At 51.6% G+C, this 57671-nt stretch carries 48 protein-coding genes (2 of these 48 running past the window's edge); 10 read left to right on the top strand and 38 right to left on the bottom strand.

The window, feature by feature from the left end:
* Nucleotides 1-548, bottom strand: the 5' portion of a protein-coding gene (locus BMY09_RS03140; protein ID WP_091353774.1) for a sensor domain-containing diguanylate cyclase. 1582 nt of this gene lie to the left of the window's left edge; the window shows 548 of its 2130 coding nt (coding positions 1-548); the start codon lies at nt 546-548; the stop codon falls past the left edge of the window.
* Between the two features lie 509 nt (nt 549-1057).
* Here BMY09_RS03140 and BMY09_RS03135 point away from each other — a divergent pair.
* Nucleotides 1058-1729, top strand: a complete 672-nt coding sequence (locus BMY09_RS03135) for a response regulator (RefSeq protein WP_091353770.1) — start codon at nt 1058-1060, stop codon at nt 1727-1729.
* A 116-nt stretch (nt 1730-1845) separates the two neighbouring features.
* Here BMY09_RS03135 and BMY09_RS03130 read toward each other — a convergent pair whose 3' ends face one another.
* The 14 genes from BMY09_RS03130 to BMY09_RS03065 form a co-directional block, all read right to left on the bottom strand.
* Nucleotides 1846-4443 carry a hybrid sensor histidine kinase/response regulator gene (locus BMY09_RS03130; protein WP_091353767.1) on the bottom strand — a complete coding sequence of 866 codons (2598 nt, stop codon included), beginning with the start codon at nt 4441-4443 and terminating at the stop codon, nt 1846-1848.
* Nucleotides 4440-5603, bottom strand: coding sequence for a nitric oxide-sensing protein NosP (gene nosP, locus BMY09_RS03125; RefSeq protein WP_091353764.1), 1164 nt, complete (start codon nt 5601-5603; stop codon nt 4440-4442). The genes BMY09_RS03130 and nosP overlap by 4 nt, the downstream gene beginning before the upstream one ends.
* A 224-nt stretch (nt 5604-5827) precedes the next feature.
* Nucleotides 5828-6946 carry a porin gene (locus tag BMY09_RS03120; RefSeq protein WP_175483425.1) on the bottom strand — a complete coding sequence of 373 codons (1119 nt, stop codon included), beginning with the start codon at nt 6944-6946 and terminating at the stop codon, nt 5828-5830.
* A gap of 341 nt (nt 6947-7287) precedes the next feature.
* A complete protein-coding gene (locus BMY09_RS03115) occupies nt 7288-9081 on the bottom strand; it encodes a methyl-accepting chemotaxis protein (RefSeq protein ID WP_091353759.1) in 1794 nt (597 codons plus the stop codon).
* Nucleotides 9082-9323: 242 nt separating this feature from the next.
* Entirely contained in the window at nt 9324-10049 is a 726-nt protein-coding gene (locus tag BMY09_RS03110) for a M48 family metallopeptidase (RefSeq protein ID WP_175483424.1), read from the bottom strand.
* A gap of 86 nt (nt 10050-10135) precedes the next feature.
* Nucleotides 10136-12124, bottom strand: a complete 1989-nt coding sequence (locus tag BMY09_RS03105) for a transglutaminase TgpA family protein (protein ID WP_091353754.1) — start codon at nt 12122-12124, stop codon at nt 10136-10138.
* A complete protein-coding gene (locus BMY09_RS03100) occupies nt 12121-13125 on the bottom strand; it encodes a DUF58 domain-containing protein (protein WP_091353750.1) in 1005 nt (334 codons plus the stop codon). The genes BMY09_RS03105 and BMY09_RS03100 overlap by 4 nt, the downstream gene beginning before the upstream one ends.
* 35 nt (nt 13126-13160) lie before the next feature.
* Nucleotides 13161-14081: an AAA family ATPase gene (locus tag BMY09_RS03095; RefSeq protein WP_091353747.1), complete on the bottom strand. Its 921-nt coding sequence runs from the start codon at nt 14079-14081 to the stop codon at nt 13161-13163.
* 214 nt (nt 14082-14295) lie between these two features.
* Nucleotides 14296-14778 carry an FKBP-type peptidyl-prolyl cis-trans isomerase gene (locus BMY09_RS03090; protein ID WP_091353744.1) on the bottom strand — a complete coding sequence of 161 codons (483 nt, stop codon included), beginning with the start codon at nt 14776-14778 and terminating at the stop codon, nt 14296-14298.
* A gap of 162 nt (nt 14779-14940) precedes the next feature.
* Nucleotides 14941-15972 carry an NAD(P)H-dependent flavin oxidoreductase gene (locus BMY09_RS03085; protein ID WP_091353741.1) on the bottom strand — a complete coding sequence of 344 codons (1032 nt, stop codon included), beginning with the start codon at nt 15970-15972 and terminating at the stop codon, nt 14941-14943.
* Nucleotide 15973: 1 nt separating this feature from the next.
* Entirely contained in the window at nt 15974-16606 is a 633-nt protein-coding gene (locus BMY09_RS03080) for a LysE family translocator (RefSeq protein WP_091353738.1), read from the bottom strand.
* 51 nt (nt 16607-16657) lie between these two features.
* Entirely contained in the window at nt 16658-17536 is an 879-nt protein-coding gene (locus tag BMY09_RS03075; protein WP_245756482.1) for a DMT family transporter, read from the bottom strand.
* Nucleotides 17537-17553: 17 nt separating this feature from the next.
* Nucleotides 17554-18303, bottom strand: coding sequence for an ABC transporter permease (locus BMY09_RS03070; protein ID WP_091353732.1), 750 nt, complete (start codon nt 18301-18303; stop codon nt 17554-17556).
* Between the two features lie 75 nt (nt 18304-18378).
* Nucleotides 18379-20211, bottom strand: coding sequence for an ABC transporter ATP-binding protein (locus tag BMY09_RS03065; protein ID WP_091353729.1), 1833 nt, complete (start codon nt 20209-20211; stop codon nt 18379-18381).
* Nucleotides 20212-20539: 328 nt separating this feature from the next.
* On the opposite strand from BMY09_RS03065, the gene BMY09_RS03060 reads away from it, so the two are divergent.
* Nucleotides 20540-23716 carry an EAL domain-containing protein gene (locus BMY09_RS03060; protein WP_091353726.1) on the top strand — a complete coding sequence of 1059 codons (3177 nt, stop codon included), beginning with the start codon at nt 20540-20542 and terminating at the stop codon, nt 23714-23716.
* Between the two features lie 40 nt (nt 23717-23756).
* Here BMY09_RS03060 and BMY09_RS03055 read toward each other — a convergent pair whose 3' ends face one another.
* The 4 genes from BMY09_RS03055 to BMY09_RS03040 all read right to left on the bottom strand — a co-directional run bounded on the left by BMY09_RS03055 (nt 23757) and on the right by BMY09_RS03040 (nt 26634).
* On the bottom strand, nt 23757-24569 hold the full coding sequence (locus BMY09_RS03055; protein WP_175483423.1) for an HD-GYP domain-containing protein: 813 nt from the start codon (nt 24567-24569) through the stop codon (nt 23757-23759).
* An 84-nt stretch (nt 24570-24653) separates the two neighbouring features.
* Nucleotides 24654-25445 (bottom strand): endonuclease, encoded by a 792-nt coding sequence (locus tag BMY09_RS03050; protein ID WP_091353723.1) that lies wholly within the window; start codon nt 25443-25445, stop codon nt 24654-24656.
* A 114-nt stretch (nt 25446-25559) separates the two neighbouring features.
* Nucleotides 25560-26033 carry a DUF2947 domain-containing protein gene (locus BMY09_RS03045; RefSeq protein ID WP_091353719.1) on the bottom strand — a complete coding sequence of 158 codons (474 nt, stop codon included), beginning with the start codon at nt 26031-26033 and terminating at the stop codon, nt 25560-25562.
* Nucleotides 26034-26163: 130 nt separating this feature from the next.
* Nucleotides 26164-26634: a C40 family peptidase gene (locus BMY09_RS03040; protein ID WP_091353715.1), complete on the bottom strand. Its 471-nt coding sequence runs from the start codon at nt 26632-26634 to the stop codon at nt 26164-26166.
* 127 nt (nt 26635-26761) lie between these two features.
* Here BMY09_RS03040 and BMY09_RS03035 point away from each other — a divergent pair, with 127 nt between their 5' ends.
* From BMY09_RS03035 to BMY09_RS03025, 3 genes are all read left to right on the top strand, one after another.
* Nucleotides 26762-27127, top strand: coding sequence for a SpoIIAA family protein (locus tag BMY09_RS03035; protein WP_091353711.1), 366 nt, complete (start codon nt 26762-26764; stop codon nt 27125-27127).
* A gap of 189 nt (nt 27128-27316) precedes the next feature.
* Nucleotides 27317-30046 carry a cation-transporting P-type ATPase gene (locus BMY09_RS03030; protein WP_091353708.1) on the top strand — a complete coding sequence of 910 codons (2730 nt, stop codon included), beginning with the start codon at nt 27317-27319 and terminating at the stop codon, nt 30044-30046.
* Between the two features lie 96 nt (nt 30047-30142).
* Complete coding sequence (locus tag BMY09_RS03025) at nt 30143-30460, top strand: hypothetical protein (protein ID WP_091353705.1); 318 nt, start codon at nt 30143-30145, stop codon at nt 30458-30460.
* A gap of 125 nt (nt 30461-30585) precedes the next feature.
* On the opposite strand, the gene BMY09_RS03020 is transcribed toward BMY09_RS03025, so the two are convergent.
* From BMY09_RS03020 to glaH, 5 genes are all read right to left on the bottom strand, one after another.
* Nucleotides 30586-31929, bottom strand: coding sequence for a type II toxin-antitoxin system HipA family toxin (locus BMY09_RS03020; RefSeq protein WP_091353703.1), 1344 nt, complete (start codon nt 31927-31929; stop codon nt 30586-30588).
* Entirely contained in the window at nt 31923-32252 is a 330-nt protein-coding gene (locus BMY09_RS03015; protein WP_091353701.1) for a helix-turn-helix transcriptional regulator, read from the bottom strand. Before BMY09_RS03015 ends, BMY09_RS03020 begins: the two co-directional genes overlap by 7 nt.
* 165 nt (nt 32253-32417) lie before the next feature.
* On the bottom strand, nt 32418-33065 hold the full coding sequence (locus BMY09_RS03010; RefSeq protein WP_091353699.1) for a class I SAM-dependent methyltransferase: 648 nt from the start codon (nt 33063-33065) through the stop codon (nt 32418-32420).
* A gap of 182 nt (nt 33066-33247) precedes the next feature.
* A complete protein-coding gene (gene lhgO, locus BMY09_RS03005; RefSeq protein ID WP_091353696.1) occupies nt 33248-34456 on the bottom strand; it encodes an L-2-hydroxyglutarate oxidase in 1209 nt (402 codons plus the stop codon).
* 97 nt (nt 34457-34553) lie between these two features.
* The gene (gene glaH / locus BMY09_RS03000; RefSeq protein ID WP_091353694.1) at nt 34554-35504 is read right to left on the bottom strand and encodes a glutarate dioxygenase GlaH; all 951 of its coding nucleotides are present in this window, start codon (nt 35502-35504) and stop codon (nt 34554-34556) included.
* A gap of 360 nt (nt 35505-35864) precedes the next feature.
* Between glaH and csiR the strand changes: the two genes are divergently transcribed.
* Nucleotides 35865-36566: a DNA-binding transcriptional regulator CsiR gene (gene csiR / locus BMY09_RS02995; RefSeq protein WP_091353691.1), complete on the top strand. Its 702-nt coding sequence runs from the start codon at nt 35865-35867 to the stop codon at nt 36564-36566.
* Nucleotides 36567-36593: 27 nt separating this feature from the next.
* On the opposite strand, the gene BMY09_RS02990 is transcribed toward csiR, so the two are convergent.
* Nucleotides 36594-37163, bottom strand: a complete 570-nt coding sequence (locus BMY09_RS02990; RefSeq protein WP_091353690.1) for an NnrU family protein — start codon at nt 37161-37163, stop codon at nt 36594-36596.
* Between the two features lie 203 nt (nt 37164-37366).
* Here BMY09_RS02990 and BMY09_RS02985 point away from each other — a divergent pair, with 203 nt between their 5' ends.
* The 3 genes from BMY09_RS02985 (at nt 37367) to BMY09_RS02975 (ending at nt 43417) form a co-directional block, all read left to right on the top strand.
* The gene (locus BMY09_RS02985; protein ID WP_091353687.1) at nt 37367-39265 is read left to right on the top strand and encodes a PhoX family protein; all 1899 of its coding nucleotides are present in this window, start codon (nt 37367-37369) and stop codon (nt 39263-39265) included.
* A gap of 354 nt (nt 39266-39619) precedes the next feature.
* The gene (locus tag BMY09_RS02980) at nt 39620-41635 is read left to right on the top strand and encodes a GGDEF domain-containing protein (protein ID WP_091353686.1); all 2016 of its coding nucleotides are present in this window, start codon (nt 39620-39622) and stop codon (nt 41633-41635) included.
* A gap of 453 nt (nt 41636-42088) precedes the next feature.
* Complete coding sequence (locus tag BMY09_RS02975; protein WP_091353683.1) at nt 42089-43417, top strand: Na+/H+ antiporter NhaC family protein; 1329 nt, start codon at nt 42089-42091, stop codon at nt 43415-43417.
* A 111-nt stretch (nt 43418-43528) separates the two neighbouring features.
* On the opposite strand, the gene BMY09_RS02970 is transcribed toward BMY09_RS02975, so the two are convergent.
* The 9 genes from BMY09_RS02970 to BMY09_RS02925 all read right to left on the bottom strand — a co-directional run bounded on the left by BMY09_RS02970 (nt 43529) and on the right by BMY09_RS02925 (nt 53525).
* On the bottom strand, nt 43529-44950 hold the full coding sequence (locus BMY09_RS02970; protein ID WP_217647376.1) for an amidase: 1422 nt from the start codon (nt 44948-44950) through the stop codon (nt 43529-43531).
* A 1-nt stretch (nt 44951) separates the two neighbouring features.
* Nucleotides 44952-46223, bottom strand: coding sequence for a Zn-dependent hydrolase (locus tag BMY09_RS02965; RefSeq protein ID WP_342721887.1), 1272 nt, complete (start codon nt 46221-46223; stop codon nt 44952-44954).
* Between the two features lie 23 nt (nt 46224-46246).
* The gene (locus BMY09_RS02960) at nt 46247-46939 is read right to left on the bottom strand and encodes an ABC transporter ATP-binding protein (protein ID WP_091353680.1); all 693 of its coding nucleotides are present in this window, start codon (nt 46937-46939) and stop codon (nt 46247-46249) included.
* Complete coding sequence (locus BMY09_RS02955; RefSeq protein WP_091353678.1) at nt 46936-47691, bottom strand: ABC transporter ATP-binding protein; 756 nt, start codon at nt 47689-47691, stop codon at nt 46936-46938. The genes BMY09_RS02960 and BMY09_RS02955 overlap by 4 nt, the downstream gene beginning before the upstream one ends.
* Nucleotides 47691-48695: a branched-chain amino acid ABC transporter permease gene (locus tag BMY09_RS02950; RefSeq protein WP_091353675.1), complete on the bottom strand. Its 1005-nt coding sequence runs from the start codon at nt 48693-48695 to the stop codon at nt 47691-47693. The genes BMY09_RS02955 and BMY09_RS02950 overlap by 1 nt, the downstream gene beginning before the upstream one ends.
* A gap of 2 nt (nt 48696-48697) precedes the next feature.
* Nucleotides 48698-49555: a branched-chain amino acid ABC transporter permease gene (locus BMY09_RS02945; RefSeq protein WP_091353672.1), complete on the bottom strand. Its 858-nt coding sequence runs from the start codon at nt 49553-49555 to the stop codon at nt 48698-48700.
* 63 nt (nt 49556-49618) lie between these two features.
* On the bottom strand, nt 49619-50809 hold the full coding sequence (locus BMY09_RS02940; RefSeq protein ID WP_217647375.1) for an ABC transporter substrate-binding protein: 1191 nt from the start codon (nt 50807-50809) through the stop codon (nt 49619-49621).
* A 131-nt stretch (nt 50810-50940) separates the two neighbouring features.
* Nucleotides 50941-51687, bottom strand: a complete 747-nt coding sequence (locus BMY09_RS02935; RefSeq protein ID WP_091353670.1) for a FadR/GntR family transcriptional regulator — start codon at nt 51685-51687, stop codon at nt 50941-50943.
* A gap of 650 nt (nt 51688-52337) precedes the next feature.
* Complete coding sequence (locus BMY09_RS02925) at nt 52338-53525, bottom strand: MFS transporter (protein ID WP_175483422.1); 1188 nt, start codon at nt 53523-53525, stop codon at nt 52338-52340.
* Nucleotides 53526-53639: 114 nt separating this feature from the next.
* Between BMY09_RS02925 and BMY09_RS02920 the strand changes: the two genes are divergently transcribed.
* Nucleotides 53640-54470, top strand: coding sequence for an AraC family transcriptional regulator (locus tag BMY09_RS02920; RefSeq protein WP_091353661.1), 831 nt, complete (start codon nt 53640-53642; stop codon nt 54468-54470).
* 129 nt (nt 54471-54599) lie between these two features.
* On the opposite strand, the gene BMY09_RS02915 is transcribed toward BMY09_RS02920, so the two are convergent.
* From BMY09_RS02915 to BMY09_RS02900, 4 genes are all read right to left on the bottom strand, one after another.
* Entirely contained in the window at nt 54600-54848 is a 249-nt protein-coding gene (locus BMY09_RS02915; RefSeq protein ID WP_091353659.1) for a hypothetical protein, read from the bottom strand.
* Nucleotides 54849-55392: 544 nt separating this feature from the next.
* Nucleotides 55393-56352 (bottom strand): GGDEF domain-containing protein, encoded by a 960-nt coding sequence (locus tag BMY09_RS02910; RefSeq protein ID WP_091353656.1) that lies wholly within the window; start codon nt 56350-56352, stop codon nt 55393-55395.
* Between the two features lie 356 nt (nt 56353-56708).
* Nucleotides 56709-57125, bottom strand: coding sequence for a hypothetical protein (locus tag BMY09_RS02905; RefSeq protein WP_091353655.1), 417 nt, complete (start codon nt 57123-57125; stop codon nt 56709-56711).
* Between the two features lie 24 nt (nt 57126-57149).
* A protein-coding gene (locus BMY09_RS02900) for a 3'-5' exonuclease (RefSeq protein ID WP_091353652.1) crosses the window boundary here: on the bottom strand, nt 57150-57671 show its 3' portion. The gene runs 108 nt beyond the window's last position; only the last 522 of its 630 coding nucleotides appear in the window; the start codon falls outside the window, past its right edge; the stop codon is at nt 57150-57152.

The following is a 57671-nucleotide window of genomic DNA, read 5'->3' as shown; positions in this document are numbered from 1 at the left end:
AATCCGGCGCGTTGAGCGTTAGATACAGCCTCTATCAGCCCGCGCATAATATAGTGCCCGGTATCATCCCGGTTATTCAGCAGGGAACGCCCCTCCATCTCCGGGGCGATCGGCAACAGCACGGCGGTGCCATCTAGCTGATCAATAAAATAATATCCCCGGCCATCAAAAAAACGGATCTCCCGCAGCGCCTCAATCAGCAACTGTTTCATCTCGGCTTCACTAAGTTGCTTATGGTAGCGCTGGTAGAGCGAGTTCATCAGTTGCAGAGCCTGACGGGTCTGCTGACGCGATTCACGCTTTAGCAGATCAGTGGCTTCGGTAAACATCTGTCGGATCATATACTCAGCATCAGCCATCTCGGCGTCGAGCCGCTTTCGCTGGGACTGCATCAGATTTTCTCGCAGTGACACCAACTGATGCTGATGTTGGTTTTTGGTGCTAATAAAGAAATAGACGGTTTGTGACAGCAGCAGTATAAGAATAATACATGAGACCCCCCACAATAGCTGGGCAGGGAATCGGGTCGTGTTATTGTTTTTATTCACTGATCAGATCCAACGTACGTACTACGGAAAACGTTTTTTAACTCAAACCAACTCACTGCGTGGGCAGACCACATAAGCAGAGATCGTATAGACCTCAACGCAGGTATACAGGCCTGCAGGATCATATCACAAACGTAAAATTATGTTTATTTATCCGTCACTTGCTCCGCAATGATAGATAATAGTACTTTAGTATTGGTTTTTTACACGCATAGTAGAATGGCGATAAACTCCTCCTAACGGTGTAATAGAATAAGCGTTAATTTATACAGCGGATGTTAACCTGAACGATCAGGTCTGGGCCACTGCCTGCGACTAGCTCAGAAGCGGTTGAGGACATACCTGACTAAGAAGATCTTCAGAGATTAAAGCGCATCACAGATAAAGCGGTTTCTACTCTGAAGCTGCAATGTAGTAAACTGGGGGGTAATAAACCCAGTCCCATTACAGAATAATTATAATGGGCGGTAACTATCTGCCAACCGGCAGTCGCCCAGCGGGAGAACAACGTGTATAAAATTCTTATTGCCGACGACCACCCTCTGTTTCGTGAAGCAATTTGCGGCGTCATCGCGAATGGTTTTCCTGGTTGTGAAACACTCGAAACGGAAGACCTGGACAGTGCACTGGAAATTGCCAAAGAGGAAGAAGACCTTGATCTGATTCTGCTGGACCTGAATATGCCAGGAATGCACGGTCTGAATGGGCTGATCAGCCTGCGCAATGACTCGCCAACGATTCCCGTTGTAATTGTATCAGCGGAACAGGATAAGCAGATTGTACTCCAGGCGATCACCTACGGTGCAGTAGGTTTTATCACCAAGTCTTCACCACGGGAACAGATGACCGAAGCATTGCAGCAGATTCTTAACGGTAATGTTTATCTGCCATCTGACATCATCCGCTCAGAGAAGCCCTCAGGCAGCAGCATTCACCGCCGTCACGATGAGAGCCAGATCCCACCAGAGATGCTCTCCTCCCTAACCCGCCGGCAACTGCTGGTTCTGGAACGAATGTCTGAGGGTGAATCCAATAAACAGATCGCCTACACGCTCAATATCGCAGAGACCACAGTGAAGGCTCATGTCAGCGCAATACTGCGCAAGCTTGGCGTGCATAATCGCATTCAGGCGGTACTCTCTGCCGGCAATGTAGACTTCAACCAGTACCTGAAACGTTAACCCACCCATTTCCGGCTACACAGGCAATAGAGTCAGTGTCTGGTGAATCTTTATAATCCTGACACTGGCCAACATTGGCAGAGCCTCTGACACCCTGCGGTTCACCAGCAGGGCGTTTATTCCAACAGATGATTGAGCGTCATCTTCAGCTTCATCGGTTTAACCGGTTTATTGATCAGCAGATAGCCCTGCTCGCGCACGATCTGTTTCAGTTCATTGGTATAGTTTGCGGTAATCATCACCACCGGAACCGGCTGAGCCAGTCGCCGGTTAAAATGGATGGCGGCATCCAGGCCATTCTCATCATTATCCAGATGGTAATCAGCGATTAATAATTTGGGCGCTTCCCCCTTATCCAGCAACGCCATCAACTGCTCCTCATCGTGGGCCGTTTGCACACGACAGCCCCACCCCTCCAGCAGAGTTTGCATCCCCCGGCAGATCGCCGGGTCATTGTCGATCAGCCAGATCTCGGCCGCCTGAAGCTGATCTCCAGTCGCTGGCTGATGCTGCTCTTTAGTCCTGACAGGAAGCTGATCAGGCCTGGCCAGGGGAACCTCGACAGAGAACATTGATCCCTTGCCCGGCACTGAACTGACGCTGATCTGATGTCCCAGCATCCGCGATATTTTATCAACGATCGCTAACCCGAGCCCCAGTCCCTTATCATTTTCCACAGGGCTGCCGTGCAGGCGTTTAAACTCCAGGAAGATATCGCCCAGCTTATCTTCAGGAATACCGAGACCGGTATCCCACACCTCAATAACCAGGCTATTCCGCTTGCGCCGACACCCCAGCAACACAGAACCATGATCGGTATAACGAATCGCGTTAGTCAGGAAGTTTCTCAGGATTCGCGCCAACAGCTGAGAGTCGGAACAGATCACCGCATTGCTTGCCACATAGCGCAACCTCAACTGCTCGCTGATGGCTACCTGCTGATATTCATTGGCGATATTATTCAGCAGACTGCTGGCCGGAAACACCGTGACGTCAGGTTCAATCACACCAGCATCCAGCTTGGAAATATCCACCAGCGTACTGAGCAGTGACTCCACATCATCCAGCGAACTGCCCACTGAGTCGATCAGATGCCGCTCACTCTGGACCGCTGGCTTTTCCTGCAGCGCACTGGTAAACAGCCGGGCTGCATTTAGCGGCTGCAACAGATCATGACTGACCGCAGCCAGAAATTTGGTTTTCGACAGATTAGCCTGCTCAGCATGTTTACTGGCTTCCAGCAGACGCCCTTCCACCTGTTTACGCTCAGTGATCTCCTGCCTCAACTGATCGTTCAGTTTAGTCAGTTCGGAGGTCCGCTCAATCACCCGCTGCTCCATCGTCTGATAGGATTCCTGCAAGGCATAGGCGGTTTTACGCCGCTCAGTAATGTCCCTGATCAGCACAAAGAAGCCCACCGCATGCCCCTCGGCATCCAGATTGGGCACATAGGCTTTGAGCATGTATCGCGGTCCGCCCTGAGGATCTTTCTCTTCGATCTCGAAGGTGACACTCTCACCCGACAGCGCCCTGTCAATATAGGGCTTGAGATTGACAAACTGATCGCCACCATGAACCATCGTGATGGTTTTGCCGATCAGCGCCTCCCGCGGCCAGCCATACCAGTCCTCATACACCTTATTGGTAAACTGGAATCGCAGATCATCGCCCACATAAGCGATCAGTGCCGGTACATGGTCGGTAATCAGGCGGATCCACTGTTCACTCTCACGCAATGTTTCAGCATATTGATGGCGCTCGGTAATATCAGTGTAGGTATTCACAAAACCACCCTCCTGAATCGGATGGGTACGAATCTCTATCACCTGACCATTACGCAGACTCTGCTCCAGCTCGATAGTCCCCCCGGCGTGGTGATGATTGGTGAAAGGGGTCAGCAGAATCAGCTCACATCGGGCGATCAGGTCCTCAAACAGGGGCTGTTCATTCAGCTCATCCTCACCAAAGCCTGACAGCTCCAGAAAGCGCTGATTCCAGACCTCAAGCCGCCCCTCTGAATTGATCAGTACCACCCCCTGAGAAAGGTTATCAACGGTATTTTGCAACACCCGGGATTTATCCGCCAGGGCGCGTTCCCGGCGCGCGGTTTCGTTCTGTTTAAGCTCGGTAATATCGGTATAGAGAATAACCAGACCGCCATCCAGCGTAGGCCGTTCACTAACCTGAAACCAGCGGCCATTCTTGAGCCGGTAGAACACCGAGTTATCCGTTTCATCCCCCCGCAGCTCTTCCTCGATCAACCCATGCTGATCCGCAAGCCGGCGAATATCCTGAATCCCCAGCCCCTCCTCAATGGAGACGCCAGTCCCCGCCCAGACCGATTCAAATTTGCTGTTATAAAGGACAATACGCCGCTCGCTATCAAACAGGACAAACGCATCGGAGATACTCTCAATACCATCTATCAGTCGCTGATGTGCCAGTTCGGCCTGCTGTTTTGCCTGACTCAGGGCGGAATTGCTGGTTTTGAGATCGCCCAGCGCGACATTCAGTGCAGCGGTTCTTTCACGGACCTGTTCGGCCAGTACAACAGAGTGTTCAAAAGCGGCATAGGGATCGGTACGGGTGGTAGCACTGACTTCAACCCGCTCGATCAGCACCCGGTTGATCTTCTGCAGTTTGCGGTTTTCCCGTTCCAGCTGCTCAACCCGCTGGACAAGGTCAATCGGCTGATCCTGCCCCATACCGGTCATGATTTTCTCCCGATCGCGACACCGGTAAAGGTCTGGTTAACATGCATCCCATCGATCTGCTCACCATAGGTGTTAAATCCCACCACCCGGTGGCGCTGCAACAGCTGGGAGACGGGTTCACTTTTACCACGGATCTGGGCCTCAAGCCGACGCAGAAAACAGTCGCACCCCAGGGTTAACAGATGCTCGCCGAGCGCCTCCTCTTCACGCGTCAGTTGCTGATCCAGCTTGGATATCATTTCGCCGGGCTCCATTAGCGTCAGCACAATACCGCTTTCAACAGCACAGTAGAATGTCAGGCTGAGATCATCGTTGACGCTCTGAATGGAGCGGACGAAGTACTCATCGCCTATTCTCACCGCGATCGGGTTCAGCGCAAACGACTCATGGTTCAGCTCATCCACCGGCACCCCGACAATGCGGGAGTACTCAATGGCTGCTGGCTCAGCATTCAGTTCCAGCACCCGGCGCTGTTCACTATCCGCTTCGGTAACTACCAGTTTGGTATCCCGGCTTTCCATATGATGACCACTGAACACTCTGAACTCACAACTGGTATTGATCAGAATAATCACAGCCGCATTGGTATGAAAAGCGCCATCAAAATAGACATGGGTATTCGCCAGGCAGATATCATCGCCAGCCGACCCTCCGAAGTGGGGAATACTGCCCAGAGCGGAGTCCAGTGTCACCAGCACCTTTTCCTCCTGAGTCGACAACCCGTCAAACAGTGTCAGGGCAAAACTATGATCTTTGATCGGTGCAACCTGCTGCTCGAGACACTGCTCAGATAGTTGCTCAACCACCCCCTGAGCATCATTAAAATCAAAGTGTTCCAGACTGCTTATTAAGCGACCACTGACAGCAAACGCCTCGCGGGAAAAACCGATCGCAGAGATACACCCCTGACCGTACCCCTCGACGGTTATCTCTCCAGCGGTGGTGCAACCGACCACCAACAGATCTTTGAAGCCCTGTTGAAACGCCTTAGCCAGCCTGTCCAACTGGTATTCCGCCGAGCAGAAAAAAAGAACAAAGTTGAGACCGGGCCAGTTAAGTTGTTGCAGCAGTTGGTCCACTGCCACCTGTTCATCACGTTCAGTCGTAAATGCAGTGCGCAGCTCGGGCTGGCATATATTCTGAGATGATTGCTTGGTCACAGTAGTCACACCGTCGTTTGAAATGACCCTTGAGTCTAAAATGGAATGACAAATGAAAACACTATACTTGAGTACTGAAGAGTAGTGCGAAATTGAAAAGAATTAAATAAGGTATTGTTTTAAAGGAATTAATAATAGAAAAAAGCAGGACTAAAGTAGTAGAAAAGCATCCTCACCGACAGAGGAAGGGGTTGTCGGTAAGGATGCGGGAGCTGGCTGACAGATTACCAGCTCAGCACAGCGCCCAGAGCAACCGTATCGGTTGCTGAAGTATCGATGCTGCCGTTATCGGTTTTGTGAACCGTATACTCAGCCACCAGTGTCAGATTGTCGTTGATGTTGTGGAACAATGCTGCGCCAGTGAGAGAATCCTTGGTGGTCACAGAGCTACCAGCTGCGGTGTTTTTTGTCTGACCATGGGAGAGTACCACACGGTTAGTTGAAAACGCATAGGAACCCTGTACCAGATAACCATCAGACTCAGCACTGTCGGTCAGCGTATTGCTGGCAAACACACTGCTGATGCCTTCCTGGTCGAACCCGGATGCAGTCAGGGCAAAACCTGCGGCAGCAATTCTGGCACCGTAAGAGATACCTTTTGCATCAACACCTGAAGTCACGGAATCACCCATGGCGCCACCAACCCAGGCCTTGACTGCAACACCATCGTAATCGGCAGTGTAGGTCGCTTCGGTTTCAAAACGAGCAGCGTTGGAATCACCCGCAGCGGTACTGCCCGTCGTATTTGGGTCCAGTACACCCACTGCAACCTGGAAGCCACTCATCACTGGCGAACGGTAGGTGATCTGAGCAGTCGGGTTGGCATATGGATAACCCGTGGTAATATTGCCAAACGTCGTATTACTGGTGGTAGCCGGTGCAAAACCTACACCCATCAGCAGCTCATCACCGAAGATATTGCTGCGGGCATAAAGACCAAAGTCCTTACCAAACAGCACCTGACCGAAATCACCATCGACGGTGGCATAGAACTGACGGACATCGATCATGGAATCAGTTTTAGTGCCGTCACCATCCTGATTGCTATCGTTGATAGAAACCCAGAAGGATGAACGACCACCCACGGTCAGATCACCGACCTCTTTACCGACATTAAAGCCGATATAGTTTGGCAGAAATCCCATCCGTACCCGGGAGGTTTTGGTGTTGGTATCAGCGACTTTATCTTCGCTATCCTGATAGGTGTAGAAGGCGTTGAAATAACCGTCTACTGAGAAGGTTGTACCGTCCTGGTCATACAGACTGATCCCGGCCATCGCACTGTTGCTGAATGCTACTGCCAAGGCCAACGGCACGCTGCGCCATAGTTTTTTATTATTCATTATGCCCTCTGATTCTTCATCGATTGGTTTGTTGTGTAAGTCAGGGCATTATTGGGCTTTGCGATAACCGGTAACAGGCGACTTTGGAGCCGTTCAGACCGGCAATTAGTTGCTCATTCCAAACCGCTCTATCGTCCCGGTCGCAAAGGATGAGCAGGCGTACGGCGAAAGTGCTTAAGACTAGAGCGGGGCCGTGATTAATCCTTTAGTACCTGAACCGCTACTTTAACGATTCATTAGAAACCACAGGCCCGGCTCAGTCCTGACAGGACAAAAAAAGGCCCGCTGCCAGAGGCAGCGGGCCTGTTGAACAACGCCTTTACCTATCGGCGTATACTCGCTTAATTGTTGCTCTCACTATCGAGCAGTAGCTCCGGTTTGAATCCCAGCGCAAACGCACCCCAGTGACGGCCGTTAACATAGAGCGGGAAGGTCAGATCATTAAGCACCTCACCGGTGTCACGGACGAACGTCTGCAACAGGAAAGGGGCGGTATTGGTTACCCGGCGCACTTCAGCGCGACTGCCTTTAAAGAAGCGACGATGACGGCTTTTTGCATTATCAACATTGAAATCGCCCGTCAGGGGCTCAGACACCTTCAGATGGTGTGCGGGGGCATAGCCGTCAACACTGATAGCCAGTGCGTAGATCAGATCAGGCTTCTGTCTCAGGTAGTCGTCATACATCGGACGTAACAGCTTTTCAAACGCCTCAACATAGCTGACATCAAATTTTTCGGGAAGACCTCCCTCATTAGTGCGTTTGTAGTTGCGATCAAACAGATCAAATCCCTGGCTGTTCAGTTGTTCCAGCGCCTCCTGTATCTGACGGGTCCACTCCCGTCCCGCCTGAATAATATTTTCAAAGCTGCCGTAGCCAATAATAAAGCGGGACAGCAACTCCTGAGTCTCCTCTGTTGAGCTCTCAAGTTCAGCAGAAAACTCTCTTGAACGCTCCATCTCATCGCGAATGTCACCACTGATACCCGCGATACGCTCCACATGAGAGTGAGACTCTTTGTTCGTATAGGAAAGCTCATCAAGGGTAGAGCTGATGGTGGTCAGTTGACTATTGACGCCTTCGAAGTCACTTACCAGCCGGGTAAACTGTTCGCTGGTATCACTGATAAAGCCTTCCGTGTTGCGCGTATACTCGAGAATATTGGAGGAGTTTGTCTTGGTATCATTAACCAGATCAGCCATCACCGAAATATTCTGATCGATCTCAGAGGTTGCATTCTGCACCTGCTGCGACAGATTTCGCACCTCATCGGCAACCACAGCAAACCCCCGCCCCGCTTCTCCCGCTCGTGCAGCTTCAATGGAGGCGTTCAGCGCCAGCAGGTTGGTCTGATCAGAAAAGCGTTTAACCATCGAGAGAATTTCAGTAATGGTCTCGGAACTGGCGCTGAGCTTCTCAACCGTACTCTGGAATCCGGACGCCAGCTCAGAGATAGTACGCACCTGACCCAATACCTGCTCCAGCTCACGACTTGAACTTCGGATCTCGTTCAGGTTGTTACTGGTATATTCAGATATTTTCAGGGTATTACCCGCCACCTCCTGAATAGCCGTGGTGGATTCCTGGCTGGAGATCAGCACCTGTTGTGCCTGTTCTTCCTGAGCGGTGGTTGACTGATGAACCTCCTGCAAGACTTTGCTTAACTGAGTCGCACTAAGCGCCACCCGGACACTGTGATTGCGCGTCTCTGCAATAATCTTTTTCAGACTGGTGGAAAATCCGTTATAGCTGGACGCCATTGTGGATATTTCATCGTGAGTAAAATCGGGCAATGTTGCGGAGATATCACCATCTTTATCTTTGATCGCACTGAGAACATCGATCATTTTACGAATCGGTCGTAAAAAAATGTGGCGCATAAAGAAGATCGTAAATAGCGAGGCGGCAATGGCAAAGCTCAGCACTAACCAGCTGTAAAACTCCAACTGACTAAGCCTGGATAGCAGCTCAGCGTTATTCGACGACTGCGACGCAGCCTGCTCAAGCTGACCCAGGCTATACCAGTTAAACCCCATAAAAAGCAGCGAGGGCAGAAGCAGGAAAGCTACATTTCCGACGATTTTACGGGTTAGTGAGTTGAAAAAATTTCGTTCTACTGTGTCATAGAGCCCCATACTCATCCACTTCTTTTGTCGTTATTATTCAAATACGGTAGTAAATGTTTTAAATGAAAACCCGCTCTGTATAAAGCAAAACACTACCCATTTCATGTAATTATCATCATTAACAGAGAGATAGAGACTAAAGGATTATTTTGTCACACCAAAGTTCTACTACCTGAGTTTCATTGAATCCTGAACTTTAATATCAAAATTCTCGTTATCAAAGATTATCACCGGTCAATAAACTGGCTGAGTTACAACCGATCGGGACGGGCTCCGACTGGAGGCCAGCACAAACCCGCGCCATGACTATTTAACCAGGCTTTCGCTTCAGCATAATCCGGGTAAAACCGGTTAACTTCCTGCCAGAATCGTGGGGAGTGATTCATCTGTTTCAAGTGACTCAGCTCATGAACAATAACGTAGTCGATAATCCTCACTGGCGCCATCATCAGCAACCAATTAAAACTGACCACACCACGACTGTTACAGCAGCCCCACTTGCGTTTATAGCTACGCACCACGATGGCGGTGGGTGATAGTTTCATCAGCTCACTCCACTCAGCTACCCGCTGCTGGAAGTAGTGCTGCGCCTGCTCCCGGTACCAACGCTCCAGTTGCTCCGGTACCACTTCAGCCTGCGGTTTACGGATGCGTCGGGAAAGCGATAGCTCAATAATCCCCGCACTCAGGTTAACAGCGGTCTCAGGCTTTTCGGTTGCCAGTTTCAGCATCACAGGCTCACCCAGCCAGCGCAGCTCACTGCCCTGCTCCAGTACCACCGGTTGAGGGGAGATCGGTAACCGTAACCTCAGCTCCTGCTGGCGGGTGGCAATCCAGTCACTCTTTTCGGCGACCAACTGGTTAATTCGGGACTGCGCCACCCGGATTGGAGCTAACACTCTGACACTGTCCGGACGAACCTGAATTTCGATGGTGCGCCGCCGGGAACTGCGCCGCAGAGTATAATCGGGTATCAAATGCGTCTCTCCGCAAGTTTTTGTGTGCACCTGTCTGAAATGACGAATCCGGTGATATAACAACCTTTCAGGCTTATCAGACAGAGTTATGACTGAGGGATCTGTGTACAGCAACGATTTATCAGTTGCCGGAACTGTTGCTGCAGCTGCGGATCAGAATTTTCCGCGTAACTGATCTGTTCATAACAGCGGGAGAGTGCAGTAAATTCATCCGAAAGTGAAGGAAACACCTGCCCCAACCGGGAAAAAAACTGTCCCGGAGTCTCGCCACAAAGACGCTGCATACCCCGTTGTTTCAAATGCTTATCCAGCCGTTGTAATGCTAAAAACAGTGGATCTTTACGCGGTCCCCGACGGATAAATAAGCTGCCCGCAACCGCCAGCAATACCAACCCTCCCGGCACCAGAATCAGTAATAGTATTCTGATTACGGAGATCTCGCCAAGTAACTGCCGTAAAAAACCGGTCTGATGCTCATGAAAATTCAGCACCCAACGGTGCCAGCCATAGTTCAGCGCCTCATAACGCAGCCTCAGCTGTTTTAACAGCGAACCACTCAGGAAACCGGTGCGCATCAACATCGAATCGGCCAGAAATGATGGCTCCGAACTGAACAACTGCGCTGCGGACTGTTCCAGCCGCAGGGGTGCCACCACCGAGGTGGGATCCAGCCGGTGCCAGCTCAGGTCCTCGCTATCCCAGTACTCAAGCCATGCATGGGCCTCGTACTGCCGCACACTGAGAGCACCATCCAGCGGATTCATCTCCCCCCCCAGATAGCCTCCAACCACCCGGGCAGGGATGCCAGCAGCCCGCAACAGAAAGGCTCCGGCACTGGCAAAGTGACCACAAAATCCCTGCCGTGTCTGAAACAGAAACTGATCGACAGAATCACGTCCCGATAGCAGAGGCGGTTCCAGAGTATAACGAAAATCCCTGGCAAAGAAGGTCAGCATCTGTGCCGTAAAGGCTTGCACCCCAGGCTGTTCGGATGCCCATCTCAACGCCAGTTGCCGGGCACGTTCATTACCATTTTCAGGCAGTTGCAGATAGCGGAGATAGTGGCCATCCGCCAACGGCTCCCGCACAGGAGCAGAGCGGGACACCAACGAATATTGTGTGCGTTGCATCAGGGGCTCCCCGCCCTGCAGGGTCAGATCACTGAGGCGACTCATCGTCGCTGGAAAGCTTAGTGGCACATCCAGCCCATAACGCCACTGCTGCCCGGTGGCTTCCATGACGATCTGGTAACGATAGTCCTGGTAAGCACTATTGAACTGAGTCAGCAAGGATGTTTGACTCTCCTGTTGCAATTCAGTACGGCTCCAGCGCCGGCCATCAAAGCGGTCGTAGGTCAGACCCCGCCAGTAACGCTGATTCTCTGGTGGTAAATCACCGTCAAAGCGGGCTCTGAAAGCGATGTCCGCTGACCGGGTCAGGCGGCTGACATCACCAGGTGAAAGCGAATCAGAAAGACCGGTAAAACTCTGTCCGGTATTCAGATCCACCTGCCAGAGCGGCCCCATTCGGGGGAAAATAACAAACAGCACCAGCATCATCGGCAGCGCCTGCATATAAAGCACGGCGGAGCGTTTCAATGGCCGCCAGATATCACTGTTCTGCTGACTACGATAGACAGTGTTCAGACAGGCTGTGACAACCACCAGCGATAACAGACAATAAAACGCCATCGGTATCGACTGAAAAAACAGAAAGCTGCAAACGATCAGCAGAAGCGCCACATAGAGCACCACCAGCGCATCCCGGCGGCGATACATCTCGGTCAGTTTGAGCAGAAAAGCCGCCACCAGAAGGCTGACGGTGATCACCATCGCCGACCCCGAGCGCAGTTCAAACAGCAGTCCCACCAGCACCAGCAAGAGCAGCACCAGACGTATGCTCCAATGGGGGAAGTTCCAGCGCCCGCTATGTACCATCAGGCGCCAGCCTACGGTCAGGACCGCCAGCAGAAACAACCAGCCGGGAACCACCGTGGCATAGGGAGCTGTCACCATCAGAATACTCACCAACAACCAGATCATACTGCTGCGGGTCAGTTGAAAGAGCGGTTTCACGGGCGGCTCTCCTGAAGCTCAACCGGGCTGTCCAGACCGAAACAGGCCAGCGCTTCCAGCACTCTGACCCGGTGTGATTCTCCCCGGTCAGGACGGATCTCGATACCGGGTAATCGCAGCCCATACTCCTCACCCCGTCGATGCAACTGCAACGCCCACCATGTCAGACGGGAGAGGCGGGCTTCGCCAGACAACTCAGGCCACAATTCCCAACTTAACCATCTGCGATTATCACTCAGTTCGACATACTGCTTGGCGTGCATCCCCTGCCCCCGGGCATAGTTTTTCCAGGCCACCCGTTTCAGCGACATGCCGGCCTGATATTGCTCCAGTCCGGTAAACTCCTCCCCCCCGGGGCGCTCGGCCAGATGCGGTGATTGCTGATCGCCCCCTGCCGCATCATGCATATCGGGCAACTGCCCCCCCTCGACGGGACGTGGGTAGACCAGGCTTTTAAGATCGACCTGCAACCAGGTCCAGGCTCTGAAAAGCCCCAGCGGATAAAACGTTTCAATCAACAGAGCATCGGCCGGCAGATAACCCCGACGATGAGTATTCTGATACAGGGTCAGACTGCGCTGTCGATCCTCAACCAGATCAATAGCGGCTCCCTCCCCTTCGCGCAAACGTAACTGAATACTCTCGTACTGCCGCGTCCCCCTCGCAGTCAGCGTCAGATCGAAAGCGGCCTGTTCCCCTAAAAAGCAGGGGTGACCCCGGACAAACTGAATCGTCAGTCCGGAGAGATTGGCATAGGTGTGCAGGATAGTTACCACGAACAGGCTGGCCAGCAGAAAAGTGACAGCAAACATCAGATTGTTCTGAAAGTTAATCGCCAGTATCAGCATCACCAGCAACAACATCAGGAACACGGCTCCTGCCTGCGAGGGCATGATATAGATACGCCGCTGACTCAGGGTCAGCTGTTTTAATCGGGGACTGCGGCGCAGGCTCCAGTCAATCACAGCCCGTCCCAATCGTTGTCGTATAGATCCGGTCAACTTTCACACCTCAACTCAGGTAGCATAGTTGATAGTCAGCCTACCACATCAACCTGACTCAGCAGTTGCTGAATCAGGGCGTTGGCACCAAAGCCTCCGATATCTTCTGCCGCCCGTAAGCGATGACCGGTAACCGGCCCGAGCAACTGCTGCAGATCCTCAGGCAGTACATAATCCCGCCCATCAATATAGGCCCAGCTTCGACTTGCGCTGAGGAGTGCTAAAGCGCCCCGCGGAGAGATACCAAAACTAAACTCCGGCGCCTGGCGACTATAGGCGATCAGCCGCTGCAGATAATCCAGAATGCTGTCAGACACTTTAACCGCGCTGCAAGCCTGGGTTATCTGCTCTAACTCTGCCGCGGATATCACTGCCGCCAGTGTTTGCAGGCGCTCCCGGGGATCGCCACCGCGCAGCAGTTCCCGCTCGGCCCGGGCATCGGGATAGCCCAGTTCTATCCGCATCAGAAAGCGATCCAGCTGAGATTCAGGCAACGGGAATGTCCCCTGCTGAGTTACCGGGTTTTGTGTTGCGATAACAAAAAAGGGGGATGGCAACGGATGGGTCTGCCCATCCAGACTGACCCGTCTTTCCTCCATCGCTTCCAGCAGTGCAGACTGGGTTTTGGGAGTGGTACGATTGACCTCATCAGCCAGCAATAACTGAGTAAATACCGGCCCGGGATGAAACTGAAAACGGTTGCTGGAAGGATCAAAAATCGTCACGCCGAGAATATCAGCCGGCAACATATCACTGGTAAACTGCAAGCGCTGATAGTCCAGCCCCAGCACTTTAGCCAGCGCGTGGGCCAGGGTTGTTTTACCCATCCCCGGCAGGTCCTCAATCAGCAGATGCCCCTGACTGAAAATACAGGTCAGGGCAAGCTTGATCTGCTCCTGCTTCCCATAAAGAACACTGGATACCGCTTTAATCACCGCTTCAATCTGGTCTCGCATCGGGACTCACTCTTCCTTTGGCTGGGTAAACATCCTATCCATTATATATACAGCAACGGGGGAAATAATCGATGACTCAAAAGCAAAAAGTGCCCAAAATCACCATTGCCAGCGCCTCATTCACGGGTAGAACTACACACGTAAGCAAGTCCAGACAATAAAAAAAGGCGCTGAGCGCCTTTTAATCGGGTGTTACTGTTGTTAATCAGTTAAATCAGTGGTGGTGCCCGCCTTCACCATGAGCGTGCCCATGTTCCAGCTCTTCTTCAGTGGCATCACGCACTTCAACAACTTCGACATCAAACTTCAGCGTCTGGTCAGCCAGCGGATGGTTGCCATCAACAACCACCGTCTCATCGCTGACAGCAGTTACCACAACCGGCTGCTGACCCCAGGCAGTCTGCGCCATAAAGCGCATGCCCACTTCAATATTATCGACCCCTTCAAACGCAGCACGGTCAACTTCCTGAATCAGTTCAGGATTCAGCTCGCCGTAACCCTCTTCAGGGGCAACCTCAACATTGATCTTATCGCCGGCTTTTTTGCCCGCCAGCTCTTTTTCCAGGCCGGGAACGATACTGCCGGTACCATGCAGGTACGCCAAAGGCTCTGCACCCTCCGAGGAATCCATCACCTCATCATCCAGGTTTTTCAGGGTGTAGTGTATCAGGACAATTTTTTTGTCAGCAATCTGCATTGTTCAGACCTCAAGTGTTAAAGACGTGAACAGCGCTGCTGACAGAGGCCTAGATTAGTGGAATATTTTTAATCTGGGGGTGAGAAATAGGATATCAACCCCTGAATAAAATTTTATACCGTCAGCGACGCTGCAGGCAAACCGTTTGGCCACGCCCTCTGCCTAATGGCAGAACAGTTCAGCGATCAGCTCGGCAGCAGGAACAGCACGACAGCCGCTACGATTCTGCCCACTCCACAGAGGTGAAAAGTCCCCCAGCCCCTGCCGTTCAGCCGCCGCCCGCAAAGGAGCGATTGATGCTGCAGCCAACGGAAACTCGGGCGCCTGCGGTGCCACAGGGCCTAACTCGGCCATCACCCGGTTGACAATGCCCCGGGCGGGTCCTCCTGAAAAAATATTGGTCAGCGCGGTAGGTGTACTGGGTTCCCGTAAAGCCTGCCGATGGATTTCGCTGACCCGCGATTCATCACACAACAGAAATACCGTTCCCAACTGCACTCCGGCAGCTCCCATCGCCAGCGCCCCCTGGATGCCACGTTGATCAGCGATACCTCCGGCAGCAATCACCGGTAATCCAATGGCAGCGATAATCTGTGGCACCAGGGCCATAGTGCCTGTCTGACTATTCAGATCCCGGTTAAGAAAAAATCCCCGATGACCTCCCGCTTCCACACCCTGTGCAATCACCGCGTCGACCCCCTGCTGTTCCAGCCATACGGCTTCGGCCACGGTGGTTGCACTGGAGATCACTTTACAACCACAACGACGCACCCGCTCAAGCAGATCAGGGCAGGGTAAACCGAAGTGAAAGCTGACTACCGACGGACGGTATTCTTCGATAACCGCCGCCATCTCACTGTTGAAAGGCGCACGACCTGGTGCAGCGGAAATATTATCAGGATCGATGCCATATTCGCGATAATAGGGCTGCAACTGGTTACGCCACCGTTGCTCCCGCTTTTGATCAACAGCCGAAGGGGTATGGGCAAAAAAGTTCAGATTGACCGGCTTATCGGTTGCCGCCCTGATCGTTTCCAGTTCAGCCCGCAGTTGCTCCGGGGTTAACATGGCGCAAGGCAGTGACCCCAAGCCTCCAGCGTTACTTACCGCTATCGCCAGTGCAGCGTCCTGCGCGCCCGCCATCGGCGCCTGAATCAGTGGCAGTTCAATACCAAAGAGCTGTTTTATATCCATTTTAATTCTCCGTGAGTGCCAACCGGGCACCCAGATAGATCAACACCGAACCACTGAGCGCATTAAATCCAATACTGACCGATTGACTCTGTAGCCAGTGACGGGCGCTGTTAACCGCCAACGCCAGCGAACACTGCCACAGCATGGCAATGACAAAATGTATCGCCGCCAGCCACAGCGACTGCGTCAGGGCGCTCCCCTGCGGATCAATAAACTGGGGCAGAAAAGCCATATAAAAGAGCGCTGTTTTAGGGTTCAGGGCATTCGACAAAAAACCCTCTCTCAGTGAGCGCCAGATCACAAAGGGTCTGCTGCCGGTATCCGGGAGCCTGAATACGCTGTGTCCCTGAACGATCCCCCGCAGACTGGTGAATCCCAGCCAGATCAGATACCCCGCACCGATCAGCTTCAGAAACTGAAACGCGTTGGCTGATTGCAACAGGATGACCGAAATTCCCAGCGCAGATACGGTTGCGTGCAGGAACAACCCGCAGCAGATGCCGGTACTGGTAGCGAAACCATCCTGCCACCCTCCCCGGGCGCTGTTGCGGATAGTCACCAGGGTATCAACCCCCGGGGTCAGGGTTAACAGAGTAATGGCAACCAGAAAAGTGGCAAACAGATGGCTCTCCATTAGCAGTAAAACTCCTCACTACACAGATTCAGTGAATTCAAAACATCCTCCTCAGACCGACGAACTGCGCCGCGCGAGCAGATAATAGCGTCCGACCACCACCAGAAAAATCCCTCCCAGCACCAGTAGTGCCGCAATCAGCAGGCGAGTAGTGATCTGTTCATCGGTAAACACCACGCCACCGGCCGCCGCGATGACCGGGACCAGCAACTGTAGCACCGCAGCCTGCACTGCCGATAAACCGCTGAGTGCCCGGTACCAGGCAGCGTAACCGATGCCCGAAGCGATCGCTCCGGAAAGCATCGCCAGCAACGCCCCATTGACAGTAATGACAGCATTACTGAGTGTCAGGGTAAAGAGGAGTGTCAGCGTAACCAGCGGCAGGGTGCGGAAAAAATTAAAGTGAGTATCGGCCAGCGGATTAACCGACCCCCGCCCCTTCAGGGTGTATATTCCCCAGGCAATGCCTGCCGCGGTCATCAGCACAAATCCCCACAGGGATGGGGTGTTGATAGCCGGTTTAAGCAGATAGACAAAACCGCTGAACGCCAGTGCCAGCCCCAACCATTCAGCCCACACCAGGCGGGTGCCCCGCAACAGACTCACCATAATCATGGTGATCTGCACTGCGCCAAACAGGATCAGTGCACCGGTGCCGGTATCGAGACTGATATAGGCATACGAAAAGCCCAACGCATAAATAAACAGCATCAGGGCGGCGGTCCAGCTGCCCCGCCCTCGGCCCGGGTCGGTTTCGGCTTTGCGCTTCTGTGTCAGATACCAGAGCGTTGACAGTACCGCGATCCCAGACAGCAAACGGATCACCGTAAAGCTGCCCGCATCGATACTCTGCTCACCCAGCGCCAGACGGCACAACACCGAATTCCCGGCAAACGCCAACAGGGCAAACAGGGTATATAGAGTAGTCATTAACAGCGCCGGCTGATTCATAAGTCATTCTCCACCAGGTCCGCATCGGCCGGACCGTTATCACGCTGCCGCCCGGACCGATCCGCGCGCCCCAGCTGCCACAGCATCAGCGCCGCTCCGCAGCCTCCGCTACCCAGCACCATGGTCATGATCATGATCTGGTAGCGTACCGCGATCAAAGGTGACACACCGGAAAGGATCTGACCAGTCATCATCCCGGGCAGGGATACCAGGCCCACCGCCAGAAGACTGTTGATTTGCGGAATCATCGCCGCCTGAAACGCGGTCAGCCGCGCTTTTGGCTCCGGTTTACCTTCCTGCAGTTCAGAATGATAGCGTTCGGTTGCCAGACTGATCGCATTCATCGTATTGGCAAAATACATCCCTGCCAGCGGGATAATCACTCTTGGCTCATACCAGCTGTCAACACCGATCACCAGAACCAGTGAGATAAACAGGTGTAATCCGGCCGAGCAGGTCAGCGCGATCAGCGTGGGTTTAAGGTAGTTGCGCTGATGATTCACCGGGCGCAGTGCGATCCAGCTGGCGATACAGATCATCACAACAAGCACCCCGCCAGTAATCCAGGGCGAGGGATTTTCAAACAGCGCCACCAGAACATAGCCGACGCCGATCAATTGCAATGTCATCCGCGCCGCTGACAACAACACCTCGGAGGCCTTGCCTGACCAGCGGGTATAGACAGTCGCAATCAGTACCACCGGAATAGCGCACCAGGCGAGTGACCCCCATGAAATTACATGCATCCGGATTCTCCTTATTAAGCGGTTTTACCCGCTGTACTACGGTACGTTATTGAGCTGTGGACCTGTGAACGAAACTCAGGTATCCATACCGATAAAGCCACCGGACTGATGCGCCCAGAGCTGGGCATAGATCCCCCCCTGTTGCACCAGTTGATGGTGGTTACCCTGCTCTACGATACGCCCCTGGTCCAGAACAATCAGCCGGTCCATTGCGGCGATTGTGGACAGCCGGTGGGCGATAGCGATAACGGTTTTACCCTGCATCAGATTGGACAGGCCCCGCTGAATATCCGCTTCGACCTCTGAATCCAGTGCCGATGTCGCTTCATCCAGAATCAGAATCGGCGCATCCTTCAGAATCACCCGGGCAATCGCGATCCGCTGACGCTGGCCCCCGGACAGCTTCACACCCCGCTCACCCACCTGAGCATCATAACCGGTGCGCCCCTGAGGATCGCTCAACCCAAGTATAAACTCATGCGCCTCTGCCCGTCTGGCAGCATCGATCATCTGCGCCTCAGATGCATCCGGGTGACCGTAGAGAATATTATCCCGCACACTGCGATGCAGCAGCGAGGTATCCTGAGTCACCATGCCGATCTGATGCCGCAGACTATCCTGCTGCACCCTGCTGATATCCTGGCCATCAATCAGAATCTGCCCATCAGCCAGATCATGGAAGCGTAATAACAGATTAACCAGAGTGGATTTTCCCGCACCTGAGCGCCCCACCAAACCGACCTTTTCACCGGGTCTGATATCCAGATTCAGGTGTTCAATCACCCCTTCACGCTTATCGTAGTGAAATGAAACATCGTTAAAGCGGATCGCTCCCGTCTCAACAACCAAAGGCTTTGCATCGCTGCGGTCGGTGACATCAAGCGGCTGAGACAGGGTATTCATACCATCATTGACGGTGCCTATATTCTCAAACAGCATACTCACTTCCCACATAATCCACTGAGACATACCGTTGAGACGCAAAGCCAGGCTGATGGCGATAGCGATAGCCCCCACCGTCACCAGGCTGAAACTCCACAGGTAGATCGACACAGCGGTGGTGATGAACAGCAACAGATAGTTGAGGCATTGCACCGTCACATTAAGGCCGGTGGCCAGACGCATCTGCCGGTAAACCGTGGTCAGAAAACCATCCATACTTTCCCGGGCATAATCCGACTCACGCTGACTGTAAGAGAACAGTTTCACGGTGGAAATATTGGTGTAGCTATCGACTATCCTCCCGGTCATCGATGAGCGGGCATCTGCCTGTATCGCTGACACATCCCTCAGACGGGGCACGAAATACCACATCAGCAGACAGTAACCTACCAGCCAGCCCAGTAACGGGAACATCAGGCGCAGATCAGACTGTGCCACCAGCACCAGCATGGAGAGAAAATACACTGCGATATAAACCAGGACATCAAGCAGTTTCATCACGGCTTCCCGCACCGCCAGTGATGTTTGCATCACCTTGGTGGCGATCCGCCCGGCAAAGTCATTCTGGTAAAATGACAAACTCTGACGTAACAGATAGCGGTGCGCCAGCCAGCGAACCGACATGGGAAAATTCCCCAGCAACACCTGATGTACGATCAGGGAATGGAGCACCACCAACAGCGGCAGCCCGATCAGCAACACAACGCCCACCAGCGTCAGAGTATCCCCCTCCTCCTGCCAGAATGTATCAGGTTGCTTATTGCTCAGCCAATCCACCAGTTGACCGAGAAAACCAAACAGCGAGACCTCTAGCATCGCCAACAGCGCAGAGCACAGTGTCATCAGCAACAGCGGCCACTCCATCCCCCGCATATAATAACGGCAGAAGCGGTATAGCCCCTTAGGCGGCTGACCGGGTTCCGGCTCAGGATATGGGTTGGTCAGACGTTCAAAAAATCGCAGCATCTACAGAATCCAAAGGCCCTAGCGCAGGCCCGTAACAAAAGTCAGAAATAATACCTGAAAGCCGGGCGGTAAAATATGCCTGCTGCCCCCCTGGAGTTAAGATTCCTATGCTCCACCGGGGTCTCAGACACTGGCAAGATCAATCACCATTTTGACCACTTTGCCGTTTATATTTAACCTGACTAGGCTAAGCTGAAGGGATATCAGGTATTTAACGTCAAACCATTATCAATCATACGCGCTGGAGACTCTCTAATTAACTCTGTTCTAACCCTGCTTATTGATACAGACTCTTTGTTTTATCGTTTAAATTTATGGATATGCATGAATGGTTCTTAGCCGTTTTTTACCCACATCCCTGCATAACCGGGTTTTAATTCTGACACTGGTAGGCTTTCTGTTATCTGCCGGAGGCACAGCGCTACTCATTTTTAATTACCTGCAACAAGGCTCCATCAGACTTCTGGTAGAACAGCAGCAAACCATGGTAGACATGGTGGTCCGACAGATGGATTCAGCCCTGCAAAAACGGGTCACCTACCTGGAAGAGTTCACTGATCTGCTGCACTCCCGATACCGGCTGCATCCAAATGAAAGAATGCAGGAAGCCCTGAAGCGGGATACCCAGCTACACGCGCTGTTTAATGGCGGGGTTGTCGTACTGAACCGGGAGGGTATATCACTGGTCGATTATCCAACAATCCCCAACCGCACCGGCATCGATTATTCTGACCGTAAACATCTGGAGAAAGCGCGCCGTTTGAAATCAACGGTGATCACCATGCCCCTGATGGGCAAGGGGTTAAAAAGCCCGTTGTTTGCCATCAATACACCGATACTCTCCGATTCAGGCCGGGTGCTGGGTTATATCTTCGGTGTCAACCTGCTGGCTCAGGATAACCTGCTTAAAGAGATATCCCGCATCTCTTTTACCGACGGCGGCCGGGTGATGGTGATAGACCCGAATCTGGGGATCTATGTAACCGATACACTCAAAGGGGTGCCACTTGAAAGCTATAAAAAAGAGAAGCACTGCGACTGTATTGAGCGGATCCAGGCTGGAGAAACGTCGGGTATAACCACTGACAGCCGGGGCAATCAGATCATCTATGCCTCCGCCATGCTAGACAAGATGGGCTGGGTTGTGATCCGTACCTACCCGCTGAGTAAAGCGATGTCGTCCATTAACATCCTCACCGAAACGATCATCGTTGTGATCCTGCTGATCAGCTTTATGATGGCGGGCCTGATCGCCTATCTGTTAAGAAAACTGCTGACGCCGCTGCGCAATGCCACCCGTGATATTCGTAAAATGGCTGAGGGACAGCTTCCAGAGCAGACCCTTACAGTGCAAAGCAATGATGAGGTGGGGCAACTGATCAGGGCATTCAATCAGCTCCACCGAAATCATAACCGCTATGAGCAGGCTCTCAGAGACTCGGAGGAGCGTTACCGGCTGACGATGGAGGCGACTCAGACCGGCTTGTGGAGCTGGAACCTGACCAATGATTCGATTCAGTGGGACAGCCAGTGTTACAAGATGCTCGGCTATCAAGATCAGGAGTTTCATCTTAACCGACAGCTGTTCCGTAAGCTGATGCACCCGGAAGACCAGGTGCGTTTCTACATCAACTTCCTCCCCCAGGTGCTGGACAACCTTACCGCCGAGATTCAGTTCAGGCTGTTGACCAAAGACAACCGCTGGCTCTGGATAAAGTGTCGCGGCAAACCGATCAGATTTGGCAAAAACAGCCACCCTATCTGCATCGCCGGAACCCATATGAACTTCGAGCAACAGAGGCAAACCGAACAACTGCGTCTGGCGGCGGCAGCATTTGAAAGCAACGATGCGATTATGATCGTCGATGCCGACAGCAAGATTGTTAAGGTCAATAATGCTTTCACACAGATTACCGGATACCAGGCGGAGGAAGCGATTGGCCATTCCCCCGCTCTGCTGCGCTCAGGGGTACATAAAAGTCCATTCTACGAAGATATGCTGGGAACCCTGAGCGAATCTGGCAAATGGCAGGGCGAGATCTGGAACCGTCACAAGAATGGTTCAATCTACATCGCCTGGCTGAATATCAACACCCTCTTCAATGACGACAATACGGTCTATCAACGGATCGCCACCTTCTCTGATATCACCGAGAAAAAACGGACTGAAGAGCTGATATGGACCCAGGCAAATTTTGACCCACTGACCAATCTGCCAAACCGAAGGATGTTTATGGACCGGTTAACGCAGGAGATTCGCCTGGCGGCCCGTTCAAAATCATCACTGGCACTCCTGTTTCTCGATCTCGACCGTTTTAAGGAGATCAACGATACTCTGGGCCATAATGTCGGAGACCAGCTGTTGATTGAAGTGGCCGATCGATTTAAAAGCCTGGTGCGCAGCAGTGACACCATCTCCCGACTGGGAGGCGACGAGTTCACAATCATTCTGCCGCAGATAGAAAGCAGCTCACAGGTGGAGCAGGTTGGCGAGAAGATCCTCAGCGTACTGAAACAACCCTTCATGCTGGAAAACCAGCAGCGCTATATCTCTGCCAGTATCGGCGCCACGCTCTACCCGCAGGATGCAGACAACGCAGAGCAACTGATTAAAAATGCTGACCAGGCGATGTATGCCGCCAAAGCCGCGGGCCGCAGCAAACTTCACTTTTTTACCGCGGGTATGCAAACCCTGTCACAGAAACGCTCACGGCTGATAAACGCTCTGCGCGAAGCGATCAGACAACACCAGTTCCAGCTCTACTACCAGCCGGTGATCGATCTGGAAAGCATGACGGTGGTGAAAGCCGAAGCGCTGATCCGCTGGAATCATCCGGACGAGGGGTTGATGTTCCCCCACCAGTTTATTCAGGCCGCCGAACAGGGAGGCATTATTCAGGAACTGGGCGACTGGATTTTCCGCGAAGCGCTGCAGCAGGTTAAACAGTGGCGCAAACAACTCAACCCACAGATACAGATCTGTATCAATGCATCCCCGAGCCATTTTGAAGACAGCGCGCAGAGCCCGGCCCATGACCGCTGGATAGCGATAGCCCGTGAGTCCGGACTTAACAATGCCGAGCTGAGCATAGAGATTACCGAAAGCCTGCTGATGGAATCTTCCGCAGACACCCAGCAAAAACTCGTTCAGTTACGGGACGCCAATATCCAGATCGGGCTGGATGACTTCGGCACCAGCTTCTCTTCACTGGCGCACCTGCGCCGTATGGATATCGACTATTTGAAAATTGACCGCACCTTTGTGCGCAACCTGCATGGCGACTCTGATGATCTGGTACTGTGTAACGCCATCATTGTTATGGCGCATACCCTGGGCATCAAAGTGATCGCCGAAGGGATTGAAACCGCTGAACAACACACCCTGATGCAACAGGCAAACTGCGATTATGGCCAGGGCTTTTTCTATGCCAGCGCGATGACAGCCAGACAGTTTGAACAGTGGCACCAAAAATTTAGTGAACAGCCATTATTACTGCCAAATTAATAGCGCCCTGCAGCAATATTATCAGCCCTGGACTCTCCCTTTAAAAGATTGAGGGCTGCTTTGCCGCCGCTTTGATCTCTGGGTAATTATCCAGAAAAACCTCAACAATCCCGGGATCGAAATGGATGCCCGCCTGTTCACGGATATACAACAGAACCTGATCTTCAGGCCAGGGCTGTTTGTACACCCGGTGTTCCGATAACGCATCCCAGACATCGATAATGGCAAAAATTCGTGCGGCCAGGGGAATCTGTTCCCCCGCCAGTCCTTGTGGGTACCCGGTGCCGTTCCAGCGCTCATGGTGGCAATAAGGAATGTCAATTGAGGGCTGGAGAAACTCAATATCTCTCATCAGATCCCGGGCAATCACCGGATGCTCCTTCATGATAACCCACTCATCCTGATCAAGCGGGCCGGGCTTGATAAGAATCGCATCGGGAATGCCCACTTTGCCCGCATCATGCATCAGCGCCCCCCGGGCGATATAGGTCAGCTCATCCCCCTCAATCCCCAACAGGCCGGCAAGCCTGACCGTCATTCGGGTCACCCGAAGACTGTGCTCACCAGTCTCCTTATGCCGGATATCCATCACCTGCACCCACCCCTTGAGTGTCTGATCATAACTTTGCCGAAGCTTCTGACTGACCTGCTCAATGCGGTTCAGATCAGCACGAATCAGAAACAGCAGTAACAGCGCCGTACAGCCGACAAATGCAAATCCCTTGAGATTCTGCACCCGCGTAATCATCTCTGCAGAATGAAACAGTGAAGAAACCAGCGCGTCTGAAAAGTAGATCCACAATAGCGCAAAGATCAGGTATATCAGCACAGTCCGGTAATAGGGTTTTATCATCAGATACCTCGGCTTCTGATACTCTGATTAATAGAATTTAGTTAAGATTAGCAACAATCTCTGACAAATAAATTCAGGGAGCAACTATTGCTGCCTCAGTTTTGTCAGCAACCGCTGTATCAATGTATCCTCTGCTTCATTGGACGAATCTGAGCCAACAGGCGTCGACGTATCCTGAGCACCGATCACTCCCGCTGGTGCCGTCACATAGGGGTTACTGTTGCCCTGCAAACCGGCAATCAGCTCATTGCGTTGCAGCTCCCAGCTATCCACCGGGTCCTGCACACTCCAGGCGGCAAACAGCTTCTCCTGCTTTGAACTGATCTTCAGGCCATAGCGGTCGCGCATATAGAAATAGGTACGGGCGATATCGCCCTGACGGTTCTGCGGCGGCTCAACCTTACGCCGCTTGAAATCGACCTCCATATCACAACGACCGTATACCCGGGGCTCCCCTTCCAGCTGTGTGAAGCTGTAATTAGAGCGATCTCCGTTTACCTCCCCAATAGCCGGCACCAGGTTGTGCATATCGGCTTCCATCTGTTTGAAACGTTCATCTTTTTTACAGGCTTTACGTCCGCCATTCTGCCAGCACTGTAGCTGATGTCCAAACGCCCAGGCAGGCACAATATGCTCCCACTCTATACGGGCAGCCCGGTTACCGTTTTTTCGCGGCTGAAAACCACAGCGCCCCCACTCCGGCACCAGTTTTTTCCCCTCAGACCGGTAGTCACAACCGCAATAAAAACTGACGGGATTGACCTGATACACCCCGGCAAGCAAACGTTTTGACTTACTGAATGAGGCGGCCGATTCTGCCAGCGTCAAGCCAGACAACAGCAACAGAAAAAGAGTGATCAGAAAACGATTTGGCATACAGCCCCCTTACAGACAACAACAGGAATCCGTTCCGGGTGTGTACTATCCCTGGCAAGAGAGATTTAAAAAGAGTTAACGATGATTAATTAGCGGGCCTGAATGACCCGCTGTTTACGGACGATTACCTATCCGATAGTTGCCCGTCTGATGGAACTGTGCCACCTGTTTTCGCTTGCGACCGATGAGGAGCGGGCCATCATCAAAAAACAGAAAGTTCTTCCAGTTGCGACGAAAGACATCCCAGCGGGTTTCAATCACATGTTCACTGCTGTAACAAAACCAGACAACCGTCTGATCATCCCATTGCAGATGGTCAGCCAGCAGCCCAGGCAGCGCTGGATCATCGGACTCCCAGGTCTGCTGCCAGTTAGCAGTCTCCAGCCAGATTTGATTCTTATTAGCCCAGTCCTCGGAGCCAAAAAGACCCGGATGGTTGCAGTGCTTACTTATCTGCTGAGACCAGACCTGCTCGGCCCGCGCTTCACTTAGGGGTTTAATCTGAGCCAGATCTTCTTCACTGACAGGCATATCTTTATGTCTGAAGATCCAGGCTTTCTTGTATTGCTCAATCGGCAGATAGCTCATTACTACTCGGACTACTCGGTGACCTTATCGCGGCTGGAGGTTCAGCGCTATGTGTTAGTTGCATTAAGTGCGCACACTATACCAGAATGCAGACAGGCAACAATCAGTAACCTTTCACAATCCCCTGCCATTAATCGATCAGGCGCCGGGCTTGCCAGAAGTGCGCGGCCCAATAGGGGTTATTCAGGGGCGATATCATCACCCCACGACTGGTTGATGCATGCAGAAACTCACCATTCCCGATATAGATACCCACATGCCGCAGCTTAACTCTGGAACGGTAAAACAACAGATCGCCCGGCTGCAGTTGCCTGATATCCACCGGCCGGCCGTCCTGTGACTGCGCCAGGGTAGTCCGGGGAATATCCACCCCCAGCCGCTGACGTAGAGTCAGTTGCGTAAACGCGGAACAATCCACCCCCTGCTTATCCGTGCCGCCCAACCGGTAGGGCACCCCCTGCCATTCGCGGTACTGCTGTAACAGCTCCGCCCTCACCTGTGACGGTGCAGCCGTATTGGCAGAGAGCTGATCAGTCCGGTATGGCTGCGAACCACAGCCTCCCAGGCTCAGCAGTAATATCAACGCAATCAATCGTATCATCGTATAGCGGCCGCAAATCTATATGAGAGTTTCAACACAGGTTATCGGCAGACTGGAAACTTTTTTGACACCGACAGCAGCACCGATACACTAGCCTCAACTCTCAATGTGACTAAAGGAAACTGCGATGCTTCACATTCTGCCGGAAACCGCTGGTGATATCATTGTAATTCAGGCGACTGACACACTTACTTCAGCCGACTACCAGGATATATTTGCCCCACTGCTGGAAGAAAAAATCGCCAACCATGGACAGGTGCGCTGCCTGCTCTATCTGGACCACAACTTCAAAGGCTGGGAAGCCGGAGCTATCTGGGAAGATACCAAACTCGGCCTGCAGCACAGCAATGACTTTATCCGTCTTGCAGTCGTTGGCGGTGGTGAATGGCTCGACTGGGCCATAAAACTGGGCCAGGCCTTTATCAGTGGGGAAGCGCAGCACTTCAGCGAGAGTCAGTTCTTGCAAGCGCTGCACTGGATTGATGCAGGCTGAGTCCGGTTTAACCATCAGAAAATTCCTGCTTAGCATGGCAAATGTGAAGCTTCCTCTCCTAACTTATGATCTCTGTCAGGGATTACTCCGGTAGCCTCTGACAGGGCTTAAATACTGCCCTCCATAACACGATCACCGCCCTGTTATTCGCTATTCTTATACTGTATTTATACCTTAGGGACGATAGTCATGGACACCTCTTCAGATAGCGCATCTGAACCAACCTCAGACAGAAAGCAAACAGTCTGGCATACCTGCACCTCCGAACAGATATACAGTCTCTTAGAAACATCGCCGCAGGGTCTGACCGCTGAACAGGTTAACAAACGCCAGCAACAATACGGAGCTAACCGCCTTCCTGCGCCTCCGCGCAGAAGCGGCCTGATGCGTTTATTAGCACAGTTCAATAATGTACTCATCTACGTTCTTGTTATCGCGGCCCTGATAACCGCAGCGTTGGGTCATCAGGTCGATTCGGGGGTTATCGTTGCGGTTGTACTGATCAATGCTCTGGTGGGTTTCTTTCAGGAGGGTAAGGCGGAAAAAGCGATCGATGCCGTCCGCAATATGCTTTCCCAGCAGGCCGTTGTCATCCGTAACGGACACCGGCAACAGGTTCCAGCTGAACAGCTGGTGCCCGGCGACATCGTTTTTATTCAGTCCGGTGACCGGGTCCCTGCGGATCTGCATCTGCATAAGCTAAAAGCGCTGAACATCGATGAAGCGCTGCTCACAGGAGAGTCCGTTCCGGTTAGCAAACAGACTGAACCGGTGACTGCCGAGGCAGACCTTGGCGACCGGACCAATCTAGCCTTCTCCGGCACCCTCGTCAGCTTTGGACAGGGAACCGGTACCGTTATCGCCACAGGTGCTGATACCGAAATAGGCAGGATCAGCACACTGCTGGCCGAAGTGTCCACGCTGACCACACCGCTGACTCGCCAACTGGATAGCTTTGCCCGCTGGCTGACGGGCACCATCCTGCTGATTGCCATTGCCACCATGATGTTTGGCTACTGGATAAGAGGCTATGCGCTGGGAGATATGTTTCTCGCTGCGGTGGGGTTGGCCGTCGCTGCAATCCCCGAAGGCTTACCTGCTATCATCACCATCGCTCTGGCGATTGGCGTGCAACGCATGGCCAAACGCCATGCCATTATCCGCCGTCTGCCAGCAGTTGAGACCCTGGGGTCGGTCTCAGTCATCTGCTCTGATAAAACCGGCACTCTGACCCGCAATGAGATGACGGTAACCTCCGTGGTCATGGCTCGTTGCAGTGCCGATATCAGTGGTGTTGGTTATAACCCTCACGGAACCTTCACCTGCCACCATCAGGATCTCAACCTGCATAACCTGACTGAATTGCAGCTGCTATGTCAGGCCAGCGTACTGTGTAATGAAGCACAACTGATACAGAAAGAGGGAGAGTGGCTGATCGAAGGAGACCCGACAGAGGGGGCGCTGCTAGTACTGGGGGCTAAAGCAGGTCTCGATCTGCATGAGCTGCACCAGCAAATGCCTACAGATGACCTGATCCCGTTTGAGTCAGAACACCGCTTTATGGCTACCCTGCACCATGACCATAAAGGCACAGGTGTGGTCTATATCAAAGGTGCAATCGAAGCGGTTCTGTGCCGTTGCCAATGGCAGCAGGAAGGCGATATCAGCTCCCCCCTGGACCAGGCATTCTGGATCGCTCAACAGGAACTGATCGCCAGTCAGGGTAAGCGAACCCTCGCACTGGCAATGCTTCACCTGCCGGAAGAGCAGCGGGTATTGCATTTCAGCGATATCAGCAACAACCTGACGCTGCTGGGGTTGGTCGGCATTATTGATCCCCCCAGGGATGAGGCGATTGACGCGGTACAAAAGTGCCATCAGGCAGGTATCAGAGTAAAAATGATTACCGGCGATCATGTGATCACGGCCACTGCGATCGCCATCCAGATGGGGATAACACAATCTCCCAAAGCCCTGACCGGTCACCAGATCGAGCAGATGACCGACACCCAGCTGGAAGCGGTAGTGGAAGATACCGATGTGTTTGCCCGGGCCAGCCCCGAACATAAGCTGCGTATCGTCAAATCTCTGCAGGCCAGAGAACATGTTGTCGCGATGACCGGGGATGGTGTTAACGATGCCCCCTCGCTGAAACGAGCCAATGTTGGTACAGCCATGGGGGTTAAAGGAACAGAAGCGGCCAAAGAGGCATCGGAGATGGTTCTGGCCGATGATAACTTTGCCTCGATCACCTATGCAATCGAAGAGGGTCGTACCGTATTCGACAACATCAGCAAATCGATCCTGTTTATTCTGCCAACCAACGGCGGAGAAGCACTGACAGTGCTGGCTGCAATCGCTCTGGGAACCCTGTTACCGGTTACTCCGGCTCAGATTCTCTGGGTCAATATGATAACGGCAGTCACCCTGGCACTGGCGCTGACGTTTGAACCAACCGAGCCCGATGTTATGCAACGTCCGCCCCGCAACACACGCAACGCAATACTCTCACCTTTTATGATATGGCGAATTGTGTTTGTCTCATTACTGATGGTTAGCGGAACCTTCGGCTTGTTTTTATGGGAACGTAGCAACGGTACCGATATTGATACCGCCAGAACCATCGCAGTAAATACTCTGGTAGTGCTGGAAGTATTCTATCTGCTCAACTCCCGCTTTCTGGCCCGTCCGGTACTCAACAGGGATGGGCTTCTGGGCAATCACTATGCGTTATATGCAATAGCGCTGGTCATGCTGTTTCAACTGTTATTTACCTATCTGCCTATTATGCAGCTGTTTTTCCATACAACACCGATAGATGCAGCCGCCTGGGGTAAGATTTTAGCGGTAGGATTGGTACTGTTTATCGCTGTTGAACTGGAGAAAACCCTGATTCACCGCGCCAGGGCGGATCAATAATCAACTTATCACCGCAAAGTGGGGATCTCCTTTGCTATTAGAGCACTTAATAGTGCATAATTGATCGTTTATTATACAGGTCAGGGGAAATACAATATGATTAAGCGCCAAACCAAATCAGAACTACGTAAGCAATTACAGCAACAAACTCAGGCATTCCTTAAACAGGGCGGTCAGGTTGCTGAAGTTGCTAGCGGTGCAACAGGTCTGGTGAATGGCTCTTATCGTAATGCCGGATTTATTCTCAACCCTCAGCGTCAGGAACGCACCCCCCTGAACGGTGTACTGGCTCAGATAGATGCGCGCAAAGCCGAACGCACTCAACGTGCAGCCGCAGCACAAAAAACGACCCGGCAGCGCAAAAAAGTAATCTATGACGATTTCGGCGAACCCCTGCGCATTGTTTTCGAGTAATCCCCTCAAGTTCGCGTTTTTTCCCCTGCTTTCGCTTCTCCCTGGTTATCAGACCCGGGAAGCAAGCGATCTGTGTGACTGCATCACCGCTCCAGATACCCTGGTCGTTACAGACATCCTAGCCGTTACAGCGTTAGCCTGAGATTCGTTTCAATCTCATCAACCAATCCCGCCGGTACAGCATGTTCCGTTGCCAGCTTGCGCCAGTTTGATACCTGCTCAACAGTTTCATCGATAATCTGATCAATCTTCTGCCGCGAAAACAGCGGACTGAGCTTTTCCAGAGAATAGAGATCAGCCCGGGTAAAGCCATCCCGTTTACCGTTCAGCGACATCCAGTGACTGTTCACCCAGGGGCTGCCGGGTTTGTAGCTATACGCCAGGTCATATGCGGGAGCCAACTGCCACCGGGATGGCGACAGCGGCTGCGTGGGATCTTCAGGCTGCAGCATAAAAGCGAAATTTTTAGCATGATCATCATGGTTGCGGGCAACAATATTAAACACCATTCGCCTCATCAACTGAGCGGCATCACTGGCGGGCAGTCTCAACTGTCGCGCGATCCCAAATAACTCAGCGTAGGAGAAAGACCCCGGTTTTTTATAATCCACATGAGCAATACCGTTGAGTGTCTGTACATGTATCTTGTTATCACCCTGTCGATCAAAGCGCTGAGTGATGAAGTGCCGCCGGTTGCCCTCGTTGAGTAACTGACAGGGCATCATCCGGATGCCGCATGCCCCCGCCATCAGGGAATAGACATACTCCATCGCACCATAACCCAGCGGGTCACCGAAGGTCTCCCGGTTCTGATGATGTTCACGGACGCCATCAAACTTCATCAGGTAGTGAGTGAACCCCTCTGGCACCCCGGTCTGCCCGGAGCGTACCTGAGTAAAGTCCTCATTAAACGCCAGCACCGCTTTTGGCCGGGCACCGCCAGCACTCATCCCCACAGAGAGCAGCGCAAGCATCGCTTCGCGATTTTCCTGTCCCTCCCGGGAAAGTTCTACAGAGAAATCATGGTGATTGTCGAGAATCTCCTGAGCAATCGCCACCAGCGATTCGATCTCGACCTGCTGCGATGCATTAAGTTTTTTCAGCCGGGTGGCCGGGGCATATTCGAGCGCACCGATACCCCGGGTACCGGTAAACTGCAAGCGCTGCAGCGGCGTAATATCGCCAGGCTGTTTACCCTGACTGGACACCCAGGCATTGAGCACCGCATTACCAAAATCATCCGGCAGCGAATCGGCGATCAGTCCGGGCAGCCCTTTAAATGTTGCATATTCCAGCTCGGGAAAACTATAGATTCGCCGGGACAGCGGCATTTTAATGGGAGACAGCTCAATACCGCTTTGAATAAACGCGGGGCTATACTCAAACGCCCCTACTCCGGTGTCAGTATCAAAACTCACTGCACCAGCCTCCTGATCATGATAGAGAACCCTGACAACCTGCATCACCATTCAGAGTCCCCCTCAGGCTTAACGCTGGTGCTACCCGATGCCCGCTGCCGTTTTTTACCCTGCAACCGCGCCAGCTGCACCGGTGAGATCGTCTGTTCAGGCAGAAAACGGTTTAAATGGTCACTCAACCCCAGGGCCTGCATAATGGCGACCAGTGTTTCCAGCTGTACCTTCCCCTTCTCTGCCCCCATCACCATTTTACGGGAAACGCCAGACAACTCAGACACCTGCGTCTGAGTCATATCGGCATTCAGCCGAGCTTGTTTTAACCGCTCTCCCAGAATAACAGCGACCGCTGCAGGAGAACCTTCTCTAAGATCCATAATATCCCCAAATCAGCACTTAAGTTGAGATAATCTCTATTAATGTAAGATTTAGTAACATTATAGACCAATAACATCAACACACAACAAAGTAACCAATATTGTACTTTAACTGTAAAAAACCCTATTAAAGTACCAATAATGCAACCTTATGAAGGTATTATTCTATCGAAAGTAACTGAGGATCACACCCTTGAATGGCGCGATCAAAAAGTCAGGTTGTTGTGGCCGTTCAGCTAGCAGACTGAAGCCAGCTTCAGCCATCGCCCTGCTGAAACGAGCATGCCGTCCCCGGCCAGGGTCGACCAGAATCACCTGCCCCTGAGGCCGACTGTGCTGACAGATAAAGTCTGCCAGCTGTTGCACATGTTCATCTTCATAGAGCAGATCACTACCGATAATCAGATCGAACAGCCCCAGATCGGTCTGCTGATCAGCCCAGCCAGTGCGCACAAAGGGCACCCGGGGATCATCATTAAGATCGGTATTGTGCTGCATAAAGCCTTCCGCCTCGGGGTGATAATCCGTGGCGGTTATATCCGCCCGCAGATGATTCAGCAGAACACTGGTAAGGCCGATACCACACCCCACCTCAAGAATACGCTTATCCCTGAAGTTGGTCTGAAACAGATGGTGAGCAAGCACCTGACCGGATGGCCAGACAATACCAAACAGCGGCCAGCTGGCTGAAGAGATACCCAGCGCTTCCGCCTGACCGTCCTCATCTTCAAACTCCTGATTACTGCGCAGACTGCGCAGATGGATATCAACATTGTCAAATTCGTGGGTATCGTAACGGACGCGGACTGCCATACTGTTTCCTGAAGGATTAAGTGAATAGCAGACGGCTTGATGAAAGATGGGTGGATAACAAGGTATATGCTTTTACCTGCCAGATTACAACAGATAGAAGGAAATAGCGAACATAAGCTCAACTAAAACGCACCAGAAACATTGCACTTCCGGTGCATTTTTATCAAAGCAGAGAGAAATATTTAGCCCTGCTGCTCTGCCACCTTGTCACAGATATAAGCGCCAATCGGGATTGCCGATGTGGCTGCTGGTGATGGTGCATTACAGACATGCAGCGACCTTGGGCTTTGGGCAAACAGGAAGTCATGCACCAGCGAGCCATCATTCATCACCGCCTGGGCCCGGATACCCGCAGGATAGTGCTGCAGATCTTCCACTTTCAGTTGCGGACAGTACTTCTGCACCAGCTTGAGATACCCGGGCTTCCACAGGGAGTTCTTGGTTTCCACAATACCGGTACCGATATGGGCTTTGAGCACCCGCCAGAATCCCGGAAAGGTCACCATATCCCAGATATCCCGCAAGCTGATATTGATCTTGCCGTAGCCTTCACGCTTCCAGCCCTGCACGGCGTTTGGCCCCACGGTCACGGAACCGTCGATCATCCGGGTCAGATGTACTCCCAGGAAAGGCAGATCAGGATCAGGGATCGGATAGATCAGATGGTTAACAATGGTGTTGTATTTCTCCGGTAATTTGTAATATTCGCCCCGGAACGGAATGATCTGGAAATCCGTCTTGATTCCCAGCATTTTTGTCGTGCGATCGGCCATCAGACCAGAACAGGTGATCAGAAACTTACCCTTGAAACTCACCTGCTGACCATTGTGAAGTGCCTCTACCGTGACCTCATCGGCAGATTCCGACAGACCGGTCACTTTATGATTCAGACGGGCATCTCCCCCCATCGCCACAAAGCGCTCCGCCATCTTAGTGGTCACCTGCTGATAGTTAACGATCGCAGTATCTTTCACCAGGATAGCTCCAACACCTACAATATTGGGCTCCCGCTGTTTCAGTTGTCCGGCATCCAGCAGCTCAACATCAATACCGTTGTCGATACATCGATTATACAATGCCTGCATCCGCTCAGCTTCCAGATCATTCGTGGCAACCAACAGCTTTCCGCACTGATTATAAGCGACACCGTTCTCATCACAGAACTTCATCGTTGCAGCCACACCGGCTTTACAGAACTGCGCTTTCAGACTGCCTGGCGCGTAATAGACACCCGCGTGGATAACCCCACTGTTATGACCCGTCTGATGCTTAGAATAAACCGACTCCTTTTCCAACAGCAGGATTTTAGCGTCTGGAAAGCGCTGCTGTAGCTGCCAGCCTGTCGACATACCGACGATACCGCCGCCGATGATAATGTAGTCGTATGTCATGCATTTCACCCGTAAACATAGAATCAGTTAAATACGCTTTAAAAAAACAGACGGCGGAGCCGATCAATCGACTCCGCCTTAGTATATCTGCGCGGTATTACCTGGTGAAGTGCCCCCGCTGACGCAGCAGTTCACGACTCAGCTGTGGGTGTGCCACAAACTTATCACGACCGTGAAGCCAGCAGTGGTTCTGTACCACCAACATAGAGCCAACCGGCAGGCGAACGCGGAAGAAGTTCTCATCCTCTTCCAGAGACTTGCCCATCTCATAGAGATAGATACCTTCGGCCATGTTTTGCGGCTCAGCAAACTGATCGATAAACAGCATATGCGGTTTACCATTCTTATCCTCTTCAAAGAAGACTGGATGCTCAATCTTGGTTTCTACATTCTTAGATTTTGGGGCGCCCCAGACGATATCCTGTTTAGCCAGAGGGTGACGATAGAAACGGTCCAGTTCAGCCCAGTCATCCACGTGAAGCAACAAAGAGTCGCCTCCCTCCATGTGCGCCTCTCCCAACTTTTGCATCAGAACAAAGTCAGTACGCTCATCCACATAGGTGCCATCATTATGTAGCTCCATACGGCGGTGAGCCTGACGCAGATAACTATCAGAATTATCATCGTTCAGGACAGTAAACCGGGCATAATACTTGCCGTACATCGCATCATGGTTTGGCATACCGATGAGATGGGAGATTGCAGTCGACAACTTGATCTCAAACTCTGTACGCAGTTCACCCTCGGTGATTTCTGGCTGACCTTCATACTGCAGCAGAAAAGCAGCGGTATTACGGTCCTGCATCGTTGCATTGAGAAACTTACCCAAAGAGTATCCGGTAATAGCATCCAGCTTGTCTGCGGTGGCATAACGCAGAAAAGGCTTATACTCGAGAGCCTGTAGCGGCCACTGCGCTATCGCCTCATCAAACGCGGCAATAGTCTCGGCGCTCAGCGTTACCACCTGCAATCGTTTATTTGCCGCATAGGGGGCAACGGAAAAACCCTGGGGTTGAGTCGTTTCAACTTCACGCAACAAAGCAGTCATCTTTATCTCTCCTAAAGTGTATTCGTATCGTTTACCAAAGACTCAGCAGAATGCAGGACGTTCTGGTAAGACGTTGTCAATTTTTGTTTTTGTGGCGGATCGTTCTGTCTCAGAATCATGGAATCTCAGGCTCTTTCAATCTCACGAACTTTCAACCTCAGAATCTTTGAACCATAAGTTGATCTGGATCATCACCAACATCGACGCAATGCAATAATGTCGACATTTTAAATTAACGTCAACATTATATTTTATTGTTTGTCTTAACTAATCAATGTCGATAAATTAAACTGACCCAGGACAAGCGACTTAGTTACTTCAATAAATCCTTTAAAAACAGAATACTAGACCCTTCTAACCATGATAAAGACCAGACCAGTCAACGATACCAGGGGCGATAATTCTGCCCTGAAAGTGGTAGGTGATCTGAAACAGGATATTCTTACAGGCTATTTTAAACCGGGCGAAAAACTCAAAATGCCCCGTTTGAAAGAGCGTTATCAGGTCGGCGTCAGCCCCCTGAGAGAGGCACTTTCCCAGCTACTGATCGAACAACTGGTGGTGGTAGAAAACCAGCGGGGCTTTAAGGTACACCCGGTGTCGCGGGAAGAGATGCGCGATATCTATGCAACCCGGGCAGAGATTGAAGCCCTCTGTATCGGGCTGGCAGTGGAGCGAGGTGATGATGAGTGGGAAGCGGGAATCCTGGCGGCGGCTCACACCATGCACAAGTTCGGCGATATGGTCGATAAAGACCCGCAGGAGTGGGAACGACGCCATCAGGCGTTTCATACCGCAATCGCTCAGGGGTGTAACTCACCGACTCTGTTACAGGTGCGTCGTTCGTTGTATGAAAAAGCCTCCCGTTACCGCAATCTCTGGCTGAAGAAAAATATGGCTAACAGTAACGTCTTTGATGCCAATCAGAAAGAGCATCAACAGCTGATTGATGCTCTGTTAGCGGGTGATGGAGAACAGGCCCGGGAACTGATCAGACAGCACCTGCTCAGCCCCAGTCGCGCCCTGGAAAAAACATCCGGACTGGAAGAGCTGGCAGACTGAGTTGGCGCAGTCTGCTGCAGGGTTGCCTCAACCGAAGGGCGCGACACCAATTAACCATTTATGGGCCCAGACGACCGTGACACCATAAAGTGCAAGTCCCGCGACAACCAGAATCAGATCGTTATAGGCAGACGCGGGTGCAGCGGGTAGCGGCCGCTGTTGGCGTCGCTTCATTGAGATACGGTCAACCACCGCCCAGGCGAGGAAACTACCAAACAGCACCAGATCACCCAGAGTCCCATTAACCAGCAGATGGGACACCGCCCAGAGTTTTACCGCGATCAGCTGCGGGTGCACGGTGACCCGTTTAATCCGTCCGGGAAAGTATGGCGCCAAGAACAGTATAAATACCGGTAACAGCAACAACGCTGACAGATGACGCATCCACACCGGCGTAACATAGACGATATAGGGGTCAAGCCGGTACGCCGCATACCCTTTGGCGATCAGCCACAGCCCCAGCAGGGAGATAACCGCATACAGTAGTTTCCAACCCACTTCACTGGCGGCAACGGCCCGGTTACGCAACGGCATCGCCACAATGGCAACACTGTGTATTCCGAGAAAAAGAATTAACCCCAAAACCAAAGTCAGCATACTGAAAGTCCTTTAATTATAATGTTGCAGATAAACACATCATTGTGACATATAAGTAACGCTTTTAGTTCTGCTGGTGAACAAAGCATTACGATCACAGCGTCATCCTCCGGTAACGTTAAAGTCATGTGGCAGACATAAACAGAGTCTAGTCTTCTTTGCAGAAAATGATTCCACTCACTTCCGTTTTCAGGAATATAAGCATGAACAAAGATCATCTGCAGGCCGATTCAGCAATGCATTCTGAATCAGACTCCGACTTCAGCAAAATTATTGATGCCGGCCTGAGCCGTCGCCGTTTTTTACAGGGCGGTGCTACCGCTATGGGGCTGTTTCTGGCAGCCAACCCACTTGCCGAAGCGATGGCAGCAACCAGTAACCCTCAAAGCAAGCTGCTGGGCTTTACCAAAGTACCTGCCAGCACCGCTGACACCTTCGTGGTGCCTGAAGGTTATGTTGCCAAACCGTTGATCTCCTGGGGCGACCCAATCCTGAAAGGCGCGCCAGAATTTGACGAAAGCGGCACTCAGCCTGCCAGCGCTCAAGCGGGCCAGTTTGGTGATAACACCGACGGCATGACCTTCTTCCCACTGTCTGACGATCACGGCCTGCTGGCAGTCAACAACGAATACACCAACTACCCACTGCTGTTCGATCATAGAGGCGAAGCGATGACCGCCGATGACGTGAAAAAAGCGCAGGCGGCTGTTGGTATCTCTGTCTTCGAAATCAGGCGTACCGCTGATGGCTGGGAATACAGCAAAGACTCTGATTACAACCGTCGTATCACAGCCAATACCGAAATGATGCTGACCGGCCCTGCCGCAGGAGATGATCTGCTGAAAACCAGCGTTGATGCCAGCGGGACGAAAGTACTCGGGACATTCAATAACTGCGCCAACGGTGAAACACCATGGGGCACTTACCTGACCTGTGAAGAGAACTTCAATGGATTCTTTGCTAAACCTGGTGGCGGACAAACAGCCCACGAAAAGCGTTACGGCCTGAAAGATGACAGTGATTACCAGTGGTTCAAATTTGATGACCGCTTTGATATCACTAAAGAGCCAAACGAACCAAATCGTCACGGCTGGGTGGTCGAGATCGACCCGATGGACCCAACCTCTACCCCGCTGAAGCGCACCGCGCTGGGTCGTTTCAAGCATGAGAACGCTGCGGTTATCGTGGCAGACAATGGTCACGTTGTGGTTTATCTGGGCGACGACGAGCGTGGGGAACACCTGTACAAGTTTGTCTCTAAAAACAAGTACAACGCTACGGATAAAGCCGCCAACCGCAACCTGCTTGAAGAGGGTACCCTGTACGTTTCTCGCTTCAGCGCACAGCCCGGTGAAGTGAAGGGTACCGGTGAGTGGATCGAGCTGACTTACGGCAAAAATGGTCTCACTAAAGAGAACGGTTTCAACAGCCAGGCTGAAGTTCTGATCTACGCCCGTGAAGCGGCGACGGTTGTTGGTGCCACCACCATGGATCGTCCGGAATGGGTTGCGGTAAATCATAAAACCAAAACGGTATGCTGCACCCTGACCAACAATAAGTACCGTGGCAAGAAAGACAACCAGCCGGTTGGCGGGCCGAACCCACGGGCCAACAACAAGTATGGTCAGATTGTTCGCTGGAACGAAACCAATGGCGATAACAGCGCCACCACCTTCAAGTGGGATCTGTTCCTGGTTGCCGGTAATCCGACAGTCCACAATGACTTCTACGCCGGTTCTGCCAACATCAATGATGAAAACATGTTCAACAGCCCAGATGGCCTCGGCTTTGATAAGGCTGGACGCCTGTGGATTCTGACTGACGGTAAATATTCCAACGAAGGGGACTTCGCCGGCATGGGCAACAACCAGATGCTCTGTGCTGATCCGCAAACCGGAGAGGTGCGTCGCTTTGCCACCGGTCCGATCGCCTGTGAGATCACCGGTCTGACATTCTCACCGGATCAGCGCACCGTGTTTGTCGGCGTGCAACACCCAGGTGAAGATGATAAACCGTCCCACTTCCCTGCGGGCGGCAACAGCAAGCCTCGTTCCACCATTATGGCCATTCAGCGTAAAGATGGCGGTATTATCGGCGCCTGAATTTAACGCTTAATGAGATATTGAAAAGCCTCCGTTGTGAGGCTTTTTTATTATCTGACGCGACAAAATATGGCCAAGGTCTGAACGGCGCGATGTCTTTCACTTGTTACAGTAACAGCATCCAAAAACACTGCCTGGCCCGCTAGCCAGACAACGCAACTCAATGCCCGGTTTAAACTGATAAAGGTCACTGTTGCTGCATCTGAAGCTCTGTTAATATAGACCTACTTTTATGGACAAAATAATATAACTCATTCACAGAAAACTGTTTTTTACGCTGGCTGGCTCGTTAACCGCCGCCAACACCTGTAGGCGTTATATTCAGACATCGCAGCACAAGGCGCTCGCTAAAAAATGTTAAACCTCCTGCTTCTCTTCACTTTTCTGATGTCAGCCGAGATGCTGATCATGCAGGCGATGCAGAGGCTGGAGATCGCGGTCAGTTTCTTCTGGCTGGAAGTCTTCCTGGATGCAACACTGATCGCCTTCATTACGGTTTTGATAGTGCGCTTATTTATCAAAACGAATCGGCTGACGATCCGTCATGACCTGAATAGTGAATCCGTCCTGCTGCGAGCAGGGCTGATTGCTCTTACTGTTGAAACCATGCTAATGCTGATCTTTCCGCTGATCAGAGTGTCTGCAACCGGGTTTGCTGTGACGTTATCCGACGGAGTGGTATTTTCACTGATCACCACTCTGCTAATACACTACTTACTGCTGAAGCCCGCAAACTTAGTCCCTGTAAACCAGCGTACGCTGATCGATAAAATCCTGGCACTGCGGGGTTTTCTCCTGTTTTGCTATCTCACCTCTCTGAGCTTGTTTTTGTTATTACTTCTGAATGTTTATCAGCAACAGCAGCAGAGCTATATAACCCAGGCGGTAGCAGCTGAAAAGCCACAGCTCGCCCTGATCAAAAACAGCCTCAACGATCACATATCCAAAGCCGCCCTGGATACACTGATGCTGGCACGACAGGAAAACCTTCAGGACCTGCTAAGCGGTGACCCTGAGGCTCGTAATCGACTAACAAACGACTATCTTAATCTGGCGTCTATCAAGCCGGTCTATGAACAGATCCGTTATCTCAATGCGCAGGGCGTAGAAGAGATCAGAGTTGATCAGGGCAGCCTCGAACCAATCGTCATCAGCACTGAAAACCTGCAGGACAAGCATCATCGATATTACTTTAAAGACTCATTAAAGCTCTTAGCGGGGCAGGTTTACATCTCCCCGATGGATCTCAACATCGAACACAACCAGATTGAGCTGCCCTTCAAACCGATTGTACGCACCGCGTCTCCGGTTTTTGATCGCCAGGGCAATAAACAGGGTCTCGTAATCATCAACCTGAATGCCTCCGCCCTGTTCACTCAGCTGAAAGGCGATGCTAAGAATACCGCCGGCGAGTTGATGCTGCTTAATGAGGATGGCTACTGGATGTTTGGACGGGAACGTGATGCGGCCTGGGCCTTTATGTTTCCGGAATATAAAGACAGGACCATTGAAAAATATTATCCCGGCATCTGGCAGAAGATTATAGGCAAAGACCGGGGGGCTTTTCTGTCACCTTATGGCTATTTTATATTTGATACCATAGCAACTGGCCGGGCAACGCCAGAAGACCCGCAGCACAATAAGCTGGCTGCAGAACTGCACTGGCCAGAGTGGAAACTGATATCGCTGGCAAGCCCTAACAGCCTTTCCAAAGCTTACAGTAATTTTCTACCCCCACTGGCGATGTTTTTTGTTCTGACCGCCATGGTTACCGGGGTAGGAACCATCATGTATTTCAGAATCCAGCGAAAAAACCTGATCTCGCAGCAGCAAATTGAACAACTTGCCCATCATGATGTGCTGACCGGCCTGAACAATCGCAATATCTTTATTCAGATACTGGAGCTGCAACTGACCCAGTCCAGACGCACACAAGAACCTTTAGCACTACTTTATATGGATCTGGATCAGTTCAAACCAATCAATGACCGTTATGGACATGAGGCCGGGGATTATGTGTTAAAGCAGTTTGCGGCCCGACTGAAGCAGATACTGCGGGAGAGTGACCTCCTGGCACGATTGGGAGGGGATGAATTTGCCGCGCTGCTATCCTCCTACGGCAACAAACGTCAACTCGAGATAATCGCCGAACGAATTATCAGCGCGACAGAAGAACCTGTTTCCTTTCGCGGACAGCAGCTTCAGGTGGGTATCAGTATCGGTATTGCCTTACACTTTCAGGGGCTGCCTCTGGAATCACTTCTGCATGAAGCCGACCAGGCGATGTATAAAGCCAAGCGTATGCAAAGCAACAGCTACTGCTTTGCCGAAGCGCCCGAGGAGCATCAGAACGTACAAATAACCTCGTAACTCAATAGGATCAGACAGTATCTTGATAAGACAATGTCGTGATTAAATTGAGCACCACGATCTGACAGATTAACGTCTCCCTCCAGCGGCTGTCGGGTATCCCTTTAAAAACTTCAGAACTGTTTTATTCCCTTGGGTTATCAACAAACCCTATTTATAACCAAATAATAACTTTTATGCTGAATCAATATTAGCGCTGGCCCGGTGAACAAGTATAATCCCGAGCCTTAACAGTATGGTTTCCCTACCAGAAGCCCTGCTTATCAATTTTTATGTCTGTATTCCAAAAGAATGACAGGCTTTTTATTGCTGATTCTGCTTATCCGCAGAACAACGTTGATTTCAAGATCCTGTGAATTTCCCCTGTTGCTGAGATACAGCCTGCGGTGATCTTTCCTGTTCGCATTGATGAAACACTTCAGCATAATATTTTCTGTACTCCGGGAGTCTGAAATGAGAGCAAACCCGTTCGCTCTGTTACCGCTATTACTCTTTCTTGCCCTGTTTATCGGCAGTGGCGTTTACTATCAGTCAGCCAATGTTGATTTCGCCTTCTATCAGATCTCAGCACCGGTCGCGATCCTGCCTGCGATTGTACTGGCTCTGCTGCTGGATCAGGGCACACTTAGCCAGCGTCTGGAAACCTTTATCCAGGGGGTTGGCGACAGCAATATCATCACCATGTGCCTGATCTATCTGCTGGCAGGAGCCTTCGCCAGCGTGGCTAAAGCGGTAGGCGGCGTCGATGCCACCGTTAATTTCGGGCTCAGTGTTATCCCCTCAGAGCTGGTACTGCCAGGACTGTTTGTAATTACCGCTTTTATCGCGACAGCGATGGGTACCTCAATGGGCACCATCGCGGCGATGGCACCCATTGCACTGGGGCTGACCGAGGTCAGTGATCTGTCGCTGCCGCTTTGCATCGGTGCAGTGGTTGGCGGCGCGATGTTCGGCGACAACCTGTCCATCATCTCCGATACCACTATTGCCGCGACCCGCTCACAGGGCTGCGATATGCGTGACAAGTTTCGTATGAATTTTAAAATCGCCCTGCCCGCAGCGCTGATTACTCTGGGCTGGCTCTATCTGCAGGGTGCTGATGCCAGTATTACTCAGGACAACGACTACGAACTGCTTAAAGTACTGCCCTACCTTGCGGTGTTGGTGATGGCACTCAGCGGCCTGAATGTATTTCTGGTTCTGTTCAGCGGTATTCTACTGGCCGGCGCTATCGGTCTGACAGGCGTGCAGGATTACTCGATCGCCCAGTTCTCCAAAGATATCTATACCGGCTATACCGGAATGCAGGAAATTCTGATTCTGTCGATGCTGATTGGCGGTCTGGGGGCACTGATGAAAGCACAGGGCGGTCTGGAGTTTCTTGCCCGACTGATTGATCGTTTCACAATACAGAGCAATAAATCAGAAGCCAGCCCCCGGGCGGGTGAAGCGGCGATCAGTAGCGCCGTTGTCCTGACCAATATCTGTACCGCAAATAACACCGTTGCCATCATTATCTGTGGCGGCCTGGCAAAAGATATTGCCGAGCGTCAGCACGTTGACCCACGACGCAGTGCCTGTCTGCTGGATATATTCTCCTGCGTAGTGCAGGGGCTGTTACCCTACGGCGCACAGGTACTGCTGGCAGGCTCAATCGCCGGACTCTCACCGCTGCTGATCATCGCTAATATCCATTACAGCTGGTTGCTGGGGACCATTGCGCTGGGAACCATTGTGTTTGCTAAAGCGAAGACCCATAAGCATGCCCTAGAGAGAGCTTAACCCCGTTTTAGCGGAGATCTAAAGCCGCTTATTGCCAATAAAACACAGGGCTGGTGATTACACACAGCCCTGTTCTGTCTGACGCCTACCTTCAATCACATGACTACACCACTATACCGGTGCGGCGATCACTGGTGAACTGAGGGTGTCTGTTTTACAGACTTGCATCAGGCGTCTGGCCACCGCCAGTAAACGGGCATCATCCCCTCTTGCTGCAACCAGTTGCAGACCTACGGGTAAACCGTTGACAGATCCACAGGGAACTGTTGCTGCAGGCTGTTGTGTCAGATTAAACGGGTAGGAAAATGGGGTCCACTCCATCCACTCTTTCTGACCGTCATCCGCGGTATTACGTCCCGCTGCGAAAGCAGTGATCGGCAGGGTTGGCGTCAGCAACAGATCGAAACGCTGATGAAACTGGTTCATCAACACCCCTAAAGCAGCCCTTGCATCAACGGCTTTCATATAGGTGACAATATCAATTTTACTCCCCGACTCTCCGATCCGGCGAAAGCCCGGGTCGAGTAGCTCCCGTTGCGCCTCGCTGAAGCCCTGAACCACTTTACCGGCGCCGGCAAACCAGAGTGTTGAAAATATCTCTGCCGGATCGGTAAACCCAGGATCAACCTCCTCAACGTTGGCCCCCAGATCCACCAGCAGAGCGACTGCGTGGTCGACCTCAGCCCGTACTGCTGGGTCGACATCAACATATCCCAGTGTCGGGCTATAGGCGATATTAACCCCTTTCAGAGGCAGATCCGGAATCGCGCTCCAGTTACCGGAAAAGAGACGATCCGAATACCAGTCGCGGGGGTCTGGCTGGGCGACGACATCCAGCATCAGCAGACTATCTTCGACGCTGCGGGTCATCGGCCCAAGATGGGAAAGCGTGGTCATGGCACTGGCAGGCCACTGAGGGATAAAACCGAAGGTGGGTTTGATACCGAACACACCACAGAATCCCCCGGGAATTCGGATAGAGCCTCCCGCATCACTCCCCTGGTGCAACACCCCCATATTCAGAGCTGCAGCCGCAGCCGCACCGCCAGAAGATCCGCCGGCAGTCAGCGCGGTATTCCAGGGGTTGCGGGTAATTCCCGTAAGACGGTTATCGGTGACCCCTTTCCAGCCAAACTCGGGGGTACAGGTTTTTCCCAGAATCACTGCGCCGGCTTCCAGCATCCGCGCCGTGAAGGGAGCATTATCAGTGGCCGGTTCAGCAGAGCTGGTCAGTGAGCCGCTACGATTTGGCATACCCGCAACCAGGGTCAGGTCCTTAATGGATGAGGGAACGCCATCAATCGGGCTCTGTGGTTTCCCCGTTAACCAGCGCTGCTCCGATTCTTTAGCCGCTTTAAGCGCACCTTCAGCATCAACATAACAGTATGCGTTCACCTGTAAATTACAGGCGTCAATCCGGGCCAGGGAGGCCTCTGTCGCTTCTACCGGAGACAACGAACCCTCCCGGTAAAGGCGGCTCAGCGTGACAGCATCAAAATCAGCAATATCCGAAGATAACATTTTATTGTTCATCTCAGGCTCCCCTTCCGGCACTGGCCAGCAACGCATTTAGCAACACCGAAGCCCCGGCAGCCAGATCATCGGCATCTGCACGCTCCATTTCGTTATGACTGATACCGCCCTCACAGGGGACAAAAATCATTCCGGCTGGCGCTATCTCCGCCAGAAAGATGGCATCATGTCCTGCGCCGCTGACAATATCTAAATGGCTGTACCCCAGTGATTCACTTGCGCCGCGAACCGCGGCAACACACTCAGGTGCAAAGGCCAGTGGAGCAAAGTCTGCGGTAGGTTTCAGCTCGGTGGAGACGCCAAACTGTTGCTCGATCCGGCTGATTTCTGTTTTCAACGCCTGAACCATAGTCTCCAGAACCTCAGCCTCAAGGTGACGCAGGTCTATTGAAAGATCGACCTGCCCCGGAATTACATTTCTTGATCCGGGGAACAGCTCAAGACAACCAACCGTTCCACGCCCATGCGGGGCATGGTCGAGTGCCAGTTGATTAACGAATAGCATGATATGCGCAGCAGCGAGCCCCGCATCATGGCGCAGATTCATCGGCGTTGGCCCCGCATGGGCTTCAACACCGGTAATGCGCAGGTCAAACCATTTCTGACCTAGCGCACCAATGACAACACCGATAGTTTTCTGTTCATCCTCCAGCACCGGCCCCTGTTCTATATGCGCTTCATAGTATGCAGATGCCCGATGCCCGGTTACCGGACGCTCTCCGGCAAAGCCAATACTCTGTAAAGCCTGTCCGACAGAGACTCCCTCGCTGTCACACACCGCCAGAGTACTATCAAGATCAAACTGTCCGGTAAAAACACCCGACCCCATCATGCAGGGGGGAAAGCGAGATCCCTCTTCGTTTGTCCAGACAACCACTTCAATCGGCGCGATAGTTTCAATCTTCAGGTCATTCAGGCGACGTATCGCTTCCAGCCCTGACATCACACCAAAACAGCCATCAAACTTTCCACCGGTCGGCTGGGTATCGATATGGCTGCCAGTCATCACCGGCGGCAAGCTGTTATCGCGCCCTGCTCGACGGGCAAAAATATTTCCGATCTGATCAACGCTGACTTCACAACCCGCTTCGGTACACCAGCGGATAAAGAGTTCCCGTACTTGCCGGTCAAGGTCAGTCAGTGCAAGACGGTTTAAACCACCCTTTTCGGTTTCGCCGATCCTGCCCTGCTCCATCAGACTATTCCAGAGCCGGTCCCGGTCTACTGTTAACAGCTCAGAAGCTAACTTCTCTATGCTCATTTCATTCATCATTCATTATCCTGAAAGCCGGTTGTCTAAACCGCCAGATAGCGGTCTTTTATAATTTCCTGCTGGCGGAAATCTTCACCTGTACCGCTGTAAACAATATTTCCCTGTTCAAGGACATAGTGCCGGTCGGCAAGTCGTTCACAGACGGCCAGGTTCTGTTCAACCAATAACACCGATACACCGGTTTCTCTGATGCGCTCAAGAATGCGCACGATCTCATCAACGATTACCGGAGCCAGCCCCTCTGTCGGCTCATCGAGCAATAACAGTTGCGGGTTATTCACCAGAGCCCGGGCCATGGCCAGCATCTGCTGCTCACCACCGGATAGCTCATTACCGCCATTTTTTCGCCGTTCATATAACCGCGGGAACATTTGATAAACGTCGGCCATGCTCCAGCGACTGCCAGCCCGCACCGCTATCGAAAGATTTTCCTCCACACTCAGCAGACTGAAGATCCCCCGATGCTCAGGCACTAGTGCGATACCGTAACGGGCGATCTCAAAGACCTCTTTACCCACCAGCTCAACATCGTTAAACCGGATCGAACCCTGCTTAGGTTTAACAATGCCAACGATACTGCGCAGCGTGGTGGTCTTACCGGCGCCGTTTCGCCCCAGCAGCGTAACCAGTTCGCCTGGGCCCACTTCAAGAGAAAGCCCCTCAAGGACATGGCTTTTACCGTAATAGGAGTGAACATTATTCAGCTCAAGTTTCATGATCCGCTCTCCCCCAGATAGGCTTTCTTAACCCGTTTATCACCGCTCACCTCATCCGGGTCACCCTCAATCAGGATATTGCCCTGATGCATCACCGTAATCCGGTCTGAAATCGACATCACCAGGCGCATGTTGTGTTCAATCAGCATAACCGTGTGATCGCGTCCAAGTTCTGCAATAAGCTGTGTCATCACTGGAATATCATCAACCCCCATCCCCGATGTCGGTTCATCAAGTAGCAACATCTGTGGGTTGCTGCACAGTGCCATACCAACCTCAAGCACTCGCTGTTGCCCATGGGAAAGTTCGCCGGCACAGGTATCCGCGACCGCTCCCAGCTTAATCCGTTCAATCACTTCGTCAGCCTTGTCACTATGTTCACGACGATGCTGATCTGAATACCAGAACGACAGGGCTCCCAGTCCATCTCTTCCCTGAGCAGCCAGGCGCAGATTCTCATGCACACTCAGGTTCTGAAACAGGCTGGTGATCTGGAATGAGCGGGACATGCCCGCAGCGACACGTTTATGCGCAGCCTGGCTGGTAATATTTGTGCCGGCAAACTGAATATTGCCGCTGGACGGCTTGCGTTCTCCCGTTAAGCAATGAAACAGTGTGGTTTTACCCGCGCCATTGGGACCAATCACCGTATGGATTGAGCCCCGCCGTATTTTCAGATCAACACTGCCCAGCGCGGCAAAAGCGCCATAACGTAAACCGAGACCTTCTGTTTCAAGTATGTAATCGTTCATCAGTTAGCCTCCCGGGATTTCGCTTCCGGCTCTTTTGAGCGGCGATACTCACGCCAGCGATCAGCAATTGAACCCAGGCCGCCCCACAAACCTGAAGGCATAAACAGCACCACCGCAATCAGAGCAATACCCAGCAAAATCATCCAGCGGGGCCAGACAGATGACAGTACATCACCCAGCAAGACGATTGATCCCGCCCCCAGAATAGAGCCAAACAGCGAGCCGGTGCCACCAATGATGGTCATGATCAGTATGTTCTCAGACATCTGTAACTCGATATTCGAGAGAGGAGCAAAGTTCAGCAACATCGCGTACAACGCTCCGGCTATACCGGTGATACCCCCTGAAATAACAAACGCCAGTAACTTGAAATGGTTGGTTGAGAACCCCACCGCTGAGGCACGATTCTCATTTTCCCGAATGGCCACCAGTGTTGTGCCAAAGGGAGAATGGATAACCCGGCGGGCAAAAATAAAGATCAGCATAAACAGGGTAGCGACAAAGGCGTAGAATGCCTCGCTTGATACCAGGTTACTGATTTCAAATCCAAGCAGGGTTAATGCAGGACGTGGAATATCCAGCAGACCATTATCACCGCCGGTCCAGTCACTGACACTGTAAGCGATAAAATAGGCCATCTGTGAGAACGACAATGTCAGCATGACAAAGTAGATCCCTTTACGGCGAATAGATAACGCCCCTACCAGGCCCGCCAGTAACGCCCCAGCCAACATCGCACTGAGCAAAGCGCTGAGCAGGCCAAAATTCCAGTGGATCATGCATATTGACGCGATATAAGCACCGCCTCCGAAGAAAATTCCCTGACCAAAGGAGAGTAATCCGGTATACCCCAGCAGCAGATTACAGGCCAGTGCAGCCATCGCAAAAATAAGGATTTCGGTTGCCAGAGTTGCCGAAGGCAGCAACAGAGGCATCAGTATAACCGTTGCCAGGGTTGCCAGAGTAACCCCGCCAAGCAGCGATGATCTTTTCTGCTTCATCATAATCAGGCTCTCCCGAACAAACCGTATGGACGTAACAAAATAACAAACGCCATCGCACCATAAATCATCAGGCTTGCACCCTGCGGCCAGATAGTTGTCATCAGACTCTGCACCAGACCGACAATCAGACCACCAACCAATGCCCCGGTGAACGACCCCATGCCGCCAATCACAACGACAACAAAGGCTATACCCAGCACCTCAACACCAACAAAAGGGTGTACACCCCGGATCGGGGCAGCCAGTACACCGGCAAGACCGGCAAGACCCACTCCCAGCGCAAAGGTAATAGAAAACAGTTTGTGGATATGAGTTCCCAGTAAAGAAACGGTTTCAGTATCCTCACTTCCGGCTCGCACCAGCGCGCCAAACCGGGTTCGTTCAAGCAGCAACCAAAGGGCAAACGCGATAACCGCCGAGAACAGAATCACGAATAAACGGTATTTCGGATAGAAAAAGTTCCCCATCTGAAAGACCCCCTGCAGCGCCTCAGGCACCGCGACAGATTTACCGATGGGCCCCCAGATTGAGATCGTCAGTTCCTGAATAATCAGTGCTATGCCAAGGGTTATCAGAATGTGATAAGTGTGTGGCAGATGATAAGCGCGTTTAATCAGTATTCTTTCAGTAATCAGGGCCAGTATCGCTACAGCAATAGGTGCTATGGCTAAAGCCAACCAGAAATTTCCCGTTAGTGCTACGACGGTAAAGCACAGATATGACCCGATCAGGTAATAAGCACCGTGGGCAAAGTTAACAAAATTTAAAAGACCAAAGATAATCGTCAGTCCAACCGAAATCAGAAAATAGATCATCCCCAGTCCGACACCATTCAGTATCTGAAACAGATAAAGACTCATCGGATCGCTCCTGCACAACGAATATATGCCGTATCCCGGTATCACCGGGATACGAATACTGATTTAGCTACGCTTGCACGTCAGAGCTGATTCATCCGGAAACGACTTTCCAGAACTGATGATATTGACATAATCGTCCTGATCGGCCATGTCTGCGGCAGGTTTACCTTCCAGCAGATAGTAGTCTTTCAGAACCTGATGATCGGCTTTACGAATCACTTCGCTTCCGGTTGGGCCTTCATACGTGGCTCCTTCCAGCGCTTTAGCAACCGCAGCACTATCGGTTGTTCCGGCCTTAGCAATCGCATCCAGAATCACAGTGGTGCTGATATAGTCAGCGGCCAGAGGGTAGTTAGGGTTCATACCGTAAACCTCTTTCACCCGCTTAACCAACGCCTTGTTCATGGGTGTGTCCACGGTGTGCCAGTACTGCGCACCGAAATACACGCCTTCGGCAATATCCGGACCCAGCTCCTGTAACTGATCAAGACCGGATGACCAGGCGACCAGAATGGTCATCTGATTTTTCAGACCGAAATTAACAGCCTGGCGCAGCGCATTCGATGACTGAGAACCAAAGTTCAGCAACAACAGAACATCCGGTTGTGCCGCCATCGCGTTGGTGAGGTAACCGGAGAACTCCTGCTCTTTCAGGGAGTGATAACTGTTACCAACATGTTCGATACCTTCCTCGGCAAATACCGCCTTGGCATTGTTCAACAGCGCCTCGCCAAACACATACTGAGGTGTGATGGTGTACCAGCGTTTTTTCTCCGGAAACTTATCAATCAGCGGTTTTACGGTTTGCCGGATAGCACCATAGGTCGGCACAGACCAGCGGAAAGTAGACATGTTACAATCGCTTCCGGTCAGTTCATCGGCACCCGCCGGGGTGATGAAAACACCATTAACCTTGTTAACTTCTTTACCGATAGCCAGCGCCGTAGAAGAGAGCGTTGCACCATCAAAAAAGCGGGCGTTGTCCTGACTGATCGCTTCCTGAACCTTACGCACCGCTTTACCCGCATTGCCCTCGGTATCAATCGTCTCATAGTGGACGCTCTGCCCCAACAGATCGCCATAATCCTCTACGGCCAGTTTAGAGCCCATATCTGCGTATTTACCATAACTGGCAAATGCACCAGACACTGATTTTACACCGTAGATAGTAATGCCATCTGCAGCCAGCGTAAGAGAGCTCGTTGCCGACAGTACTGCGGATATCAGGACGTTCCTCAACATTATCTTTTTCATACTGCTTTCCTCTAAGGTTTAATTGCTCTTCTATTTATTTGCCTTAATTTAAAGCTTCTCATGTACTACTTATTATTCTGTCCGGCCTGTTCAACAAGCTCTTTTTGCTGGGTACCTGAATACCCTGGGTATTACATTTTTTTTGAAATTTTGCCGTCCAACGCAACGAAATGCGCCTCAGCTTCGCACATATGCTCACCCATCAACCTGCGCACCTGTGCTTCATCTTCTGCGCGATAGGCATCAAGTAAACGCTCGTGATAATCAACATTGGATTGAGTAAACTGGTAAGCATCAATCTGATAAGACTTTTTCAGCACGACCAGATCTCTGAGCGCCTCGTTCAGAAAACGCCCCATAAAGCTCAACAAGGGATTTGGACATGCATCAGACAACACATTATGAAACTCAAGCTCTGCGATTCTCTGGCTGCGCTGCTGATCTTCAGACTCAGGCGGAGTCGCACAGGCATTGGTATGCGCTTCAAGCAGTTCAAAGTCGGCCTGAGTCAGCTTTCCAACCACCGACACCGCCAATTCAACCTCAATCAGCTTGCGCATCTGGTAAATCTGTTCCGCAGAAAGGTGATTAAAATATAAATAGTTTCGCAGCATCTTACTGGCAGGTTCAGTTCCAACTTCAGAAAGGTAAGCCCCACCTCCCGGGCCAGGACGGGTATACACAAGCCCTTCAACCTCAAGCGCCTTCAGGGCTTCTCTGACCGTGCCTTTGGAGCAGCCAAACTGATCAATCAGATCCTTTTCATTAGGCAGGCGATCACCCGGCAACAGCTTTTCAGCAACAATCATCGACTTCACCTCATCAACAATGAGGTCAGATAGTTTCTGTTTACGGTACTTTCGCTGAATTTCAGCCATTTTATCTCCAAATTGAGCGACTTAAATAATTAATGTAAATAATCATGATTAATTATTTTAGCTCAAAAAAATCAGCTTCGAGAGCTGTTTCTGCTAAAGGGTGACACTGTTTGATATCGTCAGTGTGTCATTGATATCCCCTCGCCGTTATTCGAAACTACAATAGATCCATCAGTTAGTTAAATATTTATAAAATTAATGTTAGTTAATGAATTGCTTAACTATGAAAAAAATCAGCTGTAGTGAGACAGGGTATTTCTTCATTAAAGCGCTCTATTTCGAACTTTTTTATTGTCAGACGAGCCTGTTTCAGAAAGACAAAAGATGCTGGAGAAATCAGGATTTTATAGTTGGAAAACCTGGTTTCCTTATGGATACCAGCTGAAACGCCGAAAAATATGCGATTCATCAGGCCCCTTATAGAAGCGATTTGGGTCTGACCGACAGGACAGGGACAGCACTCTCTTCAACACCGTATCTATGGTTACAATAAAGTATGACGCAGACGAAAAAGGACAGGAAATTCTTCCCTGCTTTATCCCAGATCGTCAGCGCCGTATAAAAATCATCCAGATAAGTCGCTTTACAAACCTATACGAGTGAACCAGCTAACAAGCACTCAGGATAAAGCCTCTGCCCGCTACAGAAGCCTATGAAGCGTTTGCGATTTTCCCCGAAAACAGTATCACTTCCTCTCCTGGCGCAGGCTTCTCAGGCACCATCCGCGCCAGTATCAGCGACACCCCGCCCAGCGCGGCACCGGTGAGAAACACCGCCGCCGGAGAGATAATCCATAACACCCCATAGGCGGCAGGCAGCACCACTGCAGCAATATGGTTGATGGTGAAAGAGACGCCTGCCGTAGAAGCCAGATCCTTCGGATCAGCAATTTTCTGCAGATAGGTTTTCTGCGCTATCGCCATAGAGAACAGCAGGTGGTCGGCAATATACAGTCCCACCGCAATCCAGGGATCTGACACAATAGCGTAGGCAGTAAACACGATAATCAGCCCGATATACTCAATGGTCAGGGTCTTACGTTCGCCCCAGAAACCGATCAGCTTGCCAATCCTGGGCGCACAAACCATATTCAGAGCGCCATTGATGAGAAACATGATGGAGATCTCACCGGCAGAAAAACCAAACTTCTCCACCATCAGGAAGCTGGCAAACACCATGAAGATCTGCCGCCGGGCACCGCCCATAAATACCAGCGCGTAGTAAAGCCAGTAACGTTTTCGTAGCAGCAGTTTTTTATGCTGCTCAACCTTTCCCTCCATGCGAGGAAATGCTAGCCAGCAGAACAGAGTGATGCCTACAGTAACGCCACCACCGAGGAGATAAACCGTTTGCATCGATAAACCGGATATATCCAACGCCAGCCATACCAGCGCAAACGCCACCAGGCTGGCAAAGGAGCCAATCGCCACCATCTGACCCAGGCGATGGGGTGCTTCCTCCTTGCTGAACAGCTGTAGTGAGAGCGACTGATTCATGGTCTCATAGTAGTGAAACCCCATCGACATCAGCACGGTAGTACAGTACAGCCCGACCTCGGAGGGAAAAAATCCGGTGGCAGCGGTCCCCAGCCCCAGAAGCAACATCGATACCAGAGCCAGGGTCTGTTCACGCATCAACACCAGCAACAGCACCGCGCCGAAAGAGATAAACCCGGGAATCTCACGCAAAGATTGCAGAATACCGATCTCAACCCCGGTAAAGGCCGCTTTCTCAATGGCGAAGTTATTCAGCAATGCCATCCACACCCCCATCGACAGGGGCATCGCGCCCGCCAGCAAAAACAAAAATAACTCCGGGCGACGGATCAAGTTCAACATAGTGACTCCTGTACAGTCGGACATTCTTAACAACGCAGTAATACCCGACCTGATGACTCAATTAATTTCTCAGGCTACTTTAAAAAAGATCCAATCTGGCGTATACAATAAAGCATGCCAACTTATATCGAGAAACAGACAGAGCTACCTGAAATTCCCAAACACTGGGTAACCCTGGATGGAAAACCGGTCAATCGGCTGGAACACGTTCCCCGTCAGGTCGTGATCCGTAAAGCTGACCACGAAGCGGGATTTTATTCGCCCTACCATAGCCATGGCTGGGGACAACTGCTGTTTATCGCCGCCGGACTGATTCAGGTGTCAGCCCGGGATATCGGCTACTGGGTAGTACCGCCGCAACGGGCGGTATGGATTCCCGCCTTTATCGAACACGATGCCCGCACGATCCATCCGGTACAGATGCGCAATGTCTATATTGCACCTGAAGCCTCCAGAGATCTGCCCAATCACTGTCAGGTCATCCATGTAACCCCCCTGTTGCGGGAGCTGATTCTGGAGATGGTCTCCTTTGATACCCTCTATGATGAGGACGGCACACAGGGACGTATCGTTCAGGTGTTTCTTGATCAGCTTAAAACCATTCCTGAGGCCCCTCTCCACCTGCCGCATCCCAAAAGTAAATCCCTGATTGTGATCGCCCACAGGCTGAGAGATAACCCCGCCGACCCGCGCTCAATAGATGAGTGGGCAACCGAGCTGGGCACCAGCGCGCGCTCTCTGGCCCGACACTTTCGCCAGGAAACGGGGATGACGTTCGGGCAGTGGCGACAACAGGTGCGCCTGCTGGCGGCTCTGACCCGCATCGCCCAGGGGGATGCAGTAGCCAACGTTGCTCAGGATCTGGGTTACAGTAGTCAGAGTGCCTTTATCACCATGTTCCGCAAAGCACTGGGAAAAACACCGGGGAGGTATTTTGAGCTGTAAAGCGCTCAAAAAGTGGCAAGAACGGCGCTTCGCGACTCGCTAGTGGTTAGAAAAATCGACAGTGGCAGCAGCATTTTAGGTGGCCAAACACTTATGACGACGCTTAATAACAACACTTAATAACAGCGCTCAGTCACCACCGCCATCGCCACCACCTGAATCACCATCGAAGAAACCACCGCTATCACCGCTATAACCATCAGACCGACTGCCGCGACCACCGGATCCCATTCTTAAAACCAGCCATACAGCAAGGGAGGCCCCGAATATCAATACGCCCAATGGCGCCACCATATTAAACAGCGTTTGATCTGAATGCAGATCGGTGTAATGCCATGAGATCCAAAGCCCCGCCAGAATAATTACGATTGATTTCATGATGCTTTCCCTATGGTTAATCGTTTTAACAATTCATCATTCCCGGTCCAGATCAGCTTCAGGACAATCTCTAAAAGCTCTTTTTAGCGGTTAACTGGGTATTAAAGTACTCCAGCAAGAGGATAGATCTCCCCATCACCAGCTTAATCCCCCATTGCTTCTTTTCGCTCACGCTCATATTGATCGTAAGATTTATTGTAGCGATTCACACACTCATCATATTGAGAGGGTGGCAACTTAGAACATTCGAGCCTGTTACTTAGCTGAATACTTTCAAAAGAACCACTATTGGTACAACCAGTGATAAGAAAAAAGCATAAATAAAAGAGCTTCACTTTCATGATTCTATTCCGATTTTTACGGGTGCAGAAAACTAACCAACAGCACAACATCATCCTAAGCCCTGAGAAGATAATGCATCATTGATCAGCCGGGCGGCCTGCCCAGCTCATTCTCTCCGGATGATACGGAAAAAAGGGGACTCACGACTTTGCCAGACGATGGGATGAAAATATACGGTTAATTGTTATTTCGCTGGGACAAATTACTCACCGCATACCCGGTTGCGTCCCTCCTCTTTCGCCCGATAAAGCGCCCTGTCCGCGCGGTCTACCAGTTCCTGGATCTTATCGCCGGCGTGTCTTTCAGCCACACCGAATGAGACAGTCACCTTAAAATCAGAGCAAAACGGATCACTATTCACCAGGCGACATAGCTCTTCAGCTTTGCTGACAGCGGCATCACAGCTCGCTTCACTGAGTACGATGGCGAACTCATCCCCCCCAAGACGATAGATCGTATCAAGCTTTCTCAGTCTTGAACTCAGTAACTTTAGAACAGCGCTGAGAACCTCATCCCCTTTTACATGGCCAAAAGTATCGTTGATGGTTTTAAAATTATCTATATCCAGGAAAATGAGTGACAGTGAGGTATGCTGCTCGGTCGCTGAGGCAAAAAACTGTTCCATGTGATGATTAAACAAACGACGATTACCCGCACCGGTTAAACCGTCCTGAGTCGCCTGCTGTGTAAGAACATCCTGATGACCCGCCATACTCCTGAAAACAATGTATGAAAAAACATTCACCAGGGTAATGGTAAAAAGAATACTCAGTTGTTCGATCAAAACCAGCTGCGTATTGATGATCGGAAAGATCGCAAACAGAGCCAGAATATTGACAATCAACGCTTCCCCGGGCTTGAGCAGGAAATACCCGGTAATCATGGTTGGGTAAAACCAATAGATAAGCGATGGCCCCTTGATGTTAACCACCAAAACCACCGTGACGAGAAATAATGCGGTGAGGATAAGACACGCTATTCGTAACTTATTGCTTTTAAGGACATACAATCCGATCAGGGTCGCGCCCACTAATGCTCCAGAATCAACCGCAGCCATCAGCCAGAGCTGATCCATCAGGCGTAAAACGATAAAAGGCAAAACGCCAATAACACAGGCGGCACACAACCCGAGGATAATGTTTTTCTTATTATAAGAGTACATCGGTACTTACCATCATATTTTACTCTTCACCATATATCTGATCACCCCAGAAGTAACCCGAATAAGTCCCCATAAAGAGATATATGTACGCTGCAACCTGCACCAAAAGCACTGTTTTAGCGTTTCAGAAGGCTTTGTAAGCGGGTATAAGGAATTGGTTTTCGGAGCCGGGATGAGGTCGAGCAGACATATTTGATTACATTGAGCAATTCAACGACCAGAGGAAAAAGCGTGAGCTAATTCAAACCGCTCTTAACTGACCGTCCAAAGGATCGGGGTAAAACCAGGTTCAATTGCTGCAGGATGCAGCTCCTACATATAATACTGACGCTCTTATCCAGCGGCGAAGCCGCGGTCTAACCACTGATATGTTGTATCAGGGCCGTTTGCGAATCAGCACAGTGATAACTGTCTTCCAGTAACTCAAAACCGGTGAAGATGATCTCCAGTGCACGATCGTTGGTAAGCAGCAATACGATGGTGTAGTCCTTGGTTTTTTCTATCTCGTAGGCACCGGATTTAAACCAGCTATCAGCCAGTTCCAGCTGTTCCAGATAGTCCTGACGGGATACCGAATGGAACTCCAGGGGGATAGTATTATCGCCTCGAAACTGAACCGCCGTATAGGTTTTAGGCACGGAGAGAAAATCCCGTTTAGTGGCATAAACTACCGTCAGCAGAGGCTCACCTTTGGGGTTGTGGCTGATAAAGGAGCAGTCGGTGCCGGGTTCAATCTCCAGTGCAGGCAGTTGCGAAAATTTCTTTAAAATCATTCTGACAATATCCTGTGTGCGTTCTCAGTTAACCAGACCCAGTATCAGCGATGCATGGCCCGTTTGCTGCAGGCTCTGGACAATCCGCAAGGCAGCATAGGCATCATTCGCGGCATAAAGCAGCTGTGCTTCGCTGAGTTTCGGCAATGCCCAGTTGGAGGTCGAAACCCGTTTTGATTTATTGAATTTCTGCCCGAACTGTACCGCAATCGCGGCTTTAACGCCCAGTTGGCGACGATATCCCAGTTTCCGATAGACGGCATCCAGGTCAAGAATCGCACCAATCTCAACGCCAAACTTACGCCGGATGTGACTGCGATCCGATTGCAGGCCGAAGCCCACTTTGACTACCTGTTCAGACTCCAGCACCTGACAAATGATCGGATAAGCCGCCTGATCATGCAGCTGAAAAACATACGCCGTATCAGCGGTACAGAGCTGAACAACATGGGGGCCGTCGGACATCTGATCTTTGCGAAAGACCGGTTTCGATTCGGTATCAAAACCAACAAAGGGGCTGTCCATCAGATGTTGCAATGCTAACGC

It is taken from the genome of Amphritea atlantica, from assembly GCF_900111095.1.
Classification (GTDB): Bacteria; Pseudomonadota; Gammaproteobacteria; order Pseudomonadales; family Balneatricaceae; genus Amphritea; species Amphritea atlantica.
This window is presented reverse-complemented; position numbering and strand designations above follow the sequence as displayed.

Coding starts and splice junctions, on each gene's coding strand:
- lhgO (WP_091353696.1), bottom strand. CDS start 34,456: ATGACATACGACTACATTATCATCGGCGGCGGTATCGTCGGTATGTCG.
- BMY09_RS02970 (WP_217647376.1), bottom strand. CDS start 44,950: ATGAACAATAAAATGTTATCTTCGGATATTGCTGATTTTGATGCTGTC.
- BMY09_RS02935 (WP_091353670.1), bottom strand. CDS start 51,687: ATGGCTGAAATTCAGCGAAAGTACCGTAAACAGAAACTATCTGACCTC.
- BMY09_RS03035 (WP_091353711.1), top strand. CDS start 26,762: ATGCTTCACATTCTGCCGGAAACCGCTGGTGATATCATTGTAATTCAG.
- BMY09_RS03130 (WP_091353767.1), bottom strand. CDS start 4,443: ATGACCGGTATGGGGCAGGATCAGCCGATTGACCTTGTCCAGCGGGTT.
- BMY09_RS02975 (WP_091353683.1), top strand. CDS start 42,089: ATGAGAGCAAACCCGTTCGCTCTGTTACCGCTATTACTCTTTCTTGCC.
- BMY09_RS02925 (WP_175483422.1), bottom strand. CDS start 53,525: ATGTTGAACTTGATCCGTCGCCCGGAGTTATTTTTGTTTTTGCTGGCG.
- BMY09_RS02990 (WP_091353690.1), bottom strand. CDS start 37,163: ATGCTGACTTTGGTTTTGGGGTTAATTCTTTTTCTCGGAATACACAGT.
- BMY09_RS03015 (WP_091353701.1), bottom strand. CDS start 32,252: ATGGATCTTAGAGAAGGTTCTCCTGCAGCGGTCGCTGTTATTCTGGGA.
- BMY09_RS02985 (WP_091353687.1), top strand. CDS start 37,367: ATGAACAAAGATCATCTGCAGGCCGATTCAGCAATGCATTCTGAATCA.
- BMY09_RS03050 (WP_091353723.1), bottom strand. CDS start 25,445: ATGCCAAATCGTTTTCTGATCACTCTTTTTCTGTTGCTGTTGTCTGGC.
- BMY09_RS03060 (WP_091353726.1), top strand. CDS start 20,540: ATGGTTCTTAGCCGTTTTTTACCCACATCCCTGCATAACCGGGTTTTA.
- BMY09_RS02915 (WP_091353659.1), bottom strand. CDS start 54,848: ATGAAATCAATCGTAATTATTCTGGCGGGGCTTTGGATCTCATGGCAT.
- glaH (WP_091353694.1), bottom strand. CDS start 35,504: ATGACTGCTTTGTTGCGTGAAGTTGAAACGACTCAACCCCAGGGTTTT.
- BMY09_RS02910 (WP_091353656.1), bottom strand. CDS start 56,352: ATGTACTCTTATAATAAGAAAAACATTATCCTCGGGTTGTGTGCCGCC.
- BMY09_RS03120 (WP_175483425.1), bottom strand. CDS start 6,946: ATGAATAATAAAAAACTATGGCGCAGCGTGCCGTTGGCCTTGGCAGTA.
- BMY09_RS03095 (WP_091353747.1), bottom strand. CDS start 14,081: ATGCGAGACCAGATTGAAGCGGTGATTAAAGCGGTATCCAGTGTTCTT.
- BMY09_RS02920 (WP_091353661.1), top strand. CDS start 53,640: ATGCCAACTTATATCGAGAAACAGACAGAGCTACCTGAAATTCCCAAA.
- BMY09_RS03070 (WP_091353732.1), bottom strand. CDS start 18,303: ATGCATGTAATTTCATGGGGGTCACTCGCCTGGTGCGCTATTCCGGTG.
- BMY09_RS03030 (WP_091353708.1), top strand. CDS start 27,317: ATGGACACCTCTTCAGATAGCGCATCTGAACCAACCTCAGACAGAAAG.
- csiR (WP_091353691.1), top strand. CDS start 35,865: ATGATAAAGACCAGACCAGTCAACGATACCAGGGGCGATAATTCTGCC.
- BMY09_RS03025 (WP_091353705.1), top strand. CDS start 30,143: ATGATTAAGCGCCAAACCAAATCAGAACTACGTAAGCAATTACAGCAA.
- BMY09_RS03115 (WP_091353759.1), bottom strand. CDS start 9,081: ATGGGGCTCTATGACACAGTAGAACGAAATTTTTTCAACTCACTAACC.
- BMY09_RS02960 (WP_091353680.1), bottom strand. CDS start 46,939: ATGAAACTTGAGCTGAATAATGTTCACTCCTATTACGGTAAAAGCCAT.
- BMY09_RS03055 (WP_175483423.1), bottom strand. CDS start 24,569: ATGATAAAACCCTATTACCGGACTGTGCTGATATACCTGATCTTTGCG.
- BMY09_RS02905 (WP_091353655.1), bottom strand. CDS start 57,125: ATGATTTTAAAGAAATTTTCGCAACTGCCTGCACTGGAGATTGAACCC.
- BMY09_RS03045 (WP_091353719.1), bottom strand. CDS start 26,033: ATGAGCTATCTGCCGATTGAGCAATACAAGAAAGCCTGGATCTTCAGA.
- BMY09_RS02965 (WP_342721887.1), bottom strand. CDS start 46,223: ATGATGAATGAAATGAGCATAGAGAAGTTAGCTTCTGAGCTGTTAACA.
- BMY09_RS03090 (WP_091353744.1), bottom strand. CDS start 14,778: ATGCAGATTGCTGACAAAAAAATTGTCCTGATACACTACACCCTGAAA.
- BMY09_RS02980 (WP_091353686.1), top strand. CDS start 39,620: ATGTTAAACCTCCTGCTTCTCTTCACTTTTCTGATGTCAGCCGAGATG.
- BMY09_RS02955 (WP_091353678.1), bottom strand. CDS start 47,691: ATGAACGATTACATACTTGAAACAGAAGGTCTCGGTTTACGTTATGGC.
- BMY09_RS02940 (WP_217647375.1), bottom strand. CDS start 50,809: ATGAAAAAGATAATGTTGAGGAACGTCCTGATATCCGCAGTACTGTCG.
- BMY09_RS03010 (WP_091353699.1), bottom strand. CDS start 33,065: ATGGCAGTCCGCGTCCGTTACGATACCCACGAATTTGACAATGTTGAT.
- BMY09_RS03020 (WP_091353703.1), bottom strand. CDS start 31,929: ATGGTGATGCAGGTTGTCAGGGTTCTCTATCATGATCAGGAGGCTGGT.
- BMY09_RS03080 (WP_091353738.1), bottom strand. CDS start 16,606: ATGGAGAGCCATCTGTTTGCCACTTTTCTGGTTGCCATTACTCTGTTA.
- BMY09_RS02950 (WP_091353675.1), bottom strand. CDS start 48,695: ATGATGAAGCAGAAAAGATCATCGCTGCTTGGCGGGGTTACTCTGGCA.
- BMY09_RS02945 (WP_091353672.1), bottom strand. CDS start 49,555: ATGAGTCTTTATCTGTTTCAGATACTGAATGGTGTCGGACTGGGGATG.
- BMY09_RS03065 (WP_091353729.1), bottom strand. CDS start 20,211: ATGCTGCGATTTTTTGAACGTCTGACCAACCCATATCCTGAGCCGGAA.
- BMY09_RS03075 (WP_245756482.1), bottom strand. CDS start 17,536: ATGACTACTCTATATACCCTGTTTGCCCTGTTGGCGTTTGCCGGGAAT.
- BMY09_RS03040 (WP_091353715.1), bottom strand. CDS start 26,634: ATGATACGATTGATTGCGTTGATATTACTGCTGAGCCTGGGAGGCTGT.
- BMY09_RS03085 (WP_091353741.1), bottom strand. CDS start 15,972: ATGGATATAAAACAGCTCTTTGGTATTGAACTGCCACTGATTCAGGCG.